At 61.4% G+C, this 55,169-nt stretch carries 57 protein-coding genes, 2 tRNA genes and 1 pseudogene (2 of these 60 cut by a window edge); 35 read left to right on the top strand and 25 right to left on the bottom strand.

What is annotated here, in order from left to right; translation table 11 throughout:
* Both ACTG36_RS03380 and ACTG36_RS03385 read left to right on the top strand, forming a co-directional pair.
* Positions 1-1,016, top strand: partial view of a Do family serine endopeptidase gene (locus tag ACTG36_RS03380; RefSeq protein ID WP_375281742.1) — the 3' portion only. It extends 400 nt beyond the left edge of the window; 1,016 of the gene's 1,416 nt are visible here — the last part of the coding sequence; the start codon falls outside the window, past its left edge; its stop codon occupies positions 1,014-1,016.
* A gap of 121 nt (positions 1,017-1,137) precedes the next feature.
* On the top strand, positions 1,138-1,914 hold the full coding sequence (locus tag ACTG36_RS03385) for a HalD/BesD family halogenase (protein WP_375281734.1): 777 nt from the start codon (positions 1,138-1,140) through the stop codon (positions 1,912-1,914).
* A gap of 4 nt (positions 1,915-1,918) precedes the next feature.
* On the opposite strand, the gene ACTG36_RS03390 is transcribed toward ACTG36_RS03385, so the two are convergent.
* Positions 1,919-2,464, bottom strand: coding sequence for a peptidoglycan-binding domain-containing protein (locus tag ACTG36_RS03390; RefSeq protein WP_439141457.1), 546 nt, complete (start codon positions 2,462-2,464; stop codon positions 1,919-1,921).
* A 223-nt stretch (positions 2,465-2,687) separates the two neighbouring features.
* Here ACTG36_RS03390 and ACTG36_RS03395 point away from each other — a divergent pair, with 223 nt between their 5' ends.
* Both ACTG36_RS03395 and ACTG36_RS03400 read left to right on the top strand, forming a co-directional pair.
* Positions 2,688-3,011 (top strand): 2Fe-2S iron-sulfur cluster-binding protein, encoded by a 324-nt coding sequence (locus ACTG36_RS03395; protein WP_375281736.1) that lies wholly within the window; start codon positions 2,688-2,690, stop codon positions 3,009-3,011.
* Between the two features lies 1 nt (position 3,012).
* A complete protein-coding gene (locus ACTG36_RS03400) occupies positions 3,013-3,753 on the top strand; it encodes an FG-GAP repeat domain-containing protein (RefSeq protein ID WP_375281737.1) in 741 nt (246 codons plus the stop codon).
* An 88-nt stretch (positions 3,754-3,841) separates the two neighbouring features.
* Here ACTG36_RS03400 and ACTG36_RS03405 read toward each other — a convergent pair whose 3' ends face one another.
* Entirely contained in the window at positions 3,842-4,615 is a 774-nt protein-coding gene (locus tag ACTG36_RS03405; protein WP_375281738.1) for an adenosylcobinamide-GDP ribazoletransferase, read from the bottom strand.
* A gap of 78 nt (positions 4,616-4,693) precedes the next feature.
* On the opposite strand from ACTG36_RS03405, the gene cobT reads away from it, so the two are divergent.
* The gene (gene cobT, locus ACTG36_RS03410) at positions 4,694-5,704 is read left to right on the top strand and encodes a nicotinate-nucleotide--dimethylbenzimidazole phosphoribosyltransferase (protein WP_439141460.1); all 1,011 of its coding nucleotides are present in this window, start codon (positions 4,694-4,696) and stop codon (positions 5,702-5,704) included.
* Between the two features lie 69 nt (positions 5,705-5,773).
* On the opposite strand, the gene ACTG36_RS03415 is transcribed toward cobT, so the two are convergent.
* From ACTG36_RS03415 to ACTG36_RS03425, 3 genes are read right to left on the bottom strand one after another with little or no spacing between them, the layout of a single operon-like run.
* Entirely contained in the window at positions 5,774-6,169 is a 396-nt protein-coding gene (locus ACTG36_RS03415; protein ID WP_375281740.1) for an NUDIX hydrolase, read from the bottom strand.
* Complete coding sequence (locus ACTG36_RS03420) at positions 6,166-8,079, bottom strand: cation:proton antiporter domain-containing protein (protein WP_375281741.1); 1,914 nt, start codon at positions 8,077-8,079, stop codon at positions 6,166-6,168. Before ACTG36_RS03420 ends, ACTG36_RS03415 begins: the two co-directional genes overlap by 4 nt.
* Positions 8,080-8,138: 59 nt before the next feature.
* The gene (locus tag ACTG36_RS03425; protein WP_439141463.1) at positions 8,139-11,381 is read right to left on the bottom strand and encodes a hypothetical protein; all 3,243 of its coding nucleotides are present in this window, start codon (positions 11,379-11,381) and stop codon (positions 8,139-8,141) included.
* Positions 11,382-11,553: 172 nt separating this feature from the next.
* Here ACTG36_RS03425 and ACTG36_RS03430 point away from each other — a divergent pair, with 172 nt between their 5' ends.
* On the top strand, positions 11,554-12,267 hold the full coding sequence (locus tag ACTG36_RS03430) for an SIMPL domain-containing protein (RefSeq protein WP_375282264.1): 714 nt from the start codon (positions 11,554-11,556) through the stop codon (positions 12,265-12,267).
* A gap of 63 nt (positions 12,268-12,330) precedes the next feature.
* Here ACTG36_RS03430 and ACTG36_RS03435 read toward each other — a convergent pair whose 3' ends face one another.
* The 4 genes from ACTG36_RS03435 to ACTG36_RS03450 form a co-directional block, all read right to left on the bottom strand.
* Positions 12,331-13,623: an O-acetylhomoserine aminocarboxypropyltransferase/cysteine synthase family protein gene (locus ACTG36_RS03435; RefSeq protein WP_375282263.1), complete on the bottom strand. Its 1,293-nt coding sequence runs from the start codon at positions 13,621-13,623 to the stop codon at positions 12,331-12,333.
* 117 nt (positions 13,624-13,740) lie between these two features.
* Positions 13,741-14,511 (bottom strand): alpha/beta hydrolase family esterase, encoded by a 771-nt coding sequence (locus ACTG36_RS03440; RefSeq protein ID WP_375282262.1) that lies wholly within the window; start codon positions 14,509-14,511, stop codon positions 13,741-13,743.
* Positions 14,512-14,729: 218 nt separating this feature from the next.
* Positions 14,730-15,740, bottom strand: a complete 1,011-nt coding sequence (locus tag ACTG36_RS03445) for a hypothetical protein (RefSeq protein ID WP_375282261.1) — start codon at positions 15,738-15,740, stop codon at positions 14,730-14,732.
* Positions 15,741-15,923: 183 nt separating this feature from the next.
* Positions 15,924-16,007: transfer RNA gene (locus tag ACTG36_RS03450), tRNA-Tyr, on the bottom strand.
* Between the two features lie 112 nt (positions 16,008-16,119).
* On the opposite strand from ACTG36_RS03450, the gene rlmB reads away from it, so the two are divergent.
* The 5 genes and pseudogenes from rlmB to ACTG36_RS03475 form a co-directional block, all read left to right on the top strand.
* The gene (rlmB, locus tag ACTG36_RS03455; RefSeq protein ID WP_375282260.1) at positions 16,120-16,893 is read left to right on the top strand and encodes a 23S rRNA (guanosine(2251)-2'-O)-methyltransferase RlmB; all 774 of its coding nucleotides are present in this window, start codon (positions 16,120-16,122) and stop codon (positions 16,891-16,893) included.
* Positions 16,894-16,908: 15 nt separating this feature from the next.
* Positions 16,909-17,220, top strand: coding sequence for a hypothetical protein (locus ACTG36_RS03460; protein WP_375282259.1), 312 nt, complete (start codon positions 16,909-16,911; stop codon positions 17,218-17,220).
* Positions 17,221-17,336: 116 nt separating this feature from the next.
* Positions 17,337-17,792, top strand: a complete 456-nt coding sequence (locus ACTG36_RS03465; protein ID WP_439141466.1) for a YHS domain-containing (seleno)protein — start codon at positions 17,337-17,339, stop codon at positions 17,790-17,792.
* 75 nt (positions 17,793-17,867) lie between these two features.
* Positions 17,868-18,323 carry a YHS domain-containing (seleno)protein gene (locus tag ACTG36_RS03470; RefSeq protein WP_375281709.1) on the top strand — a complete coding sequence of 152 codons (456 nt, stop codon included), beginning with the start codon at positions 17,868-17,870 and terminating at the stop codon, positions 18,321-18,323.
* Positions 18,324-18,496: 173 nt separating this feature from the next.
* Positions 18,497-18,958: pseudogene (locus ACTG36_RS03475) on the top strand (CoA-binding protein); the annotation flags it as partial.
* A 67-nt stretch (positions 18,959-19,025) separates the two neighbouring features.
* On the opposite strand, the gene ACTG36_RS03480 reads toward ACTG36_RS03475, so the two are convergent.
* The 3 genes from ACTG36_RS03480 to hisF are packed head-to-tail and all read right to left on the bottom strand — an operon-like array spanning position 19,026 to position 20,378.
* A complete protein-coding gene (locus tag ACTG36_RS03480) occupies positions 19,026-19,319 on the bottom strand; it encodes a Dabb family protein (protein ID WP_375281707.1) in 294 nt (97 codons plus the stop codon).
* Positions 19,316-19,618 carry a phosphoribosyl-ATP diphosphatase gene (locus tag ACTG36_RS03485; RefSeq protein ID WP_375281706.1) on the bottom strand — a complete coding sequence of 101 codons (303 nt, stop codon included), beginning with the start codon at positions 19,616-19,618 and terminating at the stop codon, positions 19,316-19,318. The genes ACTG36_RS03480 and ACTG36_RS03485 overlap by 4 nt, the downstream gene beginning before the upstream one ends.
* A 1-nt stretch (position 19,619) precedes the next feature.
* Positions 19,620-20,378, bottom strand: a complete 759-nt coding sequence (gene hisF, locus ACTG36_RS03490; RefSeq protein ID WP_375281705.1) for an imidazole glycerol phosphate synthase subunit HisF — start codon at positions 20,376-20,378, stop codon at positions 19,620-19,622.
* Between the two features lie 147 nt (positions 20,379-20,525).
* On the opposite strand from hisF, the gene ACTG36_RS03495 reads away from it, so the two are divergent.
* A complete protein-coding gene (locus tag ACTG36_RS03495) occupies positions 20,526-20,816 on the top strand; it encodes a hypothetical protein (RefSeq protein WP_375281704.1) in 291 nt (96 codons plus the stop codon).
* A 10-nt stretch (positions 20,817-20,826) separates the two neighbouring features.
* Here ACTG36_RS03495 and hisA read toward each other — a convergent pair whose 3' ends face one another.
* Positions 20,827-21,546, bottom strand: a complete 720-nt coding sequence (gene hisA / locus ACTG36_RS03500) for a 1-(5-phosphoribosyl)-5-[(5-phosphoribosylamino)methylideneamino]imidazole-4-carboxamide isomerase (protein ID WP_439141469.1) — start codon at positions 21,544-21,546, stop codon at positions 20,827-20,829.
* Positions 21,547-21,682: 136 nt separating this feature from the next.
* On the opposite strand from hisA, the gene ACTG36_RS03505 reads away from it, so the two are divergent.
* Positions 21,683-22,069, top strand: coding sequence for a DUF2147 domain-containing protein (locus ACTG36_RS03505; RefSeq protein ID WP_375281702.1), 387 nt, complete (start codon positions 21,683-21,685; stop codon positions 22,067-22,069).
* A gap of 92 nt (positions 22,070-22,161) precedes the next feature.
* On the opposite strand, the gene hisH is transcribed toward ACTG36_RS03505, so the two are convergent.
* From hisH to ACTG36_RS03520, 3 genes are all read right to left on the bottom strand, one after another.
* A complete protein-coding gene (hisH, locus tag ACTG36_RS03510; RefSeq protein WP_375281701.1) occupies positions 22,162-22,800 on the bottom strand; it encodes an imidazole glycerol phosphate synthase subunit HisH in 639 nt (212 codons plus the stop codon).
* A gap of 3 nt (positions 22,801-22,803) precedes the next feature.
* On the bottom strand, positions 22,804-23,391 hold the full coding sequence (gene hisB / locus ACTG36_RS03515; protein ID WP_375281700.1) for an imidazoleglycerol-phosphate dehydratase HisB: 588 nt from the start codon (positions 23,389-23,391) through the stop codon (positions 22,804-22,806).
* Between the two features lie 117 nt (positions 23,392-23,508).
* Positions 23,509-24,150: a hypothetical protein gene (locus ACTG36_RS03520; RefSeq protein WP_375281699.1), complete on the bottom strand. Its 642-nt coding sequence runs from the start codon at positions 24,148-24,150 to the stop codon at positions 23,509-23,511.
* Between the two features lie 185 nt (positions 24,151-24,335).
* Between ACTG36_RS03520 and ACTG36_RS03525 the strand changes: the two genes are divergently transcribed.
* Complete coding sequence (locus ACTG36_RS03525; RefSeq protein WP_375281698.1) at positions 24,336-24,923, top strand: GNAT family N-acetyltransferase; 588 nt, start codon at positions 24,336-24,338, stop codon at positions 24,921-24,923.
* A 126-nt stretch (positions 24,924-25,049) separates the two neighbouring features.
* Here ACTG36_RS03525 and ACTG36_RS03530 read toward each other — a convergent pair.
* The 6 genes from ACTG36_RS03530 to ACTG36_RS03555 all read right to left on the bottom strand — a co-directional run bounded on the left by ACTG36_RS03530 (position 25,050) and on the right by ACTG36_RS03555 (position 31,469).
* Positions 25,050-25,124: transfer RNA gene (locus ACTG36_RS03530), tRNA-Gly, on the bottom strand.
* Between the two features lie 94 nt (positions 25,125-25,218).
* Complete coding sequence (locus ACTG36_RS03535) at positions 25,219-25,662, bottom strand: MAPEG family protein (RefSeq protein ID WP_375281697.1); 444 nt, start codon at positions 25,660-25,662, stop codon at positions 25,219-25,221.
* Positions 25,663-25,695: 33 nt separating this feature from the next.
* Complete coding sequence (locus ACTG36_RS03540) at positions 25,696-26,514, bottom strand: DUF481 domain-containing protein (protein WP_375281696.1); 819 nt, start codon at positions 26,512-26,514, stop codon at positions 25,696-25,698.
* A gap of 197 nt (positions 26,515-26,711) precedes the next feature.
* Positions 26,712-27,530, bottom strand: coding sequence for a phosphodiesterase (locus ACTG36_RS03545; protein WP_439141473.1), 819 nt, complete (start codon positions 27,528-27,530; stop codon positions 26,712-26,714).
* On the bottom strand, positions 27,527-27,907 hold the full coding sequence (locus ACTG36_RS03550) for a VOC family protein (RefSeq protein ID WP_375281711.1): 381 nt from the start codon (positions 27,905-27,907) through the stop codon (positions 27,527-27,529). The genes ACTG36_RS03545 and ACTG36_RS03550 overlap by 4 nt, the downstream gene beginning before the upstream one ends.
* Before the next feature lie 118 nt (positions 27,908-28,025).
* A complete protein-coding gene (locus ACTG36_RS03555) occupies positions 28,026-31,469 on the bottom strand; it encodes a pyruvate carboxylase (protein ID WP_375281694.1) in 3,444 nt (1,147 codons plus the stop codon).
* A gap of 197 nt (positions 31,470-31,666) precedes the next feature.
* Here ACTG36_RS03555 and ACTG36_RS03560 point away from each other — a divergent pair, with 197 nt between their 5' ends.
* Complete coding sequence (locus ACTG36_RS03560; protein WP_375281693.1) at positions 31,667-32,416, top strand: SDR family oxidoreductase; 750 nt, start codon at positions 31,667-31,669, stop codon at positions 32,414-32,416.
* Positions 32,417-32,565: 149 nt separating this feature from the next.
* The gene (locus tag ACTG36_RS03565; RefSeq protein ID WP_375281692.1) at positions 32,566-34,956 is read left to right on the top strand and encodes an ATP-dependent helicase; all 2,391 of its coding nucleotides are present in this window, start codon (positions 32,566-32,568) and stop codon (positions 34,954-34,956) included.
* 44 nt (positions 34,957-35,000) lie between these two features.
* On the opposite strand, the gene ACTG36_RS03570 is transcribed toward ACTG36_RS03565, so the two are convergent.
* Positions 35,001-35,636, bottom strand: coding sequence for a LysE family translocator (locus tag ACTG36_RS03570; RefSeq protein ID WP_439141476.1), 636 nt, complete (start codon positions 35,634-35,636; stop codon positions 35,001-35,003).
* Between the two features lie 72 nt (positions 35,637-35,708).
* Between ACTG36_RS03570 and ACTG36_RS03575 the strand changes: the two genes are divergently transcribed.
* Positions 35,709-36,161 carry an Lrp/AsnC family transcriptional regulator gene (locus ACTG36_RS03575; protein ID WP_375281690.1) on the top strand — a complete coding sequence of 151 codons (453 nt, stop codon included), beginning with the start codon at positions 35,709-35,711 and terminating at the stop codon, positions 36,159-36,161.
* A gap of 242 nt (positions 36,162-36,403) precedes the next feature.
* On the opposite strand, the gene ACTG36_RS03580 is transcribed toward ACTG36_RS03575, so the two are convergent.
* Positions 36,404-36,616, bottom strand: coding sequence for a DUF1127 domain-containing protein (locus tag ACTG36_RS03580; protein WP_375281689.1), 213 nt, complete (start codon positions 36,614-36,616; stop codon positions 36,404-36,406).
* A gap of 290 nt (positions 36,617-36,906) precedes the next feature.
* On the opposite strand from ACTG36_RS03580, the gene ACTG36_RS03585 reads away from it, so the two are divergent.
* The 10 genes from ACTG36_RS03585 (at position 36,907) to murD (ending at position 48,202) form a co-directional block, all read left to right on the top strand.
* Positions 36,907-38,007, top strand: coding sequence for an Mrp/NBP35 family ATP-binding protein (locus tag ACTG36_RS03585; protein ID WP_439141478.1), 1,101 nt, complete (start codon positions 36,907-36,909; stop codon positions 38,005-38,007).
* Positions 38,004-38,483: a GNAT family N-acetyltransferase gene (locus ACTG36_RS03590; protein ID WP_375281687.1), complete on the top strand. Its 480-nt coding sequence runs from the start codon at positions 38,004-38,006 to the stop codon at positions 38,481-38,483. The genes ACTG36_RS03585 and ACTG36_RS03590 overlap by 4 nt, the downstream gene beginning before the upstream one ends.
* 594 nt (positions 38,484-39,077) lie before the next feature.
* Positions 39,078-39,605 (top strand): division/cell wall cluster transcriptional repressor MraZ, encoded by a 528-nt coding sequence (locus ACTG36_RS03595; RefSeq protein ID WP_439141480.1) that lies wholly within the window; start codon positions 39,078-39,080, stop codon positions 39,603-39,605.
* A gap of 3 nt (positions 39,606-39,608) precedes the next feature.
* On the top strand, positions 39,609-40,586 hold the full coding sequence (gene rsmH, locus ACTG36_RS03600) for a 16S rRNA (cytosine(1402)-N(4))-methyltransferase RsmH (RefSeq protein WP_375281685.1): 978 nt from the start codon (positions 39,609-39,611) through the stop codon (positions 40,584-40,586).
* Complete coding sequence (gene ftsL, locus ACTG36_RS03605) at positions 40,586-40,939, top strand: cell division protein FtsL (RefSeq protein ID WP_296417134.1); 354 nt, start codon at positions 40,586-40,588, stop codon at positions 40,937-40,939. Before rsmH ends, ftsL begins: the two co-directional genes overlap by 1 nt.
* Positions 40,936-42,729, top strand: coding sequence for a peptidoglycan D,D-transpeptidase FtsI family protein (locus ACTG36_RS03610; RefSeq protein ID WP_375281684.1), 1,794 nt, complete (start codon positions 40,936-40,938; stop codon positions 42,727-42,729). The genes ftsL and ACTG36_RS03610 overlap by 4 nt, the downstream gene beginning before the upstream one ends.
* 10 nt (positions 42,730-42,739) lie before the next feature.
* Entirely contained in the window at positions 42,740-44,236 is a 1,497-nt protein-coding gene (locus tag ACTG36_RS03615) for a UDP-N-acetylmuramoyl-L-alanyl-D-glutamate--2,6-diaminopimelate ligase (RefSeq protein ID WP_375281683.1), read from the top strand.
* Entirely contained in the window at positions 44,233-45,657 is a 1,425-nt protein-coding gene (locus ACTG36_RS03620) for a UDP-N-acetylmuramoyl-tripeptide--D-alanyl-D-alanine ligase (RefSeq protein WP_375281682.1), read from the top strand. Before ACTG36_RS03615 ends, ACTG36_RS03620 begins: the two co-directional genes overlap by 4 nt.
* Positions 45,658-45,711: 54 nt before the next feature.
* Positions 45,712-46,794 (top strand): phospho-N-acetylmuramoyl-pentapeptide-transferase, encoded by a 1,083-nt coding sequence (gene mraY / locus ACTG36_RS03625; protein ID WP_375281681.1) that lies wholly within the window; start codon positions 45,712-45,714, stop codon positions 46,792-46,794.
* A 16-nt stretch (positions 46,795-46,810) separates the two neighbouring features.
* Positions 46,811-48,202 (top strand): UDP-N-acetylmuramoyl-L-alanine--D-glutamate ligase, encoded by a 1,392-nt coding sequence (gene murD, locus ACTG36_RS03630; RefSeq protein ID WP_439141484.1) that lies wholly within the window; start codon positions 46,811-46,813, stop codon positions 48,200-48,202.
* Between the two features lie 38 nt (positions 48,203-48,240).
* Here the strand turns inward: murD and ACTG36_RS03635 are convergent, their stop codons facing one another.
* Positions 48,241-49,428 (bottom strand): NAD(P)/FAD-dependent oxidoreductase, encoded by a 1,188-nt coding sequence (locus tag ACTG36_RS03635; protein WP_375280627.1) that lies wholly within the window; start codon positions 49,426-49,428, stop codon positions 48,241-48,243.
* Positions 49,429-49,617: 189 nt separating this feature from the next.
* On the opposite strand from ACTG36_RS03635, the gene ftsW reads away from it, so the two are divergent.
* The 8 genes from ftsW to murB all read left to right on the top strand — a co-directional run.
* Positions 49,618-50,787, top strand: a complete 1,170-nt coding sequence (ftsW, locus tag ACTG36_RS03640) for a putative lipid II flippase FtsW (protein ID WP_375280626.1) — start codon at positions 49,618-49,620, stop codon at positions 50,785-50,787.
* Positions 50,784-51,878: an undecaprenyldiphospho-muramoylpentapeptide beta-N-acetylglucosaminyltransferase gene (gene murG, locus ACTG36_RS03645; RefSeq protein ID WP_375280625.1), complete on the top strand. Its 1,095-nt coding sequence runs from the start codon at positions 50,784-50,786 to the stop codon at positions 51,876-51,878. Before ftsW ends, murG begins: the two co-directional genes overlap by 4 nt.
* Positions 51,879-51,912: 34 nt before the next feature.
* Positions 51,913-53,310 (top strand): UDP-N-acetylmuramate--L-alanine ligase, encoded by a 1,398-nt coding sequence (gene murC, locus ACTG36_RS03650; RefSeq protein WP_375280624.1) that lies wholly within the window; start codon positions 51,913-51,915, stop codon positions 53,308-53,310.
* Positions 53,307-53,534, top strand: a complete 228-nt coding sequence (locus tag ACTG36_RS03655) for a hypothetical protein (protein ID WP_375280623.1) — start codon at positions 53,307-53,309, stop codon at positions 53,532-53,534. The genes murC and ACTG36_RS03655 overlap by 4 nt, the downstream gene beginning before the upstream one ends.
* 127 nt (positions 53,535-53,661) lie before the next feature.
* A complete protein-coding gene (locus ACTG36_RS03660) occupies positions 53,662-53,916 on the top strand; it encodes a DUF2484 family protein (RefSeq protein ID WP_375280622.1) in 255 nt (84 codons plus the stop codon).
* Entirely contained in the window at positions 53,913-54,179 is a 267-nt protein-coding gene (locus ACTG36_RS03665; RefSeq protein ID WP_375280621.1) for a DUF2484 family protein, read from the top strand. Before ACTG36_RS03660 ends, ACTG36_RS03665 begins: the two co-directional genes overlap by 4 nt.
* Positions 54,176-54,421: a hypothetical protein gene (locus ACTG36_RS03670; protein ID WP_375280620.1), complete on the top strand. Its 246-nt coding sequence runs from the start codon at positions 54,176-54,178 to the stop codon at positions 54,419-54,421. Before ACTG36_RS03665 ends, ACTG36_RS03670 begins: the two co-directional genes overlap by 4 nt.
* A gap of 42 nt (positions 54,422-54,463) precedes the next feature.
* Positions 54,464-55,169, top strand: partial view of a UDP-N-acetylmuramate dehydrogenase gene (gene murB, locus ACTG36_RS03675; protein ID WP_375280619.1) — the 5' portion only. Its footprint extends 233 nt past the window's final position; 706 of the gene's 939 nt are visible here — the first part of the coding sequence; the start codon lies at positions 54,464-54,466; its stop codon lies beyond the right edge, outside the window.

Genomic DNA, 55,169 nt, shown 5'->3' on the forward strand with positions numbered 1-55,169 from the left:
ACATCGCCCTGTTGAAGGTCGAATATGAAACGCCGCTGCAGTTCGTCGAATTCGGCGACAGTGATGGCGTGGGCGCCCGTGTGGGCGATTGGGTGATGGCCATGGGCAACCCGCTGGGGCAGGGGTTCTCTGTCTCCGCCGGTATCGTGTCCGCGCGCAACCGGTCGCTGCAGGGCACCTATGACGACTACATCCAGACGGACGCGGCCATCAACCGCGGCAACTCCGGCGGGCCACTGTTTAACATGGATGGTGACGTGATCGGCGTGAACACGGCGATCCTGTCGCCCAACGGCGGGTCCATCGGTATCGGTTTTGCCATGTCCTCTGCGGTAGTGACCAATGTGGTCGACCAGCTGGAAGAGTTCGGTGAAACCCGCCGCGGTTGGCTGGGCGTGCGCATTCAGGACGTGACCGTGGATATGGTCGATGCCATTGAGGGTCTGGCCGAGGCACGCGGCGCCATGGTCACCGACGTACCCCCTGGTCCAGCGGAGGACGCAGGGCTTGAAGCTGGCGATATCATTCTGGTCTTTGACGGTGTCGAAATCGAAGACACCCGCGAATTGGTCCAGATTGTGGGCAACAGCCCTGTGGGCAAAGATGTGCCCGTCGAAATCCTGCGTGCAGGCGACATGATCGACGTGACAGTCACACTGGGCCGTCGCGAAACGGCTGAGGCCGCAGCCTTCCCCGAAGACGGTGCCGAGGCCGAGCCTGAGACAACCAACATGCTGGGCATGACCCTGTCCGAACTGACGCCCGAAATGGCTGAGGCCATGGGGATCACCGGCGATGCGGGTCTGGTCATCGTCGAGGTCGAAGAGGGCTCGGAGGCGGCTGAAAAAGGTCTGGTGTCCGGCGATCTGATCACCGAAGCCGGCCAGCAAAAAATCGCGACCATTGCGGATTTTGAAGCCCGCGTGGAAGAGGCACAAGACGGCGGGCGCAAGTCGCTGCTGCTGCTTGTCCGCCGCGACGGCGCACCACGGTTCGTGGCGCTTGGGTTGGAATAACCCGTCCCACATCCTAACACATCAGGGCGTCCCGGCGGGGGCGCCCTTTTTCATCCTAGCGGGGGGTGTTGCGCGCCGCAAATTCGTCTTAGCGTGAGGGCGAAAGCAAAGGGGCGCGGTGATGCTGGACCGATTGATTGATTTAAAGACCTATCCCGTTGCGGACGCGGAATTTCAGGCGCGTTGCGCCGAAACATTGGACACCACAGGTGTCCTCGCCCTGCCGGATTTCATCCAGCCCGATGCCCTGACACAGATGCAGGCGGAGGCGGAGGCGGGTTTGCCGCAGGCCTATTTTTGCGCGCAGGATCATTCCGTCTACCTCACGCCCGATGACCCGGCCTATGGGCCGACCCATCCGGCCAACGTCAAAGTGACGTCCTCCAAGGGCTGTATTTGCGATGATATTGTGCCCGAGGCGTCGCCCTTGCGGGCGCTCTACGACAGCCCCGCCTTTCGCGGCTTCGTGTCGGGCGTGACAGGGCAGGGGGAGCTTCACCCCTATGCCGACCCGCTGTCGTCGATCAACGTGCACTACGCCGGACGCGGGCAGGAGTTGGGCTGGCATTTCGACAATTCGTCCTTTGCCATCACTCTGTTGATCCAGAAACCCGACGCAGGCAGCCGGTTTGAATATATTAAGGACCTGCGCGATGCGGCTTCGGGGGATATGAATTTCGACGGTGTCGCGGATCTGCTCGAGGGGCGCAGAACCCCGGATGTGTTGGAGATGGAGCCGGGCACCTTGGTGCTGTTTCGCGGGCGCAATTCCATCCACCGCGTGTCGCCCAACGAAAGCGACCGGATGCGGATGCTGGCCGTGCTGGCCTATAACGATGCCGCTGGTGTGGCCTTATCGGAAACAGCGCGGATGACGTTTTACGGACGGCTCAGCTGACGGATCAAAGCGTGTCGCGGGGGAGGGCCACAAGGCCCAAACTGCGGGCCGTGCGCAGGGTCAGCTGCGGGGTTAACACATCGTCCTGATCCGTCTGGAACCGTTCCACCGCGGCTTGGGTCCGTGGGTCATAGACGCCGGTGATCGGCCCGCGATAATAGCCGCGCGCGATCAGGGCGCGTTGCACTGAGGCGATGAACGGCGGCGTCATCACAGATGCGCAGGGTGTTTCGAATTCGACCTCTCGCCGTTCGCGCAGGATGCGCTGGCGGGTGACCGTGCGGAAGGCGGCAGGGGTCTCAACCGTTCCGTCAGAGCGGATCAGCGCGGGTTGTACCATGATCTGTTCGGTCACCGTTTGAATCAGCGCGGGCGTCGTGGCACGGGCAAAACAGGTGCCGGTGTCGCTGTCGACCACCACAGGGTCGGCCAATGGGGCGATGACATCACGGCTGGGCTGCGTCCCTGACCGGGTCACATCGGGCGTCTGGCAGGCGGTGAGCGCGGCAAGGGCCGTGGTCAGCGCGAGGGCGCGAAAAGAGGATGTCATCTGCTCTCAATCAATCGGGCGTTTCGCCTCTGGTTGGGGGAAAGGTACCGCGCTTCGGCCCGCCGTCAAAGCGCGCAAAAGGGCAGGCCCGCAAATCGGGTGCGGTCCGTGTCGTTTTCGTGCCACCTGTTGTGATGGGTGGGATGTAAAAACCCACTGGCGGGGCGGCGTTTGGCGGCCTATCTATGGGACAAAGACATTTGCAAGAAGGGCCCCGAGGGACATGGCAAAAATTACCTATATCGAGCATGGCGGCAAAGAACATGTGGTGGACGTGGCCAATGGCCTGACCGTTATGGAAGGCGCGCGCGACAATGGCATTCCGGGCATCGAGGCCGATTGCGGCGGCGCCTGTGCCTGTTCCACCTGCCACGTTTATGTGGATGCGGCTTGGGTGGATAAGTTACCTGCCAAGGACGGCATGGAAGAAGACATGCTTGATTTTGCCTATGAACCGGATCCCGCCAAGTCCCGCCTGACGTGTCAGTTGAAGGTGACGGATGATCTGGACGGTCTGGTCGTTCAGATGCCAGAGAAACAAATCTAGCATGGCACCGCGTCGGCTGTTGCGCGGGCTGCGCCGTTCTATGGGCGGCGCGGGGCTGGCGCTGTGCGTGGGGCTGGCGTCCCCCGTGGCAGCCGAAGTGATCACCGGCGCGCGGTTCGAGGGGCCGACCACGCGCTATGGGCACGCGATCTTGGGCGATGGGATCGAATTTACCGAACTGGTGATCGAGACCGAAGATTGGGCCAACAAAGTCCGCTACCGTGTGACATTGCCGGCCGATCATGTGTTCGAAGACCTTGAACCGCGTTTGTGGGACATCACGGACGACGGCGCACCAGAGGTGGTGGTGATCGAGACGGACATGGCCCGTGGCGGGTCTTTGGCGGTCTATGACCAGACCGGGAAGATCGCTGAAACCCCGCACATCGGACGCACGAACCGTTGGCTGGCCCCAGTCGGTGCCGCTGATTTGGACGGCGACGGGCGGATTGAGGTGGCCTTTGTGGATCGCCCGCATCTGGCCAAAGTGCTGCGGGTGTTTGAATGGGACGGCACAGCGCTGGTTCTGGACATGGAGCTTGGCGGGCTGACCAACCACCGTATCGGTGAGGATTTTATCACCGGTGGTTTGCGGGTCTGCGGCGGCATGCCTGAGTTGATCACGGCAGATGCAGATTGGTCCGATGTGATGGTGACGCGGGTTGTAGGGGGGGCGTTGCAGACGGCATCCCTCGGGCCATTTTCTCCGGCGGCGGTTGAGGCTGCGCTGGCCTGTCGGTAGCGCCTGACCATCGACGTGGTCTTTGGGGGCTGGCGAGGCATTTTAGGTATTTTTGAACCAGAGAAAGGGCAGGGCGCGCGCCGTGGGCTTACGTCACGAGTGTGGCCAAGGTCATGAGTACAGCGACCTCCGTCACGTTCTGCGTAGCCCCAAGGACATCGCCGGTCTGGCCGTTGATTTTTGCTTTGGCGATCAGGGCGCAGGCCGTGGCGGCCAAGAGGGCCGCAAGCAGGACGGCAAGGCCGACCCAACCGAACAGGATTATGGCCGCAAGAGCAGCGATGCCTTCGGCCACACGGGCCGTCGCGACAGAGGGCCGCCCAACAGAGTGGCTGAGCCCCGTGGTGCGGGCGTGGGGCAGACGGGCCATGACGGGCACCATCATCGCACGGCTGATTATGGCCGTGGCGATCAGCGCCGGCCACAGGTATCCTGAGCCAATCACAAGGGTAAGCGCTTGCCAGCGCAGCAGCAGGCCAAGGATCAGGGCGAGAACGCCATAGACGCCGATATGGCTGTCCTTCATGATCTCCAACCGGCGGGCGGCATCCCAACCACCCCAGAGACCATCGGCGCAATCGGCCAGTCCGTCTTCGTGCATGGCCCCGGTGGTGACAATCAGAACCGCCAGTGCGAGCGCTGCGACCAGTGGTGCGGACAGCCCGAACCAGAGCGCGATTTGAGCGATACCCGCTGCAATCAGCGCGAGGGCGGCACCCGCGACGGGATAGGCCCAGGCCGCTTTGGGGCCACGGGCGCGGGCGGCGTCGAAATCCACGGGCACAGGCAGGCGCGACAGCAAACCAAGGGCCGCGGGGATGTCAGAAATCGCCACAAATGCGGTCTGGTCGTCCTTTTGCATCAGCTTGCCGTTTCCTGTCTGGTCAATCCTGCTCCAATGGGTAGAGATTGGCCCAACTGATTGCAATGAGGCCCTGATATGACCGCTCCCTTCGCCAGCCTGGACGAATTCCGCACTGTTCTGCAGCAGGCCCCAGGGCCAGATATGGAAACACTGGCAGCCGCCAATGACCGCAATGGCCAGCTGACCAAGCCGCCTGGCGCGTTGGGGCGGCTTGAAGACCTTGCGATTTGGTACGCAGGGTGGCGGGGCGATGCGGCCCCGACGTTGGAGGCGCCGCAGGTCCTGATTTTTGCTGGAAACCATGGGGTTTGCGCGCAGGGTGTGTCCGCGTTTCCGCCTGAGGTGACGGTGCAGATGGTGGCCAATTTCGAACATGGCGGGGCCGCGATCAACCAGTTAAGCAATGCCTTTGGCGCGAAGTTGGATGTGCACGCCCTTGATCTCGATATGCCGACGCAGGATTTCACCCAAAGCCCCGCTATGAGCGAGGCGGAAGTTGTGCAGGCGTTGATCACCGGCTGGACGGCGGTGGATCAGTCGTCCGATCTTGTGGTCACCGGCGAAATGGGGATCGGCAACACAACGTCGGCCGCTGCCGTGGCTGCAGCGGTTCTGGGGGGCACCGCCGAAGACTGGGTCGGACGTGGCACAGGCGTTGACGACGCGGGGCTTCAGCGCAAGGTGGATGCCGTGGCCAAGGGATTGGCGCTGCATGATGTGAGTGATCCGCTGGAGGCGCTGCGCTGTCTGGGCGGGCGTGAATTGGCGGCAATGGCAGGTGCGATTGCGGCGGCCCGTGCGCATCGTATTCCGGTGATTTTGGACGGATTTATCTGTTCGGCGGCGGCGGCGGTTTTGGAAAAGGCAGCCCCGGGTGCCTTGGATCACGCGGTTGCCGGGCATTTGTCTGCGGAAGGCGCGCACCGCCGCTTGCTTGACGGTTTGGAAAAGCAGCCTCTGTTGTCGTTGGGGTTGCGGCTGGGCGAAGGGTCCGGTGCGGCTTTGGCGATTGGGGTGCTCAAGGGCGCGGTGGCGTGTCATTCGGGCATGGCCACCTTTGCTGAGGCCGGTGTGGCCGCAGGTTAGGGCAGAAGGGGCGCTGCCCCCGGCCTTCGGCCTCCCCCGGAGTTTTCGGGATCAGAAGAACGAGGGGCGTCAGACCTGACTGGCCCAAAACTCCGCGACGCGGGTGCGAAAGTGGGGGACGGCGCGGGGGTGCGCGCAGAAGTCTGCGACCGGCATCATCGTCCATCTTTGGCCTTCGTCCCCCAATTGGATCGCGTCGATCTGGACCTTTGAGATCGGGGCCGCAAAAAAGGTCGATCCCGCATGGTAGGACTTTTCCCAAACGAATGTCGCAGGGTCGATCCGCAGGCCGATTTCCTCAGACACCTCACGCAGGACCGCCTCACGCGGGGTTTCGCCCGGATCAAGGCCGCCGCCAGGCAAGTCCCAGTGGTCGGGGTAGGGGATGGTCGCGATGTCGTCGCGCAGGATCGTCACGAGGGCGTCGTTGTAAAACAGGATGATTTTGGTGCCCGGTTGCGTCATCCGCGACCTGTGGTCCCTTGGGGTGAGCGCCCGCCAGGCCGGCGCCCGATGCGTTCGGATTGGTCAAGCTTTTCGGCAAGGGCCGCTTCGAGGTCGCGGTTGGCAGCGCGGGCGCGTTCCACATAGGCGGGGTTCTGGCTGATGGGGATGTCCGGGTCCCAGACCTCGGCCAGTTCGCGCAGGATGTGGCGGTCGTATTGGTAGAAATTCATCTCCGCCTCGGCGGCTTCGAATTCGGTCAGGCCAAGGTTTTCCAGCACGTAGCGCCCTGCCCGCAGGGAGCTGTCGAAGAGTTCACGCACGATGTCATCGGCACCCGCTGCATATAGTTCGTAGACATGAACGCGGTCGCGGGCGCGGGCCACGATGTGCAGATCAGGCCGGTGGGCGCGTGCGTATTTGACCAGTTTGATCGCAGAGGCCTTGCTGTCCAGCGCCACGACCAGCACCTTTGCGTCGTCCAGACCTGCCGCATGCAGAATGTCAGGCCGCGTGGGATCGCCGAAAAAGCCCTTAAAGCCGAAGGTGCGCATCAGCTGCACGGTTTCAAGGCTGTGATCCAGCACGACGGTCGAAAAGCCCGAACTTTGGACCAGCCGGTTGACCACCTGACCAAAGCGTCCGATGCCTGCGATGATCACGGTGCCCTGTTCGTCGATATCATCCGCCGGTTGGCTGTTGGTCTGGTCCTCCATCCGTTTCGACAGCCAGTCGTAAAGGATGAACATCAAGGGTGTGACCAGCATCGAGAGCGCCACAACCAGCAACAGATCGGCGCCAAGGCCTGCGGTCAGCACGTTTTGTTGCAGCGAAAAGGCGATCAGCACGAAGCCGAATTCACCCGCCTGTGCGAGGCTGAGCACAAACAGCCACCGCGCGCGGCCCCGGATGCGGAACATCACTGCCAAGACAAAAAGCACCAGCGCTTTGATCGCGATGATGGCCGCTGTCAGTCCCAAGATGCCAAAGGGGTTTTTGAGGAAGGTGTCGAAATCCACACCGGCCCCGACAGTGATAAAGAACAGACCCAACAGCAGGCCCTTGAAGGGTTCAAGATCGCTTTCAAGTTCGTGACGGAATTCCGAGTTCGCCAAGACCACACCGGCCAGAAACGTCCCCAAAGCCGCCGACAGCCCCACCAACCCCATCAGGGCCGCGATGGAGACCACGATCAGCAACGCAAAGGCAGTGTACATTTCGCGCAAACGGGCCTGATGGATATAGCGGAACACGGGCCGAGTCAGGTAGATGCCTACCAACACCACCGCCGCCACAGCGCCAATGGTGACAAGCGTGACGCCCCAACCGGGAAGGCCCTCTACAAGGCTCACGGAATCATGGGCGGCGTCATGGGCATCATCGGCCCCGCGCGTCATGGACCCGTCTTGGGAAATCGTGACGGGGCTGGTGAGCGTCAGCAGGGGCAGGATTGCCAGCATGGGAATGACAGCAATATCCTGCGTCAACAGCACCGAAAACGTGTTGCGCCCCCCTGCGGTCTGCATCAGCCCTTTTTCGGATAGAGTCTGCAACACGATCGCCGTGGACGACAGCGCAAAGATCAATCCGATCGCCATCGCGGTCACCCAAGGCTGGCCAAGGGCCATGAACAGCGCGGTGATCAACACCGTCGACAGGGTGATCTGCAACCCGCCCAGCCCCACCAACCGGTGCCGCATGCCCCACAGGGCGCGGGGTTCCAGTTCAAGCCCGATGAGAAACAACATCATCACCACGCCGAACTCTGCCACGTGCTGAAGCTCTGCCGCTTCGGCGCCGATCAGCGGGCTAATGGCGACACCTGCCAGCAAATAGCCAAGCACAGACCCCAGCCCCAGACGTGACGCGAGGGGGACTGCGATGACAGCCGCGCCCAACAGGAGCGTGGCGAGGAGGAGTGTTTCTTGCATAGATCAGCTATCGGCCAGCGGGGCGGTCTTGGCAAGGCCGCAAGCGGGTCGGACAGGGTTTAGCCGGGCACTTCGAGGGTGATGGCGCGACCCCGTTTGGTGTAGCTGAGGCGCGCGGCGCTGATCGCGGTGACGCGGCCCCCATCCAGACGGTCGCCCACAGTCACACGTTGATAGCGCCCATTGGCCAGCCGCACGAGGGCGCGGCGGTCGCCTGATCCGCCGTAGATGCCGATCAGGTTGATGTCGCGCAGGTTGATCGCGTTATCGAGCGTTGCGTTCTGGGCCACGGCGCTGCCTGTGGGGCCGCTTGGTTGTACGGCGCGGGGGGCAGCGGCTGCGACCTGCTGGGCTGCGCGGGCCTGTGCGGCCTGTGCGCGTTCCACGATCCGTGCCATATTTCGGGGGCGTGTGTCGGGGCGGCCAGAGACAGCGACGGCTTGCTGCGTGGGGTTGATGATGGTCTCGGGCCGGGCGGCGGCGGCCTGCACAGCGGCTGCGATTTCGGGGGCCAGTTGCAGGCCGGCGGGCTGGGCGGCAGCGGCGGTGTCTTCGGGGGGGTCTTCAGGCGCGGGCCCTGGTGCGGGGGGCGGGGCCAATCCGGCGGGCCGAGTCTGCGGGCGGAAGGCTGCGGCCTGCGCCGACGTGAGAGTGCCCAACACCGGCGTGTTGGCCTGTGCGACAGCGGCTTGGACGATGGCGGCAGGGCGCACCAAGGGGCGCAGGGTATTGGCGTCGGGGACTTGCGCCGTTGATGTGGCAAGGGCAGCGGTCACATCGGTCGTCAAGTTGTCCACAGCGGCGTCTTGTTGCGGGGCTTGGGTGCCCGGACGCGCGGGCGGCAACACAGGCGGTGGCCCTGCAATCACGTTGAGGCCCTCAGGCTGGGCAACAGAATTGGGACCCGGCTGAGCGGGGGGCTGCGGGGTGTCCACAACCTCCGGCACAACGGGTGCGGGTTGGGCAACAGGGGCTTGCGTGCCGGGACGCACAGGCGGCAAAACAGGTGGCGATCCGGCCAGCACGATCAAGCCATCGGTGGCCACCAGCGGGGCCTCCCCTACGGCGAGCGCTTCGGCGGCGGGGGGCGTCACGGGTGCTGTCGTGCCCGGACGGATCGGCGGGCTGATGGCGGGTCTGCCAGAAATGACAATGACGCCCTCAGGGGCGTCAGGCAGGGGGGCTGCGGTGTCTGGCACCACGGCGGCAAGCTGATCTTGCGGTGTGATTTCGGGGGCAATGGTGCCCGGCCGGGTGGGCGGATTGAGGGGCGGCGCGCCCGCGATGATCAAGATCCCATCGGGCGTTACAGCGCCTTCGGGCGTAGCCACCACAAGCCCGTCCGCGCCGAAGGTGAATGTGGCCGACGGGGGGGGCGGATCGACGGGCGTGGCGATCACGGCGTCACCGGCCACGCTGCTTGCATCCGCCAAGGGGCTTGCCGCGACCCGCGCCACAGGACGCGGCAATGCTGCGACATCCAAGGCGTCCAAAGTGGTGGTGCGCGGCACCTGCGGGATGCGAGGCGCGCGTTGCCAGACGCCCGTGGCGGCATAGATGCGCTGCGCCTCTTCGGGGGTCAGAACCTGTCCGGAGGCCGCGATCGAGGGGGCGTTCAGGGCGTCGTCTTGCTCTGTCACGGGTTCGGGGGCAGGGGCAGGGGCAGGGGCCTCGACGGCGGCCACATCCGTTGCAGGTTGGGCCGCCACTGGCGTGGGCGTGTCTGGGGTCGCGATTTCGGTCTGGGTCCCGCCCAAGCCCAGCCAGCGGGCCACGGTTTCGTTGGACAGGGCGGCAAAGGCCGCGACCGCCAGCAGGAACAACAACAGCACGGCCGTCAGGATCAGCCCCAAAAAGCGCGGCTTGCCGCCAACGACTTTCTCTTTCGGGGGCGTCTTCTTGCGCGCGCCGAATACGGTAAGCCGGGAGGTGTCCTCAGCCTCGGGGGGGGCGTCGTTCTTCTCAGCGCTGGCCATGCGGCGGCTGGCAAACATGCCGCCCACAGCACCACCCACGGCTGTGGCCGCACCCAAGGCTGCGGCGCCAGCACTGCGCTGGGGCGTGTCATCCTGCGCGGGGGCCGCTGGCTCTGGTTCTACTTGCAGGGTGGCGGCGGCCACATCAGGCGACACAGCGACGGGGGTGTCTCCGGTGATGGCGGGGGCCTGTGCTGCGGGGGCCGGGGCCTGCGTGTCGGGGGCCGCAACGGGCGGGGCTGAAATGTCGGGTTGGGATGGTGCCGCGACTGGTGGCCCGGCCTTTGGGTCCGTATCGGTCGGCACGGCGAGGGTCGGCTTTGTGCGGCGGCTGAACGTGGGTTCGGCGCGGCCATTGGGTTGGGGATTGGCGACGGGTGCGGACACAGTCGGGGTAGGGGCCGTTGGTGCACCATCCGTCCGGTCAGCCCGCAGGCGCGATGCGAACATCGGAGGATTGACCTCCTCCGCCGCGTCCGGTTCTGGTTTCTCAGGCTCAGGCTCAGGCTCAGGCTCAGGCTCAGGCTCAGGCTCAGGCTCAGGCTCAGGCTCAGGCTCAGGCTCAGGCTCAGGCTCAGGCTCAGGCTCAGGCTCAGGCTCAGGCTCAGGCTCTGGTGGCACCTCAGGCGCGGGATCAGGGATCACCTCAGGCTGGGGTTCAGGTGCCGCGATAGGAAGCTCTTCGAAGGTCGCAGCCTCCTCGGTTGTAACCTCGGGGGCCGCATCTGTCGGCGTGTCGTCCGCAACCGGTTCCGCCTCGGGCGTGACGGGGGCAGGGGCCGCCACAACTGGTGCCGCCGGAATGGTCACATCCGCTTCGCCAATGACCACGACCGCGTCGTTATCCTGTTCAACCGTATGGCCTTCGACGGACCCGAAGTAGGCCTCCCCCACATAGGTAAAGGGTTCGGGCACGGCCGCGAAGCTGACGGGGTTGAACCCGTGTTCCGCAGCGAACCCCTGTGCTTCGTCTAGCGTTTCACGGGCGACGGCGGCCACATAGGTCCGCCCGCCCCCCTTGGCGAAATCATACACCAGATCATCGACCGCATAGGGCGTGGCCCCGTGGAGGGCCGCGCGCACGTCTTCGTCCTCGGCCCGTGTCGTGTCGAGTGCCAGATATTTGATCTGCTCATTGGGAATCAGCAGCTTGGTCGCAAAAGGGGCCGGATCAAGGCCCTCGGCGGCCTCTTTGAGCCGCGCCAGCGCGCCGGGCAGGTCGGGATTGTCCAATGCCACTTGGCCAACCATGTGCCAACCACCGTCCACACGGTGCATCAAGCGCAGGCCGTCAAACGACAAGGACAGTGCAAAATTCGGTTTCATGATGGTGATTTAGCATCCTCAAGCAGGGGTGCAAACTCCCCATTCATAACAGGCGCAACGCTACAGCAAGGTTTCGCGCAGGCCAAGCGGGACAAATTTTATTGATTTCCCCCAAGGACGGCGGGCTGAGGTACGTCATACTATGGATATTGCCGCTGAAAGGAGCCTTGATATGCGCCGTTTTTTGCCCCTTATGATGTTTGCCGCCCTGTTGGTGATGGCAGGCTTTTCCGCCCGTGCCGACAGCCCGCGCACGATCACCGTGACCGGACAGGGGGAGGTCACGCTGCCCCCCGATATGGCAACGATCACCGTCGGCGTGCAAACCAATGACGAAGACGCTGCGTCCGCGCTGGATGCAGCCAGCGCTGCGACGCTTGCGATTCTGGCGCGTTTGGACGTGGAAGGCGTGGCGCCCGCTGATATTCAAACTGGCGCTGTGCGCTTGCAGCCGCAGTATTCGAATTCGGCGCTCAGCTCCGGCCAGCAGATCGTGGGCTACCGTGCGGTCAATTCGGTCAACGTGCAGGTCAATGATCTGGACCGTCTGGGCGGCCTCTTGGCGGCCCTTGTGGGCGATGGGGCCAACCGGCTGGACCGCGTGACATTCGGCCTGCAAGACCCGTCTGCCGCCACCGATGAGGCACGCCGCCGTGCCGTGGCGGAGGCCATGCGCAATGCGGGCTTATATGCGGACGCCGCGGGTGTGACCGTGGGCGATGTTCTGTCGATCTCCGAACAAGGCGGCGGAGGATACCAACCGTTTCGCGCGGAACCCGTGATGATGGAGGCCATGGCCTCCGCCCCGTCATTCGATGTGCCCGTCGCTGCAGGTGAGATTGATTTGAACGCCTCAGTGACGATGGTTTTCAACATCGATAACTGAAAAAGGGCCCCGATTTCGGGGCCCTTTTCACATTAAGACAGATCAATAAGTGACTGATAAAGATCAGGATACGGCTTTTGACAGCGCCTGATCCAGATCTGCGATCAGATCATCAGCGTCTTCCAGACCGATGGACACGCGCACAACACCGGGGCCCGCGCCTGCGGCCTCTTGCTGCTCTGCCGTCAACTGACGGTGGGTGGTGGACGCCGAATGGATGATCAGCGACCGCGCATCGCCCAGGTTGGCCACGTGGCTGAAAATCTCCAACGCATCGACCAGCTTGATGCAGGCGTCATAGCCGCCCTTGACCGCGAAGGTGAACAGCGAAGACGCACCCCGTGGGCAGACATCCTTCACCCGATCAAAATAGGGGGAGCTTTCAAGACCCGCGTAGGTCACATACTCAATCCGGTCATCCGCCTCGAGCCATTTGGCAATCTTGGTGGCGTTCTCAACATGGCGATCCATGCGCAGGCTAAGGGTTTCGATCCCCATCAGCGTGTAATGCGCGGCCTGTGGGTTCATCGTCATGCCAAGATCACGCAGACCGATGGCGATGCCGTGGAACGTATAGGCCAGCGGGCCGAAGGTCTCCGCGAATTTCAGGCCGTGATAGGCCTGCTCAGGCTCGCTCAGCGATGGGAACTTGTCGGACGCGGCCCAGTCGAATTTGCCGCTGTCCACAACGCAGCCACCGGTGACGGATCCATTGCCCGTCAGGTATTTGGTCGTGGAATGCACCACCAGCGTGGCCCCGTGTTCGATCGGGCGGCACAGGTACGGCGTGGCCGTGGTGTTGTCGATGATCAGCGGCACGCCCGCCGCATCCGCGATATCGGCGATGGCGCGCACGTCCATGATATAGCCGCCGGGGTTGGCGATGGCTTCGCCAAAGACCGCGCGGGTGTTGTCGTCGATCGCGGCTTTCACGGCGTCCAGATCGTCCATGTCGACGAATTTGGCTTCCCAGCCGAACCGTTTGATGGTCTGGCTGAACTGGGTGATCGTGCCCCCATAAAGACGGCTTGACACCACAACATTCATGCCGGGCGACATGATCGGGAACAGCGCCATGATTTGGGCTGCGTGACCCGACGAACAGCACACGGCACCCGCACCGCCTTCAAGTGTGGCGATACGTTCTTGCAAAACCGCCACGGTGGGGTTGGTCAGACGCGAATAGATGTATCCGACCTCTTGCAGGTTGAACAATGCAGCCGCGTGGTCTGCATCGCGGAACACATAGGCGGTCGTTTGGTAAATCGGCGTGTTGCGCGCGCCTGTGGCCGGATCAGGGCGGGCGCCTGCGTGAATTTGCAGCGTGTCAAAGCCGTAGCTTGGCGTGTCGGTCATGGTGATCTCCCTTGGTTTGGCGCGACCTTACGCAAGGGGCGCGGCAACCTCAACGGCACGTCGGGGTGAAAGAACGCACGGTCCACCGATAACACCCAAACAAAGCGGATGTTTCGATCAATCGCGCTGGGACAGAATTTGCTCAACCTGAATGGGGATCCAGTCATGGGGAATGAAATGGCCACCGGGATGCAAATCCAACGTCACACGTCCACCGGGGCAGTCCCAGACGGTGCGTTGAAACGTCAAAAACGGGCGCGCGTTCCAAGGCCCCTGATCCTGCCCCTCGCCGCACCCGAAACGGTCACGCCAAAGGGCCACCGGCGTGTCGGTCTCTCCGCCAGGTCCAAAGGGAAAATCCAGGACCTGATCGTCCAACCCGTAGACCTGTCGTGTTTCACGCGGGGCCTGATCGCAATCAGCCCCTGCAGGAAAACTCCCCGCCACAGCCAAAAGGGCGGCAACATCCGCACCGTCATCACAGACAAACCGCCACGCCATATAGGCGCCATAGGAATATCCCGAAACGAAGATATGGTCAGGGTCCACCGGATACCGCGCCGCCACGTCCTTCAGCACGGCCCGCGCAAAAGCGGTATCGCGCGATCCGGGCCGCCTGAAATCCCAACTGCCGCCCAGACCATTGGGCGCCACCAGCAACACTTCCTCGGCCACAGCACCCACAGCAATCCGGTCATGACGCACAATCAACCCGCCTTGGCGGCCCCAGCCGTGAAAGTGTAGCAACACGGGCAGGGGGCTGACGCCGTCCCACCCATCAGGCGCGCGCAGATGATAGGACCGGTCGCCCAACGTGCAGGCGGTCTGCCCGCTGCAGGCCGCGCCCGCCACAGGCACAAAGACGACAGCCAAAAATATAAGGATCATGCGCAACATAACCTGCCCGATACCCTCCGCGCGCACATTCGGCCACTCACAGCTGCGTCAACAGGTGCCGTCCCCTGTTTCTCTGGTTCAAAAATACCTAAAAACCCAAAAGACGCCCCGAACACCGCCTCCTCGGGAAAAGACCCCAAATTTTCGCCCGAAAATTTGCCCCCCGCCGTCCGCAGGACCCGATCGTCAGATCGTCCCGACACCGGACCCTAGCGCATCCAGAAGCCTTCGCGCTTGATCGTGTTGCGGATCTGGCGTTCGCGCGGCGGCAGGTCGTTCTGGTCAAATAGATCGCGCACTTTCAATCCACGTTCTTGATAGATCATCCGCTTGAATGGGTCATATTGCTTGAGCCATTTTTTGACTTTGTTGGGGGCCGCAACCTCCGCCAAAGCCTCGACCACCGCATCACCCTCACGGGCATAGAGCAGTGGCAGCATTCGGTAATGACAGGTCAAATCCCCATCCAAACCTGCAAGATCATCGCCGGGCCGCCCACCGCCAAAACTGTGGATCACGAGGGGCAGGGCAATCTGGTCCAACCACGGATCGAAGGATTGCAGCACCAGCTCCTCGGGGTGATTGTCGCGAATGTCCACCGCCCAATCGCGCCAGCGCGCGCCAAAGGCAGGGGCATCGTGGCCCGTCACCCAGCCTGCATTGAAATAAAGATACCGTTCCCAATACTCATCCGGTTGGGACAGATCGAGGGTGCTGTCAAACTCCAACCCGAATTTGTCATAAAGCGATTTCCAAACTGCCGTATAGCCCGGCCAGTACAGTTCTTCTTCGGGCCAAGTGCCCGTGCGCCGCATGGAGGCCGCGGGCCTTCTGAAATCCGTGTCCAACGTCCCCAGATCGCCCACGATCAGTGTGTCTGTGTCCAAAAACAGGAAATTGCGCCCTTCGGGCATAGCACAGAGCGCTTCGATCTTGTTGCCATGGGGGTAGCTTTCGCCAAAGGCCGTGTTCTCAAACGGCAGGATCATTGCGCCCAACTCTTCCAACGCCCCCTTGATGTCGCCCCGCATGCTTGGATCGCGGGTCCACAATGGCCCCGGCTGGGGTTCGGCGATATAAAGGGTGCCTTGAAATGACGGCGCTTTGGCTTTGAGAGACGCTGCCAGCAAAACGGCTTCGTATTGCAGCCGTCCCCCTTGGCCGACGGCTACGATATCAAAGTCGCCAACGGGGGCATTCTTCGTTTGTGTCTTTGCCATGAAATGTGCCTGTTCACCTGTTAGGGCGACTATAGGGCCGGCGCTGGGCCATGTAACCCCCTTGGATCGCGTTGACCTGTGATGGGGCGCGTCTCCGCGAGGGAACCGCAGGTGGCCCCTGCCAATGGCGTAGGAAAGATCGATCCAGTGGATCGATCCGGCTGCGTTTGCTTGTATGTTGAGTGGTGGGCGACCCTGGAATCGAACCAGGCGTGCGTCTCCGCGAGGGAGTTACAGTCCCCTGCCACACCTTGCGGCCTGTCGCCCACTGGCGGGGTGAATAGCTGCGACCCCATAGGGCGTCAACCTCAATTCTGACCCAAAGCTTGCGGTTTTTGCCGAACCCCCTCATGAGGGGGCAAACGGATAGGATGACAAGATGAAAAAGCCAAAGTGGGTCGTCGAAAAAGAGCAGGCCAAACGGGCAGCCGCGGCGCAGACCGTGTGGCTTTTCGGGCTGCATGCCGTGCGCGATGCGTTGATGAACCCCGCGCGTGAAAAGCTGCGGCTGGTGGTCACGCGCAATGCGCTGGACCGTTTGGGCGATGCGGTGGCCCATGGGCCCGAACCTGAAATCAGCGATCCGCGCAAATTTGCAGCCCCCATTGATCCCCAGTCCGTTCACCAAGGTGCCGCGTTAGAGGTCAAACCGCTGGATTGGGGTAAGCTTGAAGAGGCCTGCATGGGCGATGGCACACGGCCCCCCCGCGTCGTGTTGCTGGACCGTGTGACCGACCCCCACAACGTGGGCGCGATCCTGCGCTCGGCTGAGGTGTTCGGGGCGCAGGCCGTCGTGGCCATGTCGCGTCATGCGGCCCCTGAAACCGGCGCTTTAGCCAAAACCGCCAGTGGGGCCATGGAACGCCAGCCCTATGTGCGCGTGCGCAATCTAGCCGATGCAATCACCGAATTGCAGGGCATGGGCTATCTGGTGCTGGGTCTGGACGGAGAGGCGGACGTCACGATCGACGCCGCGATAGACGGCAAACGTGACCGCGCCATTGCGCTGGTGCTGGGCGCGGAAGGCCCGGGATTGCGTGATAAAACGAAAGACACCTGCGATCAGTTGGTAAAAATCGACTTTGCTGGCGAGTTTGGATCGCTCAACGTCTCAAATGCGGCCGCTGTCGCCCTATATGCAGTAAAACCCTAACGCTAAAGGACTGCCATGCCGGCCCAAAAGATCGCCACTTGTTGTTACTGCGGCACGCGGGCTGCGCTGGTGTTGAAGGGCGATGACCGCCATGAACTGGTCTGTTCAAGCTGCGGCGCCCCTTTGCATGACCTTAAAATGTTACGAAAAGCACCTGAAGCTGCCCCTGCGCGGGTTGCGGCTCCGCTGCGCAAAACGCCCAAGCCCGCGCATCCCAAGCAGCCCCATCCGAAGGCTGTAAAGTCCAAAAAACGTAAGAAACGCAAAGGGTTGCTACGTCATTTTATGGAAGAAGCTTGGGACGCCATCGAAGACATTATTGATTGAAACATTTGCGCACGCACGGCCCACGATCGGTCACAGAACGGCGAGGTGGGGTATTTTTGCGCAAAAAGCTGGTCCAGATAAGATGCAACGAAACGCAAAACTTTAAGGACCAACCCATGATCTCCCGTCGTCACCTTCTGGCCGCTGCCGCTGCCGCCCCAACTGCCCTTTTGTTTGCGCGCCCTGCCATGGCCGCCAAACCTGCCGTTTTTGCTGAGGATGGCATCGCCATTCGCGGCGCTGACCCCGTCGCTTTTTTCACCGAAGGCGCGCCTGTAATCGGGTCGGCTGACCATGCGCTGGAATGGGAAGGTGCGACGTGGCACTTTGCCTCTGCGGAAAATATGGAAACCTTCATGGGCAACCCTGAGGCCTATGCCCCACAGTATGGTGGCTATTGCGCCTTTGCGATGACCAAGGGCGCCATCGCGACCTCCGTGCCTGAAGCGTGGACGATCTATGAGGGCAAGCTTTACCTCAATTTCTCGGTCAATGTCCGTCAGGTCTGGTCCGAAGACATCCCCGGCAACATCGCCTTGGCTGATGCCAACTGGCCCGGAGTTCTGGCCTGACCCCAGCCCCAAAACCTGCGCGGTCAGATCGATCTGGCCGCGCGCCTGTTCCCTTCGACGTGATCGGAGAGCCTCATGTTGACCCGTCGTTTGTTCCTGTCTTCTGCCGCAGCAGCGCCCGCTACGCTGGGCTTTGCCTCCGCCGTGGCGGCGCAAGAGCCTGCCTTTTATTCAGACGGAACAGCCGCCATTCGCGGGGCTGATCCAGTGGCCTATTTCACCGAAAACCGCCCCGTGATCGGATCGGAGGCGTTCGCCGCCCAGTGGAATGACACCACATGGCATTTTGCCTCCGCTCAGAATAGGGCAACGTTTCTGGCCGACCCTGAGGCCCATGCGCCGCAATACGGCGGCTATTGTGCCTGGGCCGTGTCGCAGGGCTACACCGCGTCAGTGGTGCCCGAGGCGTGGGAGATCGTGGATGGCAAGCTCTACCTCAATTATTCGCACCGCATCCAGCGGCGTTGGGCCCGTGACATTCCGGGCCATATTGCCGCCGGTGACGCCAACTGGCCGCAGGTCCTGAACTGATCACGAAATGGCGAGGAGGGGTTCAACGAGCCCTTTGAGGTCATAAATGACGATCAGGCGCAGCGATTGGAACCTTGCTGCGGCGTTTCATTGTCCCTCGTTCCAAGACTTCGCGCCCCGGCCTTTTGGCTGAGGGCGCTTTTTTATGGGCGCGCGCTGCGGTAGGAGGGGGGATGTATAGCGATCAACTTTTGAAATCGGTCCTGCAGCGGGCCAAAACGGTGGCGGTGGTCGGGGTGTCCAAGAACCCTGTGCGCCCCAGCTATTTTGTGGCGCGCTATCTGGCGTTGAAGGGGTTTCGGGGGATCCCGGTGAACCCCGGGTTGGCAGGGCAGATGCTGTTTGGCGAAACGGTTTACGGCACGCTCGCGGATATTCCGTTTGATGTGGATATGGTCGATATTTTCCGCCGCCCCGACGCGGTGCCCGCCATCGTGGATGAGGCGCTGACGCGCTGGCCGGATCTGCAGACGATCTGGATGCAGATCGGGGTGGAACATGCCCAAGCCGCCGCCACGGCGGAGGCGCGCGGCGTTACCGTGATCCAGAATCGCTGCCCCAAAATCGAATACCAGCGGTTGTTTGGGGAATTGCGGATGGGTGGGTTCAATACCGGCGTGGTGTCGTCGATGCTTTGCCGTCGGCCCGGGGCGCTGCCCCGGACCCCGAGGTATTTTAGAACCAGAGAAAGGGGGCGGCGCGTCAATCCGGCAGGTGCAGGTCTGCGGCCATGCGCACATCGCGCAGTGGGCGCACGCGGCGGATCGATTCTGCATAGAGGGGGTGGGCTTTGTAGGCGGCCAAGGCGGCCTCATCCTTCAGGTCGGCCATGACGATGAAGTCCGGCTGCGGGCCTGAGATTTCATCGAGGTTCAGGTTGCGGTGAACCGCGAAGGTTGCCGCATGGGGGTTGTCTTTGAGGATCCACAGGCCGGCCTCAATCTCATCAAGGTGGGCTGGGTCCAGAGCCGAGAAAAACGCGATATGTCGGATCATCGGCTGGCCTTTTCTGCGATGCCTGATTGGGCGGTGCGTTTGGCAAGTTCGCCTTCGATGTCGCCCAGTGTGACACCGTGGGCCGCACACATGACCAGCAGGTGGTAGATCACGTCGGCGGCTTCGGTCGTCAGCCGCGCGGCGTCGCCTTTGGTGGCCTCAATAATCGCCTCAACCGCTTCTTCGCCGAATTTTTCAGCCGCCTTGTCAGGGTTCGACAGCAATTTGGCCGTCCAACTGGTGTCAGGGTCCGCGTCCTTGCGGGCAAGAATCGTCTGTGCGAGGTTTTGCAATGTCATGTCAGAGCCTTACGGGGACGCCGGCGGCATGCATATGCGCCTTGGCTTGAGGAATCGTAAATGTGCCGAAGTGAAAGATCGATGCCGCAAGCACCGCTGAGGCGCCACCTTTGGTGACGCCGTCGACCAAGTGATCCAGCGTGCCCACCCCGCCCGAGGCGATCACAGGAATATTGACCGCATCGGTCACGGCCTTCGTCAGCGCCAGATTGAAGCCGGATTTGGTGCCGTCGTTGTCCATGGCCGTCAAAAGGATTTCGCCCGCACCCTTGGCCTGCGCCGTGAGCGCGAATTCGATCGCATCGATGCCGGTGGGCCGCCGGCCGCCGTGGGTGAAAATCTCCCACCGTCCGGGTGCGACGGTTTTGGCGTCGATGGCGCAGACAATGCATTGGGAGCCGAAACGCAAGGCGGCTTCGGTCAGCACATCGGGGTTGGCCACAGCGGCAGAGTTGAACGACACTTTGTCCGCCCCCGCCAACAGCAGTTTGCGGACGTCCTCATGGGTGCGCACGCCGCCACCGATGGTCAGCGGCATGAAACAGGCCTCCGCCGTGCGGGTGGCCAGATCATACATGGTGCCTCGGTTTTCTTCGGTGGCCATAATGTCGAGGAAACACAGCTCATCCGCGCCCATGTCATTGTAACGGATCGCACTTTCAACGGGATCGCCCGCGTCGACGATATCAACAAAGTTGACGCCTTTGACCACACGGCCATTGGCGACATCGAGGCAGGGGATGATGCGTGTTTTAAGCATGCCAGCGGTTTAGGCCCAAAGCCCTCAAAGGGGAAGGGGGGCTGGCCCCGACACATCGCCGTGAACCCGTGAAACAACACTGCGTCGTGATTTAGGGGAACCTATATGGATGCCGTAAGTTGAGCATAGCACCAAAGGATGATAGCCATGCGCACCCCAGTTTTCGCTTTTGTATTCGGCCTTATGGCCGCGGGCTCCGCTTCGGCAGAGACGATTTTATTAAGTGCGGTGGATGATCCCGCAGCCCAGCCCACCGCTGTTGTGATGGCACAGCGCGAACGTGCGTCCAGTTTGAGCACGCTGTTTGATCTTGAGGCCGCGCTGGTACTGGATGCGGAGCGTGCCAAACTGCTGGCCGGCGCACCGGTTGCGGGTGTGTTTGAGAGACAAGCCAGCTTTGATCTGCTGGGGGCCGCCCCCCGAACCGTTTTTGATTGATCCCCTGACCCTAATTCCTGAGCGCGGAGAGGGCCTGCGTCAGGTCAATCGCGCCATCGTACAAGGCGCGGCCCGAAATCGCGCCAGAGATCACGCCCGTGGCCTTCAAGGCCGCCAAATCCGCCAGAGACGACACACCGCCCGAGGCGATGACCGGAATATCGACGGCGCGGGCCAAAGCCTCGGTCGCATCGATGTTGGGCCCTTTCATGGCGCCGTCGCGCAGAATGTCGGTGTAGATGATCGCAGCGATGCCAGCGTCTTCATACGATTTGGCGAGGTCGGTGACCTGTACGTCCGTTTCTTCGGCCCAGCCCTTGGTGGCGACAAAGCCGTTGCGGGCATCAAGCCCCACGGCGACCTTGCCGGGGAATTCCCGCGCGGCGTCCCGCACCAGATCAGGGTTTTCCACGGCGACCGTGCCCAAGATCACACGGGCCAGACCCTTGTCGATCCATGCCTCAATCGTGGCCATGTCACGGATGCCGCCGCCCAGTTGGGCGGGCACGGGGCAGGCGTTGAGGATCGCCTCAACGGGGGCCGCGTTTACGGGTTGGCCTGCGAAGGCGCCGTTCAGATCCACCAGATGCAGCCATTCACATCCGGCCTCCACAAAGGCGCGGGCTTGGGCTGCGGGATCATCGTTGAACACCGTCGTTTGATCCATATCCCCATGCACAAGGCGCACGGCCTGTCCGTCTTTGAGGTCAATGGCGGGATAGAGGATCATGGCGTTTCCTTTCGTCAGTTGCGCGCGGTTTTGCACGGGTGCAGGCGGGATGCAACGGCCTGCGGACCCTACGTCACGGTTGATTGGAATCACTTGGCAAGGGCAGGATGACTGCAATCTCAGGGAGGAGACCACAATGAAGACACTCACACTTACACTGGCTGCCATCGTCGGCCTTGCCGGTGCGGCGACAGCAGAGCCCCTGTTGGGCAACTGGCGCACAGCCCAAGATGACAACGGCAACAGCGGCCTGATCCAGGTGGCGCCGTGTGGCAACGCGCTGTGTGGCACGTTGATCCGGGCCTATGACGCCTCCGGCAACCAGATTCAGACGGACAACGTGGGCCGCCAGATCATTTCCGAAACCGTGCCTCAGGGCGGTGGTGAATATCGCGGCAAAGTCTATTCGCCAGACCGCGACCGGACCTATAACTCGCGGTTGCAGTTGAACGGCAACACCTTGTCTGTGAACGGCTGTGTGCTGGGCATCTGCCGCGATGGCGGCACGTGGACACGTCAATAAGAGGGGACACGTCAGTAAGACCTGTCTGATTGTCTAAAGAATGAACCCGAAGTCTTTGACAGGCTTCGGGTTTTTTCGTTTCCGCTGTGGCGTCAAGGTGCCCAGTTGAGGAAGTTGCCGATCATGCGCAAACCGGCGTCCTGACTTTTCTCAGGGTGGAATTGCGTGCCGATAATCGTGTCGCGCGCCACAATCGCGGTGACATCACCGGCGTAGTCGCAATGGGCCAGTCGTTGGGCGGGATCGGACATTTTCATCTGCCATGAGTGGACGAAATAGGCGTGATCGCCTGTTTTCAGACCGGCCAACACCGGGTGGTCCTGTTCGATGACCAAATCGTTCCAGCCCATGTGGGGCACGGGCAACCTGGGATCGGCGGGCGTGATTTTATGGATTTCACCGTCGATCCAGCCGAAGCCTTCGGTTTCGCGATATTCGAACCCGCGACGGGCCAGCATTTGCATGCCGACACAGATGCCCATGAAGGGCTTGGCGTCCTTTTGGACCGCTTCGGTGATGGCCTCGGCCATGCCGGACACGCCATAAAGCTGGTCGCGGCAATGGGGGAAGGCTCCGTCGCCGGGCAGTACGATCCGGTCGGCGGTACGAACCACGTCCGGATCGGACGTGACCCGCACCGCACCGGCACCGGTTTCCGCCGCCATGCGTTCGAACGCTTTTTGCGCCGAATGCAGGTTGCCGCTGTCATAATCGATCAGAACGGTGGTCATGACCTAGAGCGCGCCCTTGGTAGACGGGATCGCATCCGCCTTGCGCGGATCGGTTTCAACCGCGACACGCAGGGCGCGGGCCACGGATTTGAACGCCGCCTCAGCGATGTGGTGGCTGTTGAAGCCGTGCAATGTGTCGATGTGCAAGGTGATGCCGCCATGGGTGCTGAACGCTTGAAAGAATTCGCGCACCAGTTCGGTGTCAAAGCTGCCGATTTTGGCGGTGGGCAGGTCCAGATTGCAGATCAGGAAGGGACGGCCGGACAGATCCAGCGCACAGCGCACTTGGGCGTCGTCCATGGCCAGATGACAATCGCCGTAGCGGTTGATGCCCCGTTTGTCGCCCAAGGCTTCGACCAAGGCCTGACCCAGCGCGATGCCCGTGTCCTCGACGGTGTGGTGGTCGTCGATGTGCAGATCGCCCGTGGCGCGGATCGTCATATCGATCAGGCTGTGACGGGCCAGTTGGTCCAGCATGTGATCAAAAAAGCCCACGTCGGTCTGGTTGTCGTAGCGACCGGTGCCATCAAGGTTAATCTCAACTGAGATATCGGTTTCGGCGGTCTTGCGGGTGATCGTGCTGCGGCGCATGGGGGTCCTGTCCTCGGCGGGGGCGTCGTGTTGGGGCGATCTATAGGCGGTGGGGGGGCGCAGGCCAAGCGGCTTGGGCCAAATTGGTGACACTCTTTGCCATTGGGCAACAGGACCCTAAAGCGCACGCATCAGCGCATCGCGCCGCCTTGCGGCTGTGCCATTGGCGGCAGTGAGGATATCCAGATGCGCCCGCGCGGATTTGGCCTTGCCCTGTTCCATCAGATGTTCGGCCAGATCAAGGCGGCAGGACGTGTTGCCACCGGTGACGAAAACCGCACATTCGAACCAATCCTGCGCCCGTGGATCATCGCCATCAGCCAAGGCGCGCGCCAAGGTGCGGTAGGGGACCGGCGCGCCTGGAAAATCGGCGGCCCATTCAAAGGTCGCGGTCACGGCGCAGGAATAGTTTCCGGACAAGGCAAGGGCGCGGACCCGAAGGCCAAAGAACCGTGCCCGATCCAAAGCATTCGCAGGCACCGCCCGCAGGGCCGCAACAGCGCCCGCCGGATCATCGCGCACAAGGCACAGGTGCGCGCGCATGAGGCCCGACGGGTCCTCTGCCACAGTCAAAACATCCTCGGCCACGTCAAACCGGCTTGTCGTTATTGCGCACTCCATCAAGCACCGCGCAACCCGTGCATCTGCACACAGATGCAGGTTGCGCCCCAGCAGATGGACAGCACGTTGCGGACGGGTTTTCAGGCGGTCCAGCCGCGCCAAAGCCTCATCTAGTGTCAAACAGCCCTGTGCTGGCATAGACGCATTGCTCTTTGGGGGCGCTTGCGTCTTTGATGGCGTCTGAGGGGCGGCTGGCACGGGGTCTTCTCCTTGCGGCGATGGTGTTTCTTATTCGTAAACAAATCGTTTACCCGTGGCGGAATTCAGGGATGGCAGCGGCCATGTCAGGGAAATAATGCGGCAGAATTGAGAAAGGCCAGCAGATGCAGTCAGAGTTCTGGGACGTTCCTGAAGGCAAAATCGCCGCCGTGGTCACGCATTTGCAGATGTTTGCGCGTCCGGCGCCCCGCACCGTGCCGCCCGTTGCCGCACAGTTGGTCGAACACCCCAAACCGGATTTGGAGTGGTACCGCGATTTGTTCATGCGGGTCGGCGGGCAGGATTGGATGTGGTTTTCACGGCTGGGCATGGATGACGCAGAGCTGGCCGCGATCCTTCACCGCGATGATGTTCATATCTTCTCTGTGCGCGTTAAGGGGCGCGACGAAGGGATGTTAGAGCTTGATTTCCGTGAACCCGGCGCATGCGAACTGGGCTACTTTGGGCTGACATCTGCGATGGTGGGCACCGGGGCAGGGCGGTGGTTGATGGAACATGCGCTGGACAAGGCTTGGGCGCAGCCGATCACGCGGTTTCACGTCCACACCTGTACTTTGGACAGCCCGCAGGCCCTGCCGTTCTACATTCGCAGCGGATTTACGGCCTATGCTCGCCAAGTCGAAATCGCCGATGACCCGCGTAAGATCGGTGTCTTGCCCGCGGACAGCAGCCCACAAGAACCCATCATCTGATCGGCCGCCAGCTGCGCGACCGGTTGGCTAGGACGGACTTGGCCAGAAATGAAAGAGGGCCAGAAACGAAAAAACCACCCCGAAGGGTGGTCTGTTTCGCGAGGTGGGTGCCCTCGGTCTTCGAAATGGAGCGGGCGAGGCGATTCGAACGCCCGACCCTAACCTTGGCAAGGTTATGCTCTACCCCTGAGCTACGCCCGCATCATTTCGTGACGCCGATCTATAAAGTCTGGCCGTGCCCCGCAAGAGGAAAAATCATCAAAAATGAGATTTTTCCAAAGCGCCCCCGAACGGGTCAGCCCCCAAAGGCGGTGAGCCACAAAATCGCCAGCACAGACACCACGATCGACGCGAATGTCATCAACATCCCCCCAACACGCAGGTTCATTTTCGGCGGAGAGGCGGAAAACCCATAGGCATGGCCCGCACGTCCCAACAGCAACAACAGCCCCGTCAGATGCAGTACCCAGCCCGCGCCCTCCTGCAGTTCGACCAGCAGCATCAGCAGCAGGCCAAAGGGCGCATATTCGGCGAAATTGGCATGGGCCCGCATGCGTTTCATCAGGCTTTTGTCGCCGTGATCGCCAAGGCCCAGCTGGTTGCCTCGCCGGTAGGTGATGACCCGGATTGACAGGGCAATGAAGATAAGGGCGAGGGCGGCGGCATAAAGGGGTGTAATCATAGCCCCGAACGTGACGGGGGCGGCTGCAAAACGCAAGCCGCCCCCGAAAATGATCATGCAAACACGCGTTGGGGCAGGGCCCCGCGTGTTTTAGTTGAAGTTATACACCACGGACACGCCCAGTGCGTTGTCTGTGTCTTCCACGCCGGGGGCGGGGTCTGTGTCGAACTCTGTAATCAGCGAAGTGCGCAGCGCCAGTGTTTCCGTCATGGACACGTTCACGCCCAGATCGTTGAAGACACGTGTGCCGGATTCAGACCCGATCACGTCGGTGTCCATGGTGATTGCCACGGCGTCGTTCAGACGGTTGTAGTAGCTTGAAGACAAGCTCAGCGCGCCTTCGTCAAGATCGTCCACACCGGTCAGATCAGCCACACGGTAGCCGACGCCAGCTTGCAGGTCCCACTGGATGTCGCGTGTGTTGTAGACGCGGTAACCGATACCGGCACCAAGGAAGTTGTCGGACGTTTCATTGGGGAAGCTGTCCACGGTGCCCTGCAGTTTGGCAAAGCCGTAGTAGGCGGACCCGAAATCACGTGTGTATTCCAGTTCATACAGCAGGCTGTCTTCGGACACGCCGCCTTCGTCTTCGTTGTACTGGTAGGACAGCTGCAGCTCATAGCCGTTCATGCCGTCGTAGTAGCCGAAGTTTGTGCCCAGACCCAAGGATGTGGTTTCGGTGTTGCCGGAGGTCGCTGTGGCCTGCAAGGACATGGAACCGGTGAAGCCCAACGCGCGGCCTTCGTTGCCGAAAGCAGTCTGATCGCGTGCGAAGTCATCGGCGATGCTTTCGTTCAGGGATTCGATACGGTCTTCCGCAGCGGACGTGCCAAGGGCTGTCTGTGCAAAAGCGGAAGTCGCCAACAGGGATGCTGCGGTGCCGGCAAGCAGAAGAGTTGTGGTTTTCATGTGTCTAACTTTCGTTGAATGTCGTTGTCCGACGCGACATGCGCCGGTGATCTGTCATAGGACATACGCCGCAGCGCGGCACGAACTAGGGGGAAAAGAGAGCCCGCACTGACCCTGTCGGTTTCCCGCTGATCCATTCGGATCATTTAGGCGGAAACCAGCCTATTTTTCTGAGATTAAAGAAAGCTTGGAACCAATCAGGCTTCCGGTAAAGCGTCCGTGGCGGAAATGGCGGTCATATCAAGCCCCACGTCCTCGCTGTGGGCGACCACGCCATCCGGTGTCAGCCACAACAGCCCGTAGGCGCCGGGTTCTGCGGTGGATAAGGTGCAATCGGGGTCGTGCAAATCAAGCGGCGCTTGGTGGCAGGTGCTTTTGAACATGGTAAACGGCACGCCGCCTGCCTGCCCGCTGATCGTGCGGTGGATGTGGCCACAAAATAGATGCGCGCCGGTGGGGCGCAAGCGGTCCAGCAAATCACCCCCGTTCATCAACCGGATCGCGTCCATCCCCGGTAAGCCGGTTTCGAAAGGTGGATGGTGGACAAAGACCAAAGGCATCCTGTCGCCCGCCCCTGCGAGGGCCTCGTCCAGCCAAGAGAGCCGCGCGTCACACAGAGCGCCGGAATGGACGGGGTCGGGGCTGGCCTCATGACTGTCGAGGGTGATCAGACGGTGGTGGAGCAGGTCCATGATCTGCTGCACGTGGCCCGCACGTGTGGCGGGGTGGTCCGGGAAAGCCGCCCGAAAAACGGGGCGGTCGTCATGGTTGCCCAACATCAGCAGGACGGGCAGGGGACAGGTTTTAAGGGTGTCGCGCAGAATGGCGAATTCCTCAGCACGGCCCGAATGGGTCAGATCGCCCATGATCACAAGCGCTGCCGCATCGCCATGATCGGCCAATGCGGCCCCATAGGCCGCTTCGAACCGCGCCGTGGGGTCAAGGCCGATGATGGTCTTGCCGCCTGCGCGCAGATGCAGGTCCGTCAGGACAATGATCTTGGACGTGCCGGTCATGTGAATTCAATCAGGTCCCAACGGTTGCCAAAGGGGTCGCGAAACACGGCGACGGTGCCATAGGGTTCGTGTCGCGGTGGTTCTTCGAACGTGACGCCTGCGGCTAGATAGGCCGCGTGATCGCCGGCGAAGTCATCGGTCTCCAAGATCAGCCAAACGCGCCCGCCACATTGATTGCCGATGGCCGCGATCTGGTCTTCTGTGCTGGCCTGCGCGAGGATGAACGCCGTCTCCGCCCCGCGTGGTGCGACCTTGACCCAACGTTTGTGGCCTTCGTCGATGTTGCAGATCAGATCAAAGCCCAAGGTGTCCACGAAAAAGCGAAGGCCTTCGGCGTAGCTGGGCACCAAGATCGACACGGACGACAGACGTTGCATGGAACCTCCAAAAGACATCAGGGGCAGCGTTTCGTAAAACGCTGCCCCTGACAATTACTTTTGAGGCAGGGCCAAATTTCGCGACATTTGGCGGCCCAGCAAACTTCCGGAATTTTGATCACTCCAACTCGATCAGCAGGTCCTTGGCATCGATCTGACCACCGGCGGTGATGTGCACGGCCTTGATCGTCGCATCCCGTTCGGCGTGGATGCCGGTTTCCATCTTCATCGCTTCGATGGTCAGCAACAGATCACCTTCTTTGACCTTCTGGCCCAGGGTCGCCGCGACAGAGGCCACAACCCCCGGCATTGGCGCGCCGATATGGTTGTCATTGCCCGCTTCGGCCTTGGGCCGCTGCACGGTGTTGGCGGTAACCATGCGGTTGGGCACGCGGATGGTGCGGGGTTGCCCGTTGAGTTCGAAAAAGACCTTCACTTCGCCTTCTTCATTGGTCTCTGCCACCGCCTGCATCCGGATTTCCAGCGTCTTGCCGGGGTCGATTTCTGCCGTGATCTCTTCGGAGGGTTCCATCCCGTAAAAGAACGTCCGCGTGGGCAGGGTGCGCACGGGGCCGTAGGTCTCATGGCGCTGGGCGTAATCCAGATAGACCTTGGGATACATCAGGTAAGCGTTCAGATCCTCATCGTCGATCTCAGCCCCGTCCAGTTTTGCCGAGACCTCCGCGCGGATCTCTTCCAGGTCCACAGGCGGCAAGGACGCACCTGGGCGTTCCAGATTGGGTTTTTCACCTTTCAGCACTTTTGCCACGATCTTGTCGGGGAAGCCGCCGGGGGGCTGGCCCAGATTGCCGCGCATCATATCCACGACGCTGTCGGGGAAGGACACATCGGTCTTGGGGTCCTCGACCTCGGCCCGTGTCAGGTTCTGGCTGACCATCATCAGCGCCATGTCGCCCACCACTTTGGAGGACGGCGTGACCTTCACGATATCACCAAACATCTGGTTCACATCCGCATAGGTCTGGGCGACCTCATGCCAGCGTTCTTCCAGACCCAAGGATCGCGCTTGTGCCTTGAGGTTGGTAAACTGGCCACCGGGCATTTCGTGCAGGTAGACCTCGGACGCGGGCGCCTGAAGGCCGCTTTCGAAGGCAGCATAATGGGCGCGGACGGTTTCCCAGTAATTGCTGATCTCACGGATCGCGCCCACATCCAGACCCGTGTCGCGGTCGGTGTGTTTCAACGCCTCAACAATCGACCCCAATGTCGGCTGGGACGTGTTCCCAGACAGCGCATCCATCGCCGCATCGACCACATCAACCCCCGCGTTGGAGGCCGCCAATACAGTGGCAATCGCCGCCCCAGAGGTGTCGTGGGTGTGGAAATGGATCGGCAGGCCGACCTCTTCCTTCAGCGCCTTCACAAGCTGGGTCGCGGCGGCAGGTTTCAACAGGCCCGCCATGTCTTTGAGGCCCAGAACATGGGCGCCTGCGGCTTCAAGGTCTTTTGCCATGCCGACGTAGTACTTCAGATTGTACTTGGACCGGTCTGGGTCATTGATGTCGCCGGTGTAGCAGATCGTGCCTTCGCAGACCTTTTCGGCCTTGATCACCGCATCCATCGCCACACGCATGTTTTCCACCCAGTTGAGGCTGTCGAACACGCGGAACACATCGACACCGCTGACGGCGGCCTGACGGACAAATTCTTGTACCACATTGTCGGGATAGTTGGTGTAGCCCACGCCGTTGGACGCACGCAGCAACATTTGCGTCATGATGTTGGGCATCTTGGCGCGGATGTCGCGCAGGCGCTGCCACGGGCATTCCTGCAAGAACCGGTAGGCCACGTCGAACGTCGCACCGCCCCAACATTCCACGGAGAACAGCGACGACATATTGGCCGCATAAGTGGGGGCCACGCGGATCATGTCGATGGACCGCATGCGGGTGGCCAGCAAGGACTGGTGGCCGTCACGCATGGTGGTGTCGGTGATCAACAGCTGTTTTTGATCGCGCATCCAGTCGGCCACAGCCTCCGGCCCGAATTGATCAAGGATCTGGCGCGTGCCGGGCTTGGGGTCTTCGACGCGCGGGACGGGCGCTTTGGGGGCGATGGCCTCGGGTCCGGGTAAGGCGCGGCCTTGGGTTTCGGGGTGCCCGTTGACGGTGATGTCGGCGATATAGGTCAGGATTTTGGTGGCACGGTCGCGGCGCGCCTTGAAATTGAACAGCTCCGGCGTCTCATCGATGAACTTCGTGTGGTATTCGTAGTTCAGGAACGTCGGGTGTTTCAGCAGGTTTTCCACGAAGGCGATGTTGGTGCTGACGCCGCGAATACGGAATTCACGCAACGCACGGTCCATGCGGCTGATTGCGGCTTCGGGCGTGGGGGCCCAAGCGGTCACTTTGGTCAACAGGCTGTCGTAATAGCGCGTGATCACAGCTCCCGAATAGGCGGTGCCGCCATCCAGACGGATGCCCATGCCCGTGGCAGAGCGGTAGGTCTGGATGCGGCCATAATCGGGGATGAAGTTGTTGGAGGGGTCTTCGGTCGTCACACGGGTTTGCAGCGCGTGGCCGTCGAGTTTGACGTCATATTGCGACGCGCAGCCCGTGGCCTCAACCAGCGATTTGCCCTCGGCGATCTTGATCTGGGCCTGCACGATGTCGATGCCGGTGACTTCTTCGGTGACGGTGTGTTCAACCTGCACGCGAGGGTTCACTTCGATGAAATAAAACTCGCCCGAGTCCATATCCATCAGGAATTCGACCGTGCCCGCGCATTCGTAATTCACGTGTTCGCAGATTTTCTTGCCCAGATTGCACAGCTGTTCACGCTGGGTGCCGCTGAGGTAGGGGGCAGGGGCGCGTTCGATGACCTTCTGGTTGCGGCGCTGGACGGAACAGTCACGTTCCCACAGGTGATAGATTTGCCCGTGGCTGTCGCCCAGGATTTGCACCTCAACATGGCGGGCGCGCATGATCATCTTTTCGAGATAGCCTTCGCCATTGCCAAAGGCGGCCTCGGCCTCACGGCGGCCCTCAAGGACTTTTTCCTCAAGCTCGTCCTCGGACATAATGGGGCGCATCCCGCGACCACCACCGCCCCAAGATGCCTTGAGCATCAGCGGGTAGCCGACCTCTTTGGCTTCTTTCTTGATGGCTTTCATGTCGTCGCCCAGCACTTCGGTGGCGGGAATGACTGGAACGCCAGCCTCAATCGCGACGCGGCGCGCGCTGGCCTTGTCGCCCAGTTGGCGCATGGTTTCAGACCGGGGGCCGATGAATTTGATGCCGTTGGCGTGGCAGGCATCGACGAAATCGGGGTTCTCGGACAGCAGACCGTATCCGGGGTGAATGGCGTCCGCGCCGCTGTCCTTGGCCACGCGGATCATCTCATCAATGCTGAGGTAGGCGGCGACAGGGCCAAGGCCCTCGCCGATGCGGTACGCCTCATCTGCTTTGAAGCGGTGCAGGCCCAATTTGTCCTCTTCGGCGAAGACGGCGACTGTCTTCTTTCCCATCTCATTGGCGGCCCGCATGATACGGATGGCGATTTCGCCGCGGTTTGCGATCAGGATTTTCTTGAAGTCAGCCATATGGACGGGCCCCTCTATTTTGCAGTTGCAGCATTTATGGCGAAATTGGTCGGGGTGTAAACGGGTAGAACTGGGTAGAAGACAGGCGCGTGCCGCGGGCGGGGGCCAAAATTCTACGAATTTTGGCGGCGCTCGACGGAACGGCAAGCATGCTGTCGGGTTGGTGGGGCAACGCAACCCTCACGAAGGATGAAACCATGAACCGGTTTGAAGGCAAACGTATTTTGATCACTGGCGGCACCTCTGGCATCGGATTTGCCACGGCCAAACGCATTGTGGAGGAAGGCGGTGAGGTGGCCGTGACCGGCACCACCCAAGAGCATCTGGACGAGGCTGGCCGGACGTTGCCCTCGGGGTCCTTGGTGCTGCGCAACGATGCCTCAGATCCGGATGCCGCGGTTGAGCTGGCTGAGAAGATCAAAGACCAGATGGGCGGCATTGATGGCGCATTTCTGAATGCAGGCTACGGTCAGAACTTTGCGACTGAGGACATGACGGTGGATGGCTTTGACGGCATGATGAACGTCAATGTGCGCGGGCCCGCCTTGCAGATGGCGCAGCTGAAACCGTTGATCCACGATGGGGGGGCTGTTTTGCTGACCTCGTCTGTGGCGCCCTATTTGGGCGGGGCAAAGGGGGCGATCTATGCGGCCACCAAAGCGAGCTGTGCGGTGATGGCGCGGTCTTGGGCCAAAGACCTTGCAGGGCGGGGCATTCGCGTGAATTCCGTCGGGCCGGGCCCGATTGAGACCAATTTCTTTGATGCGCTGGGCAAGGGTGGGTCCGATGCGGATGACCTGAAAGACCAGATTTCACAAGCGGTGCCGCTGGGACGCATGGGGCGCGCCGAAGAGGTGGCCGCCGTCGCGTGTTTCTTGCTGTCGGATGACGCGTCGTTCGTGTCGGGGAGCGAATATATGGTGGACGGGGGCATGACCCTGCGGTGATGCGTCTGTTTTGATCTGGGTTCATTTAGGTATTTTTGAACCAGAGAAACGGGGGCGGGGTGAAATCCTGCCCCCAATGGGGTTTCGCGCGCGAACAGAGCGCGAACATGGGGTTTTCTTGGGACGCAGGGCACGCTAGATGTTGGGGTATGAGCAGTTATTCCGATGATGAGGCCTTTGAGGCCGCCACCGCCCCCCGTGCCGCAGCAGGGTCTTTGTCCGCCCGCGCAATGGGCGGCTTTGCTGCGCCGTATTTGGAGGGGTTGAACCCCGCCCAACGTGAGGCGGTTGAGGCTTTGGACGGCCCTGTATTGATGTTGGCCGGGGCGGGCACGGGCAAGACCAAAGCGCTGACCGCGCGGATTGCCCATTTGCTGGCCACGGGATCGGCGCGGCCCAATGAGATTTTGGCCGTGACCTTTACCAACAAAGCCGCCCGCGAGATGAAGACGCGGGTGGGGGCCTTGACCGGTCATATCGAGGGGATGCCTTGGCTGGGCACCTTTCATGCGATCTGTGTTAAGTTGCTGCGTCGCCATGCGGAGCTGGTGGGGCTCAAGTCGAATTTCACAATTCTGGACACGGACGATCAGCTGCGTTTGCTCAAACAACTGGTCGCGGCTGAGAATATTGACGACAAACGCTGGCCCGCGCGGATGTTGTCGGGGATCATCGACGGCTGGAAAAACAAGGCGTGGACGCCCGCGCAGGTGCCCGTGGCCGAAAGCAGTGCCTATGATGGCAAGGGGATTGATCTCTACGCGGCCTATCAGCAGCGCATGAAGGATCTCAACGCCTGTGATTTCGGCGATTTATTGCTGCACATGGTGACGATTTTTCAACAGCACGACGATGTGTTGCATCAGTATCAACGTTGGTTCCGCTACATTCTGGTGGACGAATATCAGGATACGAACGTCGCCCAATACATGTGGCTGCGGCTGTTGGCGCAGGGGCACAAGAACATCTGCTGCGTGGGCGATGATGACCAGTCGATCTACGGCTGGCGCGGGGCCGAAGTGGGCAACATCCTGCGGTTCGAAAAGGACTTTCCGGGCGCTGTGGTGGTGCGGCTGGAACAGAACTACCGATCAACCGGGCACATCCTTGGGGCCGCCGCCGGTGTGATTGAGGCCAACAAGGGCCGGTTGGGCAAGACCTTGTTCACGACCGGCGAAGACGGCGAACAGGTGCGTCTGATCGGCCATTGGGACGGGGAGACAGAGGCGCGCTGGATCGGTGAAGAGATCGAGGCGATGCAGCGGGGCACGCGCGGAATTGATCCGATGAACCTCAACGATATGGCGATTTTGGTGCGTGCATCGCATCAGATGCGCGCCTTTGAGGACCGGTTTTTGACCATCGGTCTGCCCTACCGCGTGATCGGTGGCCCGCGCTTTTACGAACGGATGGAGATCCGTGATGCGATGGCCTATTTTCGGCTCGCTGTCAGTCAAGATGATGATCTGGCGTTTGAAAGGGTCGTGAACACCCCCAAACGGGGCTTGGGCGACAAGGCGGTTCAGACGATCCAGACCACGGCGCGCACCAACGGAGTCAATCTTGTCGAAGGCGCGCGGCTGTGTGTTGAGGGCGGGTTGATCAAGGGCAAAGGCGGAGCTGCGCTGCGCGAATTGGTGCAGGGGTTGGATCGGTGGTACAAACAGCTGCGCGATGAGGCGGACACCCACGTCGAAGTGGCCGAGATGATCTTGGACGAGAGCGGCTACACCGCCCATTGGCAGAACGACAAAACGCCAGAGGCCCCGGGGCGTTTGGAAAACCTTAAGGAACTGGTCAAGGCGTTGGAAAATTTCGAGAATCTGCAAGGGTTCCTCGAACATGTGTCGCTGATCATGGACAATGCGCAGGATGAGGAAGACGACAAAGTCACCATCATGACCCTGCACGGGGCCAAGGGTCTGGAGTTTCCGGCCGTGTTCTTGCCAGGTTGGGAAGACGGGTTGTTCCCGTCGCAGCGGTCCATGGATGAAAGCGGGCTCAAGGGCCTCGAAGAGGAACGGCGGCTGGCCTATGTGGGCATCACGCGGGCGGAGCGACATTGCTGCATCAGCTTTGCGGCCAATCGGCTTGTCTATGGCCAATGGCAGAGCCAGATGGCCAGCCGGTTCATTGATGAACTGCCCGAGGAACATGTTGAGGTCCTGACGGCCTCTGGCCTCTATGGTGGCGGCATGGCGGCTGCGGCCAATCCGGCCAGCATGGGCATGGGGTCGGACCTGCACCAAAAGGCGGCGGACGCAAATGTCTACAATTCGCCTGGTTGGCGGCGTTTGCAATCGCGCAGCCAGCAGCGCGGCATGGCGCAACCCAAAGAAAGCCGCAACATGGTGATCGACATGACGGCCTCGTCCTCATTTACGGAGGGCGACCGGGTGTTTCACCAGAAATTCGGCTATGGTGAGGTGATGGAGATCGAGGGCGACAAGCTGGTGATTGAATTCGACAAGGCCGGTGAAAAGAAAGTGGTGGCGAAATTTGTGGTGGGAGCTGCACAGGCCAACGACGTGCCGTTCTAAGGCAGCGGCCAAAATTCCGGAATTTTGGCGCTTGGTCTAAAATTCTAGAATTTTAGGCCCCCGTTCCATCCGTCTGGCCACAGGATCGGGTAGAGCGTTGCCACCAGCAGCACGGCCATGACCACATTGAACACCCGCAACCGGCTGGGGGAGGTCAGGAAGCGCCGCATCTGTTGCCCCAGAACCGTCCATGCCCCCACGCAAGGAATGTTCACCACCCCAAAGACCAAGGACACCAACCCCACCGCCAACATGGATCGGTCCCCGTCCACGGTTGCATAGTTGGTGATGGCATAGACGGCCATGGACCATGCCTTGGGGTTCACCCACTGAAACGCCGCCGCTTGCAGGAATGTCATGGGCACGCCGCCAGTCTCGGGCGCATCGGGCAGTTTTGGCGCGGCGGTGGCGATTTTCCACGCCAACCATAGCAAATACAGGACAGACACGACCTTTAGAATGCGATCCGTCACCGGAAAGGCGTCAAACACCTGCATCAGACCCAAGCCCACCAGCACGATCATCACCGAAAACCCGATGCCCACGCCCAGCATGTGGGGCAGGGTGCGGACCAGGCCGAAATTGGCGCCTGACGCCATCAGCATCGTGTTGTTCGGCCCCGGCGTGATGGAACTGATGAAAGCGAAGGCCACGAGGGCAAGGAAGATGTCATAACTCATGACGCAACTCTATCGCGCAAAGGGCACAATGAAATTGCTAAGTTGCTGGCTTTTCGACTAACGTCACAATCCATGACCGATATTGATCCCATCAACGCGCGTATATTGCGTGAATTGCAGGCCGATGGCCGCATGTCGAATCTCGTTCTGGCGGACAAGGTGGGCTTGAGCCCCTCTGCCTGCCTGCGCCGTGTCCAAGACCTTGAACGACGGGGTGTGATCACGGGCTACCGCGCCCAGCTTGATCCGGCCCAAACGGAGCGGGCCTATATGGTCTACGTGGCGGTGGGATTGGCGGAACATTCCAAAGTGGCGCAAGAGGCGTTTGAGGCCGCGATGGCGCGGTTTGAAGACGTCACCGAATGCCACAACATTGCAGGGGCGTTCGAATATCTGCTGCGGGTCGAAGTCGCGGATTTGGCGGCCTACAAGACCTTTCACACCGACAAGCTGGGCACCGTGCCCCATGTGCGGTCGATCACCAGCTATATGGTTATGGGGTCCCCCAAAGACACACGGGCGTAAAATCCCTCCCCCCAAAATAAAAGCGCCGAAACCCGGGAGGAGGTGGGTTTCGGCGCTTAACTGGTGCCCCGTGGGAGGTCGGGGACTTGGTGTTCTTGGATCAAGTGCGGCGATGTCAGGGAGGAGGAGAGACATCGCCGCGTCTTGATCACAGCGCCTTGGCCCTAGGGAGGAGGAGGGGGCCTCAGCGCTATCACGGGGTTCCTAATGGGAGGAAAAAGAACCCCGATCCGGTTGAGCCGTTAGCGAATGGATGCTTCCAATGCGATGCGATCGATGTCGCCGGCTGTAATTCCGATGTCTGCCAACTCACGACGGGACAAACGGTTCAATTCTTTTCTCGTCTGCTCGTATTTTTCTTTACGAGCGCGGCGGACTGCCACGTTTTCACGCCAGTTGGCAATCAAAGCGGTGATCGAAAAGCCGCCGGTGCGGATGTCAGTTACAAATGCCATTTTTGGCCTCTTTCGGTTGCGACCCTTGTTCTGCGGGTCTCGGGTTGCGACGCCGTGTTGCGCCTTCGAGAACACACTTAGGCTTTTGCTGCGGCTGCACAATGGTTTCGTTGGCAATGCTGCTATGCAGAATGTGCATGGTTAATGACTTGAAATGCCAGTGTTTTGTCCAAGCGGTCAAATTGACGCGAGGGAAGTTTAGCGATTGAACATCCCCGGCCCCCTGTTGTCTAAGGAATGGGCGGTTTAAGAACGCTGCAACGGATTTCGGGCTGAGGTGGGCACATTCTATGACACAGACAAACGACAGCATTCTGGGCGCATTGGGCACGATTGGCCTGCCGGACGGGGGCGATCTGGTCACACGTGATATGATCCGCGCGTTGAATGTGTCCGGTGGGACCGTTCGATTCGTCATTGAGGCCCCCGACGCGGCCACCGCAAACCGGATGGAGCCTATTCGCCAAGCGGCTGAGGCGATCGTGTCCAAGATGGACGGGGTCGACAGTGTCTCTGTCGTGCTGACGGCCCATGCGCCCCAAGGCGGTGCGGCCAAGCAACCCCCGCCACCTGCCGACAAAACACCACCGAACCTGACCATCGGTCGCCACCCCACACCACAAGCAGGGCCAGAAGGCGTGCCGGGCGTGGACCGGATCATCGCCATCGGGTCAGGCAAGGGGGGCGTGGGCAAATCCACCGTATCGTCGAACCTTGCCGTGGCGCTGGCCAAACAAGGCCGCCGCGTTGGCCTGCTGGATGCAGATATCTACGGTCCCAGCCAGCCGCGCATGATGGGGGTCAACAAGCGCCCCGGCTCACCTGATGGCAAAACGATCATTCCGTTGCAGGCCCACGGCGTCACCATGATGTCCATCGGTCTGATGGTCGATCCGGCCAAGGCCGTGGTTTGGCGGGGGCCGATGTTGATGGGTGCCTTGCAACAAATGCTGACGCAAGTCGAATGGGGGGAGCTCGATGTGCTGCTGGTCGATTTGCCGCCCGGCACCGGTGATGTGCAATTGACGTTGTGCCAGAAAACCCACCTGACCGGCGCGATTGTCGTCAGCACGCCGCAGGATGTGGCTTTGCTGGATGCGCGCAAGGCGTTGGACATGTTCGGGACGCTGAAGACCCCGATCCTCGGGCTGGTTGAGAATATGTCGACATATATATGTCCCAACTGCGGGCATGAGGCGCATTTGTTCGGCCACGGCGGCGTGGCGCAGGAGGCGCAGGACATTGGCGTGCCGTTCTTGGGCCAGTTGCCGATTGATCTGGACACGCGCCTTGCAGGTGACGCCGGCACGCCCATTGCCGCAGGCGACAGCGCCATGGCCGATGCCTATGCGACGCTGGCCAAGCGGCTGATCGACGGCGGCATGGGATGATCATCCGCCGCGCGACACTAACCGATTGGCCCGCTATCTGGGCCATTCTGGAACCGGTGTTCCGCGCAGGCGAAACCTATGCTGTGGCAACAGACATCACCGAGGACGCGGCGCGGGCCAAATGGCTCGACACGCCTTCGGCCTGTTTTGTGGCTGAAAGCGACGGCATTTTGGGAACCTATTATATACGTGCCAATTTTGACGGGCACGCGGATCACATCTGCAACGCAGGATACGTGACCGCGCAGGACGCCGCAGGGCAGGGGGTGGCCACGGCCATGTGCCGCCATTCTCTGACAGCGGCCCGTGATCTGGGTTTTGCGGCGATGCAGTTCAATCTGGTGCTGGCATCCAACACCCGCGCGGTGGCGTTGTGGCACCATCTGGGGTTCGCGACTGTTGGCACCCTGCCGGATGCATTCCGCCATCCGACCCTTGGGCTGGTGGACGCCCATATCATGCACCAAACCCTGTAACGGGACGTCATGGCACCCATGGGAAACCGTGGGACGGCGGGGGATTTACGAATCAACCCCTCGTGAATCGGCTTGATTCTGCCTGGCTTGCCATGGGAATGACCTCGTTCAGGGTCATAAAATACCCGTTGATGCTGTGAATATCGGCCCGAAGTTGCAAATCACCGGGAAAATCTGGAACTTTTTTCTATCTATCAAGTCGCACCATATATTGTGGTTGGGTTTGCATAAACCGCCCCATCTGCCCGAAATTGACCAAAATCCGCACCAGATGCAGTGTTGGAGGGCGCCCGAAAATTCCATCTAGTACCATCAAGTGCCAAAAAATCCTTGGCGGACCATGAATTCCCGTGCATACAAGATCACAAGAAGACGGGCAGACAACACGGGGCACCAAACGACCCCACCGACCACCCAGGTCAGGTTTCATACAGGCACCCAAGCTTCTTGAACGAAGAGATCCGGCGCGCGAGCGAGCAGACATCCCCCCAGGTGGCGCGCGCAGCTGGACATCCCGGCAACGGGAAGAAGTCGGCGGATCAGGCAGTGGCAGCAGTCTGATCCGCCGTTTTCCGTTTAACGGACCAATTTTCAATGGGGGGGCGAACAAGAAGGGGCCGCGGGACAGTGGGTCTGAGTTTCAGAGGCGAATTCCACCAGAAGGTGGACGGTAAGGGACGCATGTCGATCCCGGCTGATTTTCGTGCTGTGCTCTCGGATGGTGATCCGCGTTGCCCTGAAAATCCCCTTCCGCGACTGGTTGTATTGCATGGCTCCCATCTTGAAGGCTGCCTGCACGTCTACACCATAGAAGCCATGACCGAGATCGAAGAGGGCATCAAAAAGCTGCCCCGCGGGTCTGTGGCGCGCAAAAAAGCATCCCGCAAGATCCTTGGCAAATCTTGGGAAACCGAGGTCGACAAAGACGGTCGCATCGTGCTGCCCCAGCGATTGCGCGAACAGATCGGCCTGACGGGGCTCGCGACCATGACCGCTATGGGCGACTATTTTGAGCTTTGGGATGCGGACACTTACGAACGCTTTGAGGCCGAGGAGGACGATGACGACGACATTGATCCGCTTCTCTACCTCGACAGCACCCAGCCACCGGGCGACGGCTGACAGATGGGAACCGCTGCCGCCTCTCCCCCTCATATTCCCGTTCTGATCGGGCCGCTGATTGCGGCCTGTTCGCCTGTTCAGGGCACGTGGCTGGATGGGACGTTTGGCGCAGGCGGCTATGCGCACCGCCTGCTTGAGGCCGGGGCAGACCATGTCATCGGCGTAGATCGTGATCCGTCGATTGTACAAATCGCACCTTGGGCGGTGAATAACCCCGACGTGACGCTTGTCGAAGATACATTTTCCAACCTTGACGCGGTGGCCACTGATCTGGACGGCGTTGTCCTCGATCTCGGGGTGTCGTCGATGCAGCTTGATCAGGCAGAGCGCGGATTTTCATTCATGAGGGACGGTCCGCTGGACATGCGGATGGGACAGGAGGGGCCAAATGCAGCTGACATTATCAATCACGCGGCGGAAGCCGACATTGCTGACATTCTATTTACGTACGGCGAAGAGCGCGCAAGCCGCCGCATCGCCCGCAAAATCGTGGCCGAGCGTGCCGACAGCCCCATCGAAACTACCCTCCGTCTTGCGAAACTGATCGAAAGTTGCCTGCCGCGCCCCAAGCCCGGCCAGTCGCATCCCGCGACACGCAGCTTTCAGGCGATCCGTATTGCGGTGAACGACGAATACGAGCAGCTGGCCGCAGGGCTTGAGGCCGCTGAACGTGCGTTGAAACCGGGCGGCCACTTGGCGGTGGTGACCTTCCATTCGGTCGAAGACCGCATGGTAAAACGGTTCTTCCAGCAACGCGCCGGCACAACCGGCAACGCCAACCGCTACGCCCCTGCACTGGCCGAGGAAACGCCCGCGTTCAGGATCGTGACCAAAAAGGCCGTGGGCCCCGACGCAGATGAGCTTGAGGCCAACCCCCGCGCGCGGTCGGCCAAATTGCGGGTCGCCACGCGCACAGATGCGCCCGCCGGACCGGTGGACCGGTCAAAACTGGGAATGCCAATGTTGAAGGATAAGCGGTGATGCGGTCACTTCTTTATATCATGTCGGGATTGATGGTGATGGGGCTGGCCTATTGGGCCTATCACGAAAATTACGAAACCCAGGCGTCCTTGCGCGAAGTGCGCGATCTGCACCGTCAGATCGGCGCCTCCCATCAACGTCTGAACGTGCTTGAGGCCGAATGGGCCTATCTGAACCGCCCCGACCGTCTGCGTGATCTGGCAGAGCTGAATTTTGACCGGCTGCGCCTGTTACCGCTGATGCCCGATGGCTTTGGCCGGATCGACCAGATCGCCTATCCGGGCGGCATCGTGTTTGACCTGACCAATTCGGTTGAGGTGTCCTCCGACAACGCACCTGAGGCCTCCCAATGATCCGCACACCCCTTCGCCCGCTGGCCCGTATCCTCAAAGCTCGCGAACAGGGGCAGAACCCTGACGCGATCGAGGCCGAGAACAAACGCATCCGTCACGAAGACGACCGCGACCGCGCGCGCCTGCAGGCGGAATCGCGGCTGTTGGTCATGGGGGTCGCGTTTTTCTGCGCCTTCTTGGTGATCGGCGCGCGCATGGGGATGGTGGCAGGATCCGTTCCGCAAGAACCCACAGCACAGGCCACAGGGTCGCCCATCATCGGGCAACGCGCTGATATCGTCGATAGAAATGGCCGCGTTCTGGCGACGAACCTTGATACGCACAGCCTTTATGCGCAAATCCCCGACATGATCGACCCGCCCAAAGCGGCGCGCGAACTGGCAGCGATCTTCCCAGAGCTGGAAGAAGAGGACTTGCTGGCCGATTTCACCGGCAGCCGCCGGTTCCTGTGGATCAGACGTGAGATTTCGCCCGAACAGATGCAGGCCGTCCACGACATTGGCGACCCCGGTCTGCTGTTTGGCCCACGCGAAATGCGGCTTTATCCCAACGGGTCTGTCGCCGCGCACATTCTGGGCGGCGCAAGCTATGGGCGTGAGGGCGTGCATTCGGCAGAGGTCATCGGTGTGGCTGGCGTCGAAAAGCATTTCGACGATTTCCTGCGCGATCCGGCCAACGAAGGCGCGCCGCTGGAGTTGTCGCTAGATTTGACGGTGCAGGCCGCGTCCGAGCGTGTTTTGCATGGTGGCATGATGTTGATGCAGGCCAAGGGCGCGTCGTCGGTGTTGATGGATGTTCACACGGGCGAAATCATTTCGATGGTGTCACTGCCTGACTTTGACCCCAACGACCGCCCCCGCGTGTTGACGGCTGAGGACAATGCAACGGATCAATCCGACAGCCCGCTGTTCAACCGCGCGGTGCAGGGCGTGTATGAATTGGGATCGGTCTTTAAAATCTTTACCGTGGCGCAGGCGATTGAACTTGGATTGATCAATGCAGGCACGATGATCGACACCTCCGGCCCGTTGCAATGGGGCCGGTTCCGCATCCGCGATTTCAACAATTACGGGCCTGAACTGACCGCCGAAGATGTGATCGTGAAGTCGTCCAACATTGGCACCGCACGGGTGGCGATGATGATTGGCGGCGAACGTCAGCGCGATTTCCTTGGCCAGTTGGGGCTGTTGGAAGAAACAGAGGTCGAGATGGTCGAGGCCGCGACAGGCGATCCTTTGTTGCCGTCCAACTGGTCGGAAATTTCAACGATGACGATCTCTTACGGGCATGGGCTGTCATCCTCGCCGGTGCATTTGGCGGCGGCCTATTCTAGCCTGCTCAATGGCGGCACACGGGTTTTGCCCACGCTGATCCGCCAAGATGGCCCGCAAAACGGACCGCGCATTGTGTCTGAACGGGTATCTGCCACCGCGCGCGATATGTTGCGTGGTGTGGTCGCGCGCGGCACGGCATCCTTTGGCGATGTTGAGGGCTACGAGGTCGGCGGCAAAACCGGCACCGCCGACAAGCCGCGCCCAACGGGCGGCTATTATGACGACCGCACCATCGCGACCTTTGCATCGGTCTTTCCAGCGGGTGACCCGCGCTATGTTTTGATCGTGACGCTGGATGAACCCACGGTTGAGGCTTTGGGCGAACAGCGCCGCACGGCTGGTTGGACAGCCGTGCCGGTGGCCGCTGAAATGATCCGCCGCGTGGCGCCGTTGTTGGGCATGAGACCGGACGTTGAAACCCTCACGCCAACGGGTGTAACACTGACTTCGAATTAAGGAGTCAGGCATGAGCAGCGACGCGGATCACCACACATCGACCCTCGCGGCTTTGGGTCTGACAGCGCAGGGCGGCAAGAACCCGACGATTACGGGGTTGAGCGTGGACAGCCGAACCGTGACCGATGGCACGTTGTTTTTCGCACTGCCCGGCTCTGCGATGCACGGCGGTGAATTCATCCAGTACGCCTTGCGCATGGGGGCCGCAGCGATCCTGACGGACGCCAAGGGCGCGCAAATCGCGGCCAAAGAATTGGCCGACAGCGATGCCGCCCTGATCGTGGCCGAAGACCCGCGCGGCGCGTTGGCACAAACGGCGTCTTTGTGGTTCGGGGCGCATCCGGACACGGTGATTGCCGTGACGGGCACCAACGGGAAGACCTCCGTCTCGACCTTCGCGCGTCAAATCTGGGTCGAGATGGAGCAATCTGCCGTCAATCTGGGCACCACCGGCGTCGAAGGCGTCTGGACCCATCCGCTGAAACACACCACGCCCGAACCCATCACGTTGCACCGCACCTTGGCCGCCGCGAAGGCGCAGGGCGTCACCCACGTGGCGATGGAGGCCTCGTCCCACGGGTTGGACCAGCGCCGGTTGGACGGGGTGGTGCTGTCCGCCGCGGGCTTCAGCAATTTCACCCAAGACCATCTAGATTATCACCACACGTTTGAGGCCTATTTTGACGCCAAAATGGGCCTGTTCACGCGGCTGCTGCCCGACGATGGTGTGGCGGTGATCAACATTGACGACCCCAAGGGGCCGGAGGTGGTGGAGATCGCGGAACGCCGTGGGGTTGAGGTGATCACCGTCGGTCGCCACCCAGAGGCGCGCCTGCATCTGCATGCCCAACGGTTTGATGCCACGGGCCAGCAAATCCTGTTTGACTGGCAACGGGGGCGGTTTTCCGCGCGCCTGAACCTGATCGGCGGGTTTCAGGCCGACAACGTGTTGCTGGCCGCAGGGCTGTGCATCGCTTCCGGGTCCGACCCGGAGGAGGTGTTTGACACCTTGCCCTATCTGACCACCGTGCGGGGCCGGATGGAACATGCCGCCACGCGCAAAAACGGCGGGTCCGTCTTTGTGGATTACGCACATACGCCCGATGCGGTGGCGACCGCGTTACAGGCCATGCGGCCCCATGTGATGGGCAAACTCATTGCCATTGTCGGGGCAGGGGGTGACCGCGATGCGGGCAAACGGCCCCTGATGGGGGCCGCTGCGGCGGACCATGCCGATGTGGTCTTTGTCACCGACGACAACCCAAGGTCCGAGGATCCGGCGACAATCCGCGCCGCCGTCATGGCCGGCGCGCCAGAGGCCACGGAAGTGGCCGACCGAGCCGAGGCGATTTTGCGCGGCGTCGATGCCCTTGGCCCCGGTGATGCGCTGCTGATTGCAGGCAAAGGGCACGAAACCGGCCAGATTATTGGCGACGATGTGCTGCCCTTTGACGATGTGGAGCAGGCCCACGTGGCCGTGTCCGCACTGGACGGAGATATCATATGACCCTCTGGACAGCGCAAGACGCCGCTGCCGCCACGGGCGGGGAGGCCACGACCGATTGGGCCGCCACCGGCGTCAGCATCGACACGCGCACCATTCAGCCGGGTGATTTGTTTGTGGCCCTGAAAGCCGCGCGCGACGGTCATGACTTTGTAAAAATGGCACTGGATAAGGGTGCGGCTGCGGCGCTGGTCACCCACCGGCCCGACGACGTGGCTGAGGACGCGCCGCTGTTGATCGTGCCAGATGTCTTGGCCGGGCTTGAGGCCATGGGCCGCGCCGCGCGGGCCCGCACCGCCGCCCGCGTGCTGGCCATTACCGGCAGCGTGGGCAAAACATCCGCCAAGGAAATGGCGCGCACGGTCTTGTCGCGCCAAGGCCGTACCCACGCGGCGGAGGCGTCGTATAACAACCACTGGGGCGTGCCCCTGACATTGGCACGGATGCCCGCCGACACGGAATTTGCCGTAATCGAGATCGGCATGTCGAACCCCGGCGAAATCGCGCCCCTGTCCCACATGGCCCGCCCGCATGTGGCCTTGATCACCACCGTCGCTGCCGCCCATCTGGAGGCGTTTGACGACATCACCGGCATCGCCATTGAAAAAGCGTCCATCTTCAACGGGTTGGAACCGGACGGTATCTGCATCTTCAACACCGATATCGACGCGGCCTCCTTGGTCAAAGTGAATGAAGCCGCAACGGGCATGCCCACGTTGGGCGTGGGCACTGACCCCGCAAACCCGTTCCACCTTGCGGATGTGCAGCTTTCTGAGGGCAAAACACTGGCCCGCGCGCAGGTCCGTGACCTTGGCCCACTTATGTTTAAGCTCAACACCGCGGGTCGCCATTTTGCGGCCAATGGTCTTGCCATTCTGGCCGCTGTTCAGGCCTTGGGCGCAGATCCGGTGCAGGCCGCCCTTGATCTGGGCCACTGGCAGCCCCCCGCAGGGCGCGGCACTTTGGAACAGGTCACGACCGATCCCGCCCGCGAAGAAACCGTGGCCTTGCTGGATGATGCGTTCAACGCCAACCCCACGTCGATGACCGCCGCGTTGGAGGTTCTGGCCTCCTACACGCCGATCGACAATGTGGGCCATGTGGTCAAAGGCCGTCGCGTGGCGATCTTGGGCGATATGCTGGAACTGGGCCCTGATGAGATGCAGATGCACGCGGCCATTGCGGGCGATATGCACATGGACAACATCCATCTGGTCCACTGCGCAGGCCCGCGTATGAAGGCGCTTTATGATGCGCTGCCCGAAGACAAGCGCGGCCAATGGCACCCCACAGCCGAGGCGCTGGCCGCCCAAACCACCCGTTTGATTGACGCGGGCGATGTCGTGCTGGTCAAAGGCTCCAAAGGGTCAAAAGTCAGCCTTGTCGTTGACGCCATCCGCAAACTGGGGCATCCCGACAGCTAGTCAGACCCGCAGGCGCGGTCTGAATGTAGCGATAAGACCACGAGGAATTGGCACATGTTGTATTGGCTCACGGCGCTCAGCGATGGCGGCGATTTTTTCAACCTCTTTCGCTACATCACCTTTCGCGCCGGTGGCGCGTTCCTGACCTCGCTGGTTTTCGGCTTTGTCTTCGGGCCCACGTTGATCCGCGTGCTGCGGGCCAAACAGGGCAAAGGCCAACCCATTCGCGATGATGGCCCTGAAAGCCATCTGGCCAAGGCAGGCACGCCAACAATGGGCGGGCTGCTGATCGTGGGCGCATTGTTGACCTCGACTTTGCTGTGGGCGCGGCTGGACAATCCGTTCATCTGGATGGTGCTGTTTGTCACGCTGTCCTTTGCGCTGATCGGGTTTGCCGACGACTACGCCAAAGTGTCCAAACAGACGACCGCCGGTGTCAGCGGCCGTGTCCGTCTTTTGATCGGGTTCGGCATCGCCGGTGCGGCGGCGTTCTGGGCTGCGCAATATCATCCCGAAGACCTGACCTACCAACTGGCCCTGCCTGTCTTCAAAGACACGTTGCTGAACCTTGGCATTCTGTTTGTCCCCTTCGCCATGATCGTAATCGTGGGTGCTGCGAATGCGGTGAATATGACCGACGGTCTGGATGGTTTGGCGATCATGCCGGTGATGATCGCGGCGGGCACCTTTGGCGTCATCGCCTATTTCGTGGGCCGCGTGGATTTCACGACCGAACTGGGCCTGCACTACGTCCCCGGCACCGGTGAACTTGCGATCTTCGCAGCCGGTCTGATCGGCGGGGGACTTGGGTTCTTGTGGTACAACGCGCCCCCCGCGGCCGTGTTTATGGGCGACACCGGAAGCCTCGCCCTGGGCGGCGCTTTAGGGGCCATTGCGGTGGCCACCAAACACGAAATCGTGCTGGCCATTGTGGGCGGTGTCTTCGTGGTTGAGGCCCTGTCGGTGATCATTCAGGTTCTCTATTACAAACGCACCGGCAAACGCGTGTTCCTTATGGCACCGATCCACCACCACTATGAGAAAAAGGGCTGGGCCGAGCCGCAGATCGTCATCCGCTTCTGGATCATTTCCCTGATCCTTGCGGTGATCGGTCTGGCGACGCTGAAAGTGCGTTAAGCAAAGGGGCAAGACCATGATTCCAGTGCAGGGTGTCACCGGCAAAACCATCGCCGTTCTGGGGCTTGGCCGGTCTGGTCTGGCCACAGTCACGGCCCTGCAGGCAGGCGGCGCGCAGGTTGTTGTCTGGGACGACAGCCCCACCGCTGACGTCAAAGCCAACGACGCGGGCGCGGATCTGCACGATTTGACCAAGCAGGGCGCGTTTGACGGCATTGATGCGCTGATCACCTCGCCCGGTATCCCGCACCTTTATCCCGACCCCCATCCCGCGATCGCCAACGCCATGGCTGTGGGCGTGCCCGTGGACAACGACATCGGCCTGTTCTTTCGCAGCTTTGCGACCGCCGAATGGGACAATTTCGACACGATGCCCAAGGTCATCGCGGTCACGGGGAGCAACGGTAAATCCACCACCTCCGCCCTGATCCATCACATTCTGGAAGAGGCCGGCCGCCCCACGCAATTGGCCGGCAACATCGGGCGTGGCGTGCTGGACATCGACGAGGCCCACGATGGTGAGGTCATCGTGCTGGAACTCAGCAGTTACCAAACCGAACTGGCCCGTGCGCTGACACCCGATGTGGCGGTGTTCACCAACATCAGCCCCGATCATCTGGACCGCCACGCGGGCTTTGGGGGATATGTGGCGGCCAAACGGCGGCTGTTTTCCGAAGGCGGGCCGGACCGTGCCGTGATCGGTGTTGATGAACCCGATGGCCGCTACATCGCCAATCAGCTGACCGAAGGCCCCACCGACGACCGCGTCTTGCGCATCTCATCGGGGCAAAAGCTGGACCGCGCCTCGTGGTCGGTCTTTGCGCGCAAAGGGTTTTTGAGCGAATATCGCAAGGGACGGCAGGTGGCCTCCGTCGATCTGCGCCAAATCGACGGCCTGCCCGGTGCCCACAACCACCAAAACGCCTGTGCGGCCTTCGCGGCCTGCCGCGCCCTTGGCATCGGCCCGCGCGTCATCGAAGCGGCTTTCCATAGCTTCAGAGGGTTGCCGCACCGCAGCCAGTTGATCGCAGAAAAAGAGGGCGTGAAATACGTCAACGACAGCAAAGCCACCAACGTCGACAGCGCGGCCAAAGCGCTGGCGGCCTTCAAAAACATCCGCTGGATATGCGGCGGCCTTGAAAAAGAAGGGGGGCTGGACGCGCTGCTGCCCGCCCCCAACGTGACCAAAGCCTATGTCATCGGGCGCGAGGCTGCGGCCTTTGCCATGCAACTCAAAGGGCTTGAGGTTGAGGTCTGCGGCGACATGGACACCGCCGTCGCCAAAGCCGCCGCAGATGCGCAGCCCGGGGACACGGTCCTGCTGGCCCCCGCCGCCGCGTCTTTTGATCAATACGACAGCTTTGAAAAACGCGGGGACGACTTCATCGCCCGCGTCCAAGCGCTCTAGCCCTGTTTCGTTTTGCCAAAAATACTCAAAATCTGACGTCAGCCAAGCCGCGCGGCAATCGCGGTTCCCGCAGCATAGCCCGATGACCACGCCCACTGGAAATTGTAGCCGCCCAACCAGCCGGTTACATCCACGGCTTCGCCAATGAAATAAAGACCCGGTACGGCCTTCGCCTCCATGGTTTTGGACGACAGACCGTCCGTATCCACCCCACCCAACGTGACCTCAGCCGTGCGGTATCCTTCTGTGCCGGACGGTTTTAGCGACCACGCGGCCAAGGTTTCACACAGTGCATCAATGCGCGTGTCTGAGATGTCGCCCACATTGCCGGTCAAATCGATCTCTGCGCTCAGATACTCGACCAAACGGGGCGGCAAATGCACGCCAAGCGCCGTGGTTAGGGCCTTTCGGCCCTGGTCACGGCGCTGGTCTTTCAGCAACGGCGCCAGATCAAGATCTGGCGCGATGGCCACGGTGACGTCCTCACCCTCGTGCCAATAGCTGGACGCCTGCAACACGGCGGGGCCCGACAACCCACGGTGGGTGAACAACAAGGCCTCATCGAATGAGGTCCCGTCCTGCGTCGTGACCCGCGCGGGCGTGGCTGTACCCGCGAGGGGTTTGAATTTCTCGTCCGAAAAGGTGAACGGCACAAGGGCAGGGCGGGTGTCGGTGACGGCCAACCCGAATTGGTCGGCAATCTGGTAGGCCAGCCCCGTGGCGCCCATTTTGGGGATCGATTTGCCCCCCGTCGCCACGACCAAGGCAGATGCCTTAACCGTGCCGACCTTGCCGTCGCGGCTGAGGCGGACGTGGAAAAGATCGCCGTCGTGGCGGACCTCTTCGACGGAGGTGTTCAGCCAAAGCTGCGCCTGGGCGGCCTCCATCTCGGCGCGGAGCATGGCGATAATGTCCTTGGCCGTGTCATCGCAAAACAGCTGCCCCAATGTCTTTTCGTGCCACGCAATGCCGTGGCGATCCACCAGATCGATGAAATCCCACTGGGTATATCGCGCCAGCGCAGATTTCGCGAAGTGGCTGTTTTGGCTGATGAAATTGGCCGCTGTTGTGCCAAGGTTGGTGAAGTTGCACCGCCCGCCGCCGGAAATGCGGATTTTCTCACCCGGTGCTTTGGCGTGATCGATCACAAGGGTTTTGGGGCCTGCATGGGCCGCCGCGTGAAGACCGGCGGCACCGGCGCCAAGGATAAGTGTATTGACCTGCATGGCCCTCAGGTGCCCCTTCTGATCCGATTGATCAAGCCCAGACCGGCCCTCCGGGGGGAGTTTGCCGGGCCAGATGAAGAATGGATTGCATCCCACGGCCCTTTTTTGTTGGAAAAAGCAAGGCGATGGGGATAATGTGGGACCCAGACCCGGAAAACGGGCGCATCGAGGCAGTAAGGCAGTTGCACCATGACAGAGATGGTCTATGGCACGATCCCAGTAGGGTCGGGTGATCCAGTTCTTCCACGTTGGTGGCGGACGGTCGACAAATGGACGTTGTCCTGCATCCTTGCCCTGTTCGGGATCGGGTTGTTGCTGGGGCTGGCCGCGTCGCCACCTCTTGCTGCTAAAAACGGGTTTGAGCCGTTTCACTATGTCCAGCGTCAGGCCTTTTTTGGCTCCGTGGCGATTGTGGTTTTGTTTGTCACCTCAATGATGTCGCCCACGCTGGTGCGTCGTTTGGCGGTGTTGGGGTTTCTGGCGGCTTTTGTGGCCTTGGCGGGGTTGCCGTTTCTGGGCACCGATTTTGGCAAGGGCGCTGTGCGCTGGTATTCGCTGGGCTTTGCGTCCGTGCAGCCGTCCGAATTCCTGAAACCTGGATTTATCGTTGTGGCCGCGTGGTTCATGGCCGCCAGCCAAGAGATCGGCGGACCGCCCGGCAAGATGTATTCCTTTGTTTTGACGGTCATTATCGTGCTGATGCTGGCCATGCAGCCCGACTTTGGTCAGGCGGCCTTGCTGCTGTTTGGCTGGGGTGTGATGTATTTCGTGGGCGGCGCGCCGATTGTGTTGCTGGTCGCTTTGGGCGGGGCTGTGATCTTTGGCGGCACCATTGCCTATTCCAATTCCGAACACTTCGCGCGGCGGATTGACGGGTTTTTGAACCCCGATGTCGATCCGACCACGCAGCTGGGCTATGCCACCAATGCGATCCGCGAGGGCGGGTTTTTCGGCGTGGGCGTGGGGGAGGGCACCGTCAAATGGTCGCTGCCCGATGCCCATACCGATTTCATCATCGCCGTGGCCGCCGAGGAATACGGGCTGATCTGTGTGCTGGCGATCATCGGGCTTTATGCCACCATCGTGGTGCGCAGCCTGATGCGGCTGATGAAGGAACGTGATCCGTTCATCCGGCTGGCGGGTTGCGGTCTGGCCTGCATCGTGGGGGTTCAAGCGATGATCAACATGGGCGTGGCCGTGCGGCTGTTGCCTGCCAAGGGCATGACACTGCCCTTTGTCAGCTACGGTGGATCGTCGGTCATTGCGTCGGGCATTGCCGTGGGCATGTTGCTCGCCTTCACGCGGTCGCGGCCTCAGGGCCAGATCGGTGACATCCTGTTGCGGCGGGGGCGAACATGACACAGCCCCTTTTGATCATCGCCGCCGGTGGCACGGGCGGACATATGTTCCCCGCGCAGGCCTTGGCGGAGGCTATGCTGGCGCGTGGGTGGCGCGTGAAGCTGAGCACCGATGCGCGCGGTGCGCGTTACACCGGCGGCTTTCCTCACGCGGTTGAGATTGAACAGGTCGGATCAGCCACCTTCGCCCGTGGCGGCATCGTGGCCAAGCTGGCCGTGCCGTTCAAAATTGCAGGCGGTGTTGTGGCCGCTGCCAGCCGCATGTTGCGCGATAAACCGGCGGTGGTCGTGGGCTTTGGCGGATATCCTGCCATTCCGGCCATGGCCTCCGCTTGGGTGCTGCGCAAGCCGCGGATGATCCATGAACAAAACGGCGTGCTGGGCCGTGTGAACCAGATTTTCGCCAAACGGGTCGACACGGTCGCCTGCGGCACCTGGCCCACGGAATTGCCAGCCGGTGTCGAAGGTGTGCCCGTGGGCAATCCGGTGCGCAGTTCCATCCTTGAACGGGCCGGCGCGGGCTATATCGCGCCAGGGGATTATCCCATGTCGATCGTGGTTATGGGCGGATCACAGGGGGCGCGCATCCTCAGCGATGTGGTGCCGCCTGCGATCAGCGCCTTGCCATCAGAAATTCGCCGCAACATCCGCGTCAGCCATCAGGCCCGCGAAGAAGACTTGGAACGCGTGGCGCAATATTACGCCGACGAGGGCATTCCCGCTGACGTGCAGACCTTTTTCAACGATGTGCCGACCCGCATGTCTGAGGCCCAGCTGGTCGTGACCCGCGCGGGTGCGTCGACGATTGCGGACCTCAGCATTATTGGCCGCCCGTCGATCCTTGTGCCCTATGCCGCCGCTGCCGCTGATCATCAGACAGCCAACGCGCGCCAATTGGTTGAGGCAGGTGCCGCGATCATGGTGCCCGAAAGCCAGCTGCATGTGGACAGCCTGGCCGAGCAGATGGCCACGGTCCTCAGCGACCCGAATGGTGCGCTGCAGATGGCGCAATCGGCGCTGGCTTGCGGAAAACCGGATGCCACGCAAACGCTGGTTGATCTTACCTTGAGATTGGCTGAAACGCCCTCCTGAGCGAAGGACGAAACGAATGGACGGAAGCCCGATTATGAATTCAGCAACCAAACTCCCCCTTGATGTTGGTCCCATTCATTTTGTGGGCATCGGGGGCATTGGCATGTCCGGCATCGCCGAGGTGCTGTTGAGCCATGGCTATGTCGTCCAAGGGTCCGACCTGAAAGAAACGCCGATCACCAAGCGTCTTCAGGGCATGGGCGCGCTGATCTACACCGGCCAGCGGGCCGAGAATATTGACGAGGCTGAGGTCATCGTCATCTCAAGCGCGATCAAACCGGGCAACCCGGAACTGGACGCGGCCCGCGCGCGCGGCCTGCCCATTGTGCGCCGTGCCGAGATGTTGGCCGAACTGATGCGCCTGAAATCCAACATTGCCGTTGCAGGCACCCACGGCAAGACGACGACCACAACGATGGTTGCGGCCCTGCTGGACGGGGGCAATTTCAACCCAACGGTTGTGAACGGCGGGATCATCCACGCCTACGGGTCCAACGCGCGGGTGGGCGACGGCGAATGGATGGTGGTGGAAGCCGACGAAAGCGACGGCACCTTCAACCGTCTGCCAGCGACCATTGCGATTGTGACCAACATCGATCCAGAGCACATGGAACACTGGGGCACCGAGGAAAATCTGCACCGTGGGTTTTACGATTTCGTGTCCAACATTCCGTTCTACGGTGTGGCGGTGTGCTGCACCGACGACAGCGATGTGCAATCGCTTGTGGGCAAGATCACCGACCGCCGTGTTGTGACCTATGGCTTCAACGCGCAGGCCGATGTGCGTGCGGTCAACCTGTCTTACAAAGGCGGGCAGGCCCATTTTGATGTGGCCCTCCAGAACGAAGACCAGATGATCGAAGGCTGTGTGCTGCCCATGCCGGGCGATCACAACGTGTCCAACGCCCTGTCTGCCATCGCCGTGGCGCGGCATCTGGGCATGAAACGCGCCGAAATCCGCGAGGCTTTGGCCAGTTTCGGGGGCGTCAACCGCCGCTTTACCCGCGTGGGCGAGGTGGGTGGCGTGACCATCATCGACGACTACGGCCACCACCCCACAGAAATCGCAGCGGTGCTGAAAGCCGCACGACAGGCCTGCGACGGGCGCATTATCGCCGTGCACCAGCCGCACCGCTACACGCGGTTGCACCACCATTTCGACGACTTCTGCGCGTGTTTTAACGATGCCGATGTTGTCGCCATCGCGGAGGTTTTTGCCGCCGGTGAAGACGTCATCGAAGGGGCCACCCGTGATGATCTGGTCGCAGGCCTGATCCGGGGCGGTCACCGGCATGCCCGCGCGATCACCGATGAGGACGATCTGGTGCGTCTGGTCCGTGAACAGGCCAAAGAGGGCGATATGGTTGTCTGCCTAGGTGCCGGTTCCATTTCCACATGGGCCAATAGCTTGCCAAAGCGGCTGGCAGATTGACCTATGAATGGCTGATCCTTGGCGCGATTGTGCTGGTGTCGGTCCTGCCGATGATCAAATGGCTGCGCCGTTTGTTGTGGGCGTTTTCCGTGGCTTTTGTTGCGATGTTGTTAATTCACATGCAGCATAACCCCGGTGAGGCGACTTTGGTGTTAGGCATGATGGGCAGTGGGCTGATGATTGCGCGTCCTGTCCGACGGGCAGTTCTTGGGGGGCTGTTTTGATGTCGAATGGGCTGCGCCCATCCGATCCGCGCCGCTGCGCGGCGCATGCGGTAGACTGGCGATCTTGTGCGCCTGTGCAAGAGGTGGATTTAGGTATTTTTGAACCAGAGAAAACAAGGCGTGGCGTGTGACTTGGTCGGTGATCGCCTTTTGCATCTGGGTGCTGTTGGCCAGCGTCACCGCGATGTTGCCCATGCGGCGTCAATATGTGCCGGGTGTTACATTATTGGTGCTGGCACCGGTGTTGATCGGCTGGCTGGGCTATGATTTTGGCTGGATCTGGGCGGCGGTTGGTCTCGCGGCCTTCGTGTCGATGTTCCGCAATCCGTTGAAATATTTCTGGGCCCGTGCACGCGGCCGCAAGCCGGAGCTTCCGCAATGATGGCGGTGGGGGTCGGTTTCGTCTGGATCATTGCGGCCAACGTCTTGGCCTTGCTGCCCAGTCGCGACAATCATTGGACACGGGCCTATGTGCTGATCGCCATCGGCATTCCGCTATTGGGTTGGATTACCTATGAAAACGGTGCCTTCATCGGGCTTGCCTTTTTGATCGGCGGAGCGAGCGTTCTGCGCTGGCCTGTCATCTATCTGACCCGTTGGTTGCGGTCTGTCTTTGCGCCCAAGGGCCGGAGTGCTGACAAATGAACCGCGTTTTATTGGCCGCCGTTGCAGCGGCATTTGCCTATGTCTTCTACACGGCAATCTGGGGTGATCCTGCGTCGACGTCCTTGATCGCGGCCTATGTGGCGGCCAGCCTTGTGGCTTGGGCGCTGTCGATCCGGCGCAAGGACTGGGCGGGGCGGGTCAAATGGGCGTGGGTTGCGCTCTCACTGGTGGTGATTTTCGGAATCGTGTCGGGGCCGCTGAATTTCCTGACACTGGGCTAGGCCCCGCTTGGCACCGCCTGTTGTGCGGGTTAGGACGGGGGCATGACACATATTGCCGATCTTCCCGCCGTCCGTGGCACTTTGACCGAAAACCGTGATTTGTCCGGCCTGACGTGGATGCGCGTGGGCGGGCCTGCGGATGTCCTGTTCCAGCCCGCGGATGAAGAGGACCTGAGCACTTTTCTGGCCGGTTTGCCCAGCGACGTGCCGGTTTTTCCCATGGGGGTCGGGTCCAATCTGATCGTGCGGGACGGGGGCGTGCGCGGGGTCGTTATCCGGCTGGGGCGCGGGTTCAATGGCATCGCTTTTGATGGTGATCTGGTCCGCGCAGGCGCTGCGGCCCTTGATGCCCATGTGGCGCGCAAGGCCGCGGCCGAGGGTCTGAACCTCACGTTTTTGCGCACCATTCCTGGGTCCATCGGGGGGGCGGTGCGGATGAATGCAGGATGCTACGGCGACTATATGGCCGATGTGCTGCAAGAGGTCCGCGTGGTGTTGCGCGACGGGACGATCAAGACACTGGCGGCGGCGGAGCTGAACCTGTCCTATCGGTCCTCGGACCTGCCCGAAGGTGCTGTGCTGGTGGAGGCCACGATGCGCGCCCCGCAGGAAGACGCGCAGGTGTTGGAGGACCGGATGGCTGCCCAACTGGCCAAACGCGACGAGACCCAGCCCACCAAGGACCGCACAGCAGGCAGCACGTTCCGCAACCCGTCAGGGTATTCCAGCACGGGGCGTGCTGATGACA

The sequence above is a fragment of the Pseudooctadecabacter sp. genome (assembly GCF_965657175.1).
Taxonomy (GTDB): Bacteria; Pseudomonadota; Alphaproteobacteria; order Rhodobacterales; family Rhodobacteraceae; genus Octadecabacter.

Bases quoted from the DNA above. Each gene is read 5' to 3' on its own strand.
- ACTG36_RS03665 (WP_375280621.1), top strand. From the start codon at position 53,913: ATGATGGCGGTGGGGGTCGGTTTCGTCTGGATCATTGCGGCCAACGTC.
- ACTG36_RS03555 (WP_375281694.1), bottom strand. From the start codon at position 31,469: ATGGCTGACTTCAAGAAAATCCTGATCGCAAACCGCGGCGAAATCGCC.
- ACTG36_RS03480 (WP_375281707.1), bottom strand. From the start codon at position 19,319: ATGATCCGACATATCGCGTTTTTCTCGGCTCTGGACCCAGCCCACCTT.
- ACTG36_RS03565 (WP_375281692.1), top strand. From the start codon at position 32,566: ATGAGCAGTTATTCCGATGATGAGGCCTTTGAGGCCGCCACCGCCCCC.
- murG (WP_375280625.1), top strand. From the start codon at position 50,784: ATGACACAGCCCCTTTTGATCATCGCCGCCGGTGGCACGGGCGGACAT.
- ACTG36_RS03485 (WP_375281706.1), bottom strand. From the start codon at position 19,618: ATGACATTGCAAAACCTCGCACAGACGATTCTTGCCCGCAAGGACGCG.
- ACTG36_RS03520 (WP_375281699.1), bottom strand. From the start codon at position 24,150: ATGCCAGCACAGGGCTGTTTGACACTAGATGAGGCTTTGGCGCGGCTG.
- ACTG36_RS03545 (WP_439141473.1), bottom strand. From the start codon at position 27,530: ATGACCGGCACGTCCAAGATCATTGTCCTGACGGACCTGCATCTGCGC.
- ACTG36_RS03615 (WP_375281683.1), top strand. From the start codon at position 42,740: ATGAGCAGCGACGCGGATCACCACACATCGACCCTCGCGGCTTTGGGT.
- ACTG36_RS03440 (WP_375282262.1), bottom strand. From the start codon at position 14,511: ATGATCCTTATATTTTTGGCTGTCGTCTTTGTGCCTGTGGCGGGCGCG.
- mraY (WP_375281681.1), top strand. From the start codon at position 45,712: ATGTTGTATTGGCTCACGGCGCTCAGCGATGGCGGCGATTTTTTCAAC.
- ACTG36_RS03495 (WP_375281704.1), top strand. From the start codon at position 20,526: ATGCGCACCCCAGTTTTCGCTTTTGTATTCGGCCTTATGGCCGCGGGC.
- rlmB (WP_375282260.1), top strand. From the start codon at position 16,120: ATGAAAAAGCCAAAGTGGGTCGTCGAAAAAGAGCAGGCCAAACGGGCA.
- ftsL (WP_296417134.1), top strand. From the start codon at position 40,586: ATGCGGTCACTTCTTTATATCATGTCGGGATTGATGGTGATGGGGCTG.
- ACTG36_RS03580 (WP_375281689.1), bottom strand. From the start codon at position 36,616: ATGGCATTTGTAACTGACATCCGCACCGGCGGCTTTTCGATCACCGCT.
- ACTG36_RS03430 (WP_375282264.1), top strand. From the start codon at position 11,554: ATGCGCCGTTTTTTGCCCCTTATGATGTTTGCCGCCCTGTTGGTGATG.
- ACTG36_RS03470 (WP_375281709.1), top strand. From the start codon at position 17,868: ATGTTGACCCGTCGTTTGTTCCTGTCTTCTGCCGCAGCAGCGCCCGCT.
- ACTG36_RS03590 (WP_375281687.1), top strand. From the start codon at position 38,004: ATGATCATCCGCCGCGCGACACTAACCGATTGGCCCGCTATCTGGGCC.
- ACTG36_RS03540 (WP_375281696.1), bottom strand. From the start codon at position 26,514: ATGAAAACCACAACTCTTCTGCTTGCCGGCACCGCAGCATCCCTGTTG.
- ACTG36_RS03620 (WP_375281682.1), top strand. From the start codon at position 44,233: ATGACCCTCTGGACAGCGCAAGACGCCGCTGCCGCCACGGGCGGGGAG.
- ACTG36_RS03460 (WP_375282259.1), top strand. From the start codon at position 16,909: ATGCCGGCCCAAAAGATCGCCACTTGTTGTTACTGCGGCACGCGGGCT.
- ACTG36_RS03435 (WP_375282263.1), bottom strand. From the start codon at position 13,623: ATGACCGACACGCCAAGCTACGGCTTTGACACGCTGCAAATTCACGCA.
- ACTG36_RS03575 (WP_375281690.1), top strand. From the start codon at position 35,709: ATGACCGATATTGATCCCATCAACGCGCGTATATTGCGTGAATTGCAG.
- ACTG36_RS03385 (WP_375281734.1), top strand. From the start codon at position 1,138: ATGCTGGACCGATTGATTGATTTAAAGACCTATCCCGTTGCGGACGCG.
- ACTG36_RS03525 (WP_375281698.1), top strand. From the start codon at position 24,336: ATGCAGTCAGAGTTCTGGGACGTTCCTGAAGGCAAAATCGCCGCCGTG.
- hisH (WP_375281701.1), bottom strand. From the start codon at position 22,800: ATGACCACCGTTCTGATCGATTATGACAGCGGCAACCTGCATTCGGCG.
- murC (WP_375280624.1), top strand. From the start codon at position 51,913: ATGAATTCAGCAACCAAACTCCCCCTTGATGTTGGTCCCATTCATTTT.
- ACTG36_RS03670 (WP_375280620.1), top strand. From the start codon at position 54,176: ATGAACCGCGTTTTATTGGCCGCCGTTGCAGCGGCATTTGCCTATGTC.
- ftsW (WP_375280626.1), top strand. From the start codon at position 49,618: ATGACAGAGATGGTCTATGGCACGATCCCAGTAGGGTCGGGTGATCCA.
- ACTG36_RS03405 (WP_375281738.1), bottom strand. From the start codon at position 4,615: ATGCAAAAGGACGACCAGACCGCATTTGTGGCGATTTCTGACATCCCC.
- ACTG36_RS03425 (WP_439141463.1), bottom strand. From the start codon at position 11,381: ATGAAACCGAATTTTGCACTGTCCTTGTCGTTTGACGGCCTGCGCTTG.
- ACTG36_RS03400 (WP_375281737.1), top strand. From the start codon at position 3,013: ATGGCACCGCGTCGGCTGTTGCGCGGGCTGCGCCGTTCTATGGGCGGC.
- hisA (WP_439141469.1), bottom strand. From the start codon at position 21,546: ATGATCCTCTATCCCGCCATTGACCTCAAAGACGGACAGGCCGTGCGC.
- ACTG36_RS03585 (WP_439141478.1), top strand. From the start codon at position 36,907: ATGACACAGACAAACGACAGCATTCTGGGCGCATTGGGCACGATTGGC.
- murD (WP_439141484.1), top strand. From the start codon at position 46,811: ATGATTCCAGTGCAGGGTGTCACCGGCAAAACCATCGCCGTTCTGGGG.
- hisF (WP_375281705.1), bottom strand. From the start codon at position 20,378: ATGCTTAAAACACGCATCATCCCCTGCCTCGATGTCGCCAATGGCCGT.
- ACTG36_RS03420 (WP_375281741.1), bottom strand. From the start codon at position 8,079: ATGCAAGAAACACTCCTCCTCGCCACGCTCCTGTTGGGCGCGGCTGTC.
- ACTG36_RS03395 (WP_375281736.1), top strand. From the start codon at position 2,688: ATGGCAAAAATTACCTATATCGAGCATGGCGGCAAAGAACATGTGGTG.
- ACTG36_RS03595 (WP_439141480.1), top strand. From the start codon at position 39,078: ATGGGGGGGCGAACAAGAAGGGGCCGCGGGACAGTGGGTCTGAGTTTC.
- ACTG36_RS03570 (WP_439141476.1), bottom strand. From the start codon at position 35,636: ATGAGTTATGACATCTTCCTTGCCCTCGTGGCCTTCGCTTTCATCAGT.
- hisB (WP_375281700.1), bottom strand. From the start codon at position 23,391: ATGCGCCGCAGCACGATCACCCGCAAGACCGCCGAAACCGATATCTCA.
- ACTG36_RS03390 (WP_439141457.1), bottom strand. From the start codon at position 2,464: ATGACATCCTCTTTTCGCGCCCTCGCGCTGACCACGGCCCTTGCCGCG.
- ACTG36_RS03535 (WP_375281697.1), bottom strand. From the start codon at position 25,662: ATGATCATTTTCGGGGGCGGCTTGCGTTTTGCAGCCGCCCCCGTCACG.
- ACTG36_RS03635 (WP_375280627.1), bottom strand. From the start codon at position 49,428: ATGCAGGTCAATACACTTATCCTTGGCGCCGGTGCCGCCGGTCTTCAC.
- rsmH (WP_375281685.1), top strand. From the start codon at position 39,609: ATGGGAACCGCTGCCGCCTCTCCCCCTCATATTCCCGTTCTGATCGGG.
- ACTG36_RS03505 (WP_375281702.1), top strand. From the start codon at position 21,683: ATGAAGACACTCACACTTACACTGGCTGCCATCGTCGGCCTTGCCGGT.
- ACTG36_RS03560 (WP_375281693.1), top strand. From the start codon at position 31,667: ATGAACCGGTTTGAAGGCAAACGTATTTTGATCACTGGCGGCACCTCT.
- ACTG36_RS03465 (WP_439141466.1), top strand. From the start codon at position 17,337: ATGATCTCCCGTCGTCACCTTCTGGCCGCTGCCGCTGCCGCCCCAACT.
- ACTG36_RS03445 (WP_375282261.1), bottom strand. From the start codon at position 15,740: ATGGCAAAGACACAAACGAAGAATGCCCCCGTTGGCGACTTTGATATC.
- ACTG36_RS03415 (WP_375281740.1), bottom strand. From the start codon at position 6,169: ATGACGCAACCGGGCACCAAAATCATCCTGTTTTACAACGACGCCCTC.
- ACTG36_RS03610 (WP_375281684.1), top strand. From the start codon at position 40,936: ATGATCCGCACACCCCTTCGCCCGCTGGCCCGTATCCTCAAAGCTCGC.
- cobT (WP_439141460.1), top strand. From the start codon at position 4,694: ATGACCGCTCCCTTCGCCAGCCTGGACGAATTCCGCACTGTTCTGCAG.
- ACTG36_RS03550 (WP_375281711.1), bottom strand. From the start codon at position 27,907: ATGCAACGTCTGTCGTCCGTGTCGATCTTGGTGCCCAGCTACGCCGAA.